The sequence below is a fragment of the Acidimicrobiia bacterium genome (assembly GCA_040880805.1).
In the GTDB taxonomy this organism is placed as follows: domain Bacteria; phylum Actinomycetota; class Acidimicrobiia; order IMCC26256; family DASPTH01; genus DASPTH01.
In genome coordinates this window covers 1-49,437 of record JBBDHW010000003.1, presented here as the reverse complement: position 1 = coordinate 49,437, position 49,437 = coordinate 1, and the positions used below count along the sequence as shown (strand labels likewise).

Genomic DNA, 49,437 nt, shown 5'->3' with positions numbered 1-49,437 from the left:
CGTCAGAAATAGGTTCCTCGGAACGCATGACGCCCTTGCAGTACAACGGTTCTGACCCGTAGGCCGGCGGCTCGGGCGGTCTCGGGCACACGTCGACTGCGCTTCTCCGACAGAAATCCTTCAGAAATACGTTCCGCGGAACGCCGGCCCCATGCGGTGCCCTCGGCAGCCCGTTCGGCCTCCGCGATGCGTTCCGCGGAACGCATCGACCCCTTGCGGGACAAGGGTTCCGGTCGTAGAATCGAACAGACGTTCGCACTTCCCCGTGCTCCCAGGAGGCAACTGATGGAACAGCGGGAAGTCACCATGGAACAGGCGTTGCCCGAGGCGCTGGTCACCGAGCGGCTCGAGGCAGAGATCACCACGCTCGCGGCACATCTCACCGCGGCGGAGTGCCGATGGCTCCTGCTGGTCGCCGAGTTCGACCGGCGCGAGGCCTGGCTCCAGTGGGGGTGTCGCACGTGCGCGTTCTGGCTGAACTGGAAATGTGGGCTCGACATCCGTTCCGCGCAGGAGAAGCTGCGCGTCGCGCGTGCGCTCGATGCGTTACCCCTCGTCACCGAGGCGTTCGCGGCGGGCCGGCTGAGTTACTCGAAGGTGAGGGCGATCACGCGCATCGCGACGCCGGAGAACGAGGAGGCGATGGTCGACCTGGCGCTGCACGCGACGGCGGCACACGTCGAGTCGGTGGTGCGGGCCTACCGCGGAGTGTTGTCACGGGAGGAGGAGACCGAGCGAGCGGTCACGCGGCGTGCCAACCGTTCGCATCAGTTCGACTGGGACGACGAGGATCTGTTGGCAGGCCACTACCGGCTCACACCCGAGGACGGCGCAGTGTTCATGGCCGCGGTCGACGCCGCGGCCGAGCAGGTCCGTGCCGAGAATCCCGACGTGGGCTACGGCGTATCGCTCGCCGACGCATTGTTGGTGATGGCCGAGTCGTACCTCGCGAACGGGCCTGCAGCTCGCAAGAGCGGAGACCGGTATCAAGTGGTCGTGAGCGTCGACGGTGACGTACTGGCCTTCGACACTGACGGCGAATGCGTGGTGCACAACGGGCCCGCGCTCGCAGCGGAGACGGCGCGTCGGTTGTCGTGCGACGCGTCGGCGGTGCTGATGGTCCGCGGCCCGACGGGTGAAGTCCTCGACGTCGGCCGCAAGACCCGCACGATCCCTCCGGCGATCAAGCGAGCGCTCCGGGCTCGCGACACCACGTGTCGCTGGCCGGGTTGTCACGAGACACGCTTCCTCGACGGCCACCACGGAATCCACTGGTGTCACCTCGGCCCAACCAGGCTGACCAACCTCGTGCATCTCTGCTGGCACCACCACTTCCTCGTGCACGAGGGCGGTTGGAAGCTCGAGATCCTCGGTGACGGTTCGTTGCGCATCGCCGACCCCAACGGCACGGAGTTGGGCGCGGCACCGACCTACTGGATCGGCGCCGACGAAGCGGGCATCGTGCAACACAACGAGGAGCGCGGGCTCGACATCGACGACATGACGGGTATCCCTCGTTGGTACGGCGAGTCACTCGACCTCGATCATGCGATCACCGCGTTGCTCTCGCTCCGTGATCCGGCCTTCGCAACGTATGAACTCGCACCAGCATGTCGACCCGTAGAAGTTCCATGATCCCCACGGGCGCGTTCGGTACGATTTCGGGCGGGTTGGTCCACGAAGGAGGGCATGCTGTGACGCGCGATTCGGGTGATCCGCGCTTCGCGGTACCCCTCTACACCATCGCGGAAGCAGCAAGGTTTCTGCGCGTCCCCCGAACGACGCTCGCGACGTGGGCGCACGGCTACGAACGCGCTCGTCCCAGCCGGAAACTGATCTCGAGCGATGCGATCGTCACGTCGATTCCAGCGGCCAAGGGTGAGCCCCAGATTCCATTCGGCGGCCTTGCGGAGGCCATGGTTCTGGCGGCCATGCGACGGGCGGGTGTCTCTCTCCAGCACATCCGCGCCGCCGTCGCAGTGCTGTCGGGCGAGCTCGGGATCGAACACGCGCTTGCCTCGAAGCGGCTCTACACAGACGGAGCACAGCTCCTCTACGACTACGCCGAGCGTGAGCGCGAAGAAGAGTTGGAGAACCTCACGATCGTCGTGTCGGGCCAGCGAGTGTTCGGCGGCGTCGTGAAGGACTATCTCGAGCGAATCGCCTACGCCAACGATGGTTGGGCGAATCGCGTCGTGTTGCCGATGACCGATCGCGCGATCGTCGAGGCCGACCCCGCCCGATCCTTTGGGCAACCGATCTTCGTCGAGGGCGCGGCGCGTCTCGAGGACGTCGTCGATCGCTGGAAAGCGGGCGAGCCGCTCGCAGAGGTCGCGGCCGACTTCGGCGTTCCGGTGGCTGACATCGAGGACGTGCTGCGTGCCACCCTCCCCGTCGCCGCTTGAGTTCTTCCTCGATCGGTCCTTGGGCCGCCACGTCGTCGCGGATGTACTTCGCGGCGCCGGCATGACGGTGCACGCGCAGGAGATCGAGGAGGTTCAGACTGCCCGCGAAAAGTCGCTAATCTCCGAGCAGAGAGAAAGGCAGCGCCTTGGAACGTACCAGCACGACTCTGCGTGTTCCTGGTGCTCTGCGGCATCCGCTGAATTTGCTGCGTGCCGAGGACAGGGAGGGCGGCGACGCCCGTGAGTCCGGGTGAGCGCAGAGCCGCGAGACCCTGCTCCTGATCCCGCGAAGTTACGTCGGGAGTGGGATGAGCGGAAGCGTAAAATCCGCGAGCTCGGGGACGAAGAAGCTATCCAGCGAATGGAAGAGCTGGACATGGCGGCGAAAGATGATCCAGCGTTCTGGGACAACCATCCTTCGGTGCTGGAACAGCTCAGCGATCACTTGAAGCGACTCGGCGTCGACAAGTAGCACAGCCCTCGGTGGACTGGCTCGTACACCTCGACGACGATGCTTACGTGCGGTGGGTACAGGTCGCTCAACCCACTGAGGCCGTCGAACTGGCGATGGTCGTTTGGCTGGTACGCCTGGAAGAAGCGGGGCCACCATCCATCACTCGCGATTCATCGCGTGGATATGCCGTCGCAGATGGGCCGCACGATGAGGAGATCGAGTTCTTCGTGATTCCGCGACCTTTGATGGTTGTGCAGCGGCCGCCGTGGGGCCTGATAGCAATACTCAGCATCAGTTAGTTCTGCTGAACATGCAATGAGTTCGTCCAGCAGCGCAAGACGCATGATGTCTTGCTGAATACGCATACGTAGAGGTGCGATGAGCGACACCAGCGGACTCGTGCAGCGGTTGTGGAACTACTGCAACGTGTTGCGCGACGACGGGCTGTCCTACGGCGACTACCTCGAGCAGCTCACGTACCTGCTGTTCCTGAAGATGGCCGACGAGCAGACCCGTCCGCCGTTCTCGCGGCCCGCGGTCGTGCCGGCCGGGCTCGACTGGGCCTCGTTGATCGACGTCGACGGCGACGAGCTGGAGGTGCAGTACCGGCACGTGCTCACCGAGCTGGGCCGGCAGCCCGGCACCCTCGGAGTGATCTTCCGCAAGGCCCAGAACCGCATCCAGGATCCCGCGAAGCTGCGGCGGCTCGTCGTCGACCTGATCGACCGAGAGGAGTGGATGACCCTCGACGCAGATGTGAAGGGCGACGCCTACGAAGGTCTGCTCCAGAAGAACGCGGAGGACACCAAGACCGGTGCCGGCCAGTACTTCACCCCGCGCGCGCTCATCCGCGGCATCGTCGACGTGATGCGACCGGAGCCCGGGGTGACGCTCTGCGACCCGGCGTGCGGGACTGGTGGTTTCTTCCTCGCCGCGTACGAGTTCATGGCGCGGGATCCTCACCTCGATCCCGAGCAGCGCCGTTTTCTTCGTGATTCGGCGTTCCACGGTTGGGAGATCGTCGACAACACCGCGCGCCTGTGTGCGATGAACCTCTTGCTGCACGGGATCGGTTCACCCGAAGCGAACAGTCCGATCCGGGTCGAGGACGCCCTTGCGGGTGATCCCGGCGAACGATTCGGCATGGTGCTCACCAATCCGCCGTTCGGGAAGAAGTCGTCGATCACGGTCGTGAGCTCCGACGGGGAGTCCCAGCGTGAGACGCTCACGTACTACCGCGACGACTTCTGGGCCACCACCTCGAACAAGCAGCTCAACTTCGTCCAGCACGTCAAGACGCTGCTCGAGATCGGTGGCCGCGCAGCGGTTGTCGTGCCCGACAACGTCCTCTTCGAAGGTGGCGCCGGAGAGACCGTCCGACGGAAGCTGCTCCACGATTGCGAGGTGCACACGCTGCTGCGGCTGCCGACCGGTGTGTTCTACGCGCAGGGTGTGAAGGCGAACGTGCTGTTCTTCGACCGGAAGCCCGCCTCCGAGACTCCCTGGACGCGCGAGTTGTGGGTCTACGACCTGCGCACGAACCAGCACTTCACCCTCAAGGAGAACCCATTGCGGAGGGAGGATCTCGACGACTTCGTCGAGCGCTTCCAGCCCGAGAGTCGCTACGAGCGCGCCGAGAGCGACCGGTTCCGCAGGTTCACCTACGACGAGCTCATGCAGCGCGACAAGGCGAGCCTCGACGTGTTCTGGCTCCGGGACGAGTCGCTCGACGATGGCGAGAACCTGCCGTCGCCCGAGGTGCTGGCCGCCGAGATCGTGGAGGATTTGGAAGCGGCCCTGGCGCAGTTCGCGGAGGTCGTGGAGACAATCTCCACGCATGCCGAGCGAGCCTCCGATGAACTCTGATCCGCACCTGGCCGCGTGGAGGACGACAATGGGGGCATGCACGCGGCGGCGATGAGCTTCGAGCTCCACATTCCGGCCAGCCGGTCGCTGAAGGCGAAGCGCGCCGCCATTCGCCCGATCGTCGACGGGATGCGCCACCGGTTCCGCATCTCGGTGGCCGAGGTCGACCACCAGAACCAGTGGCAGCGGGCCACGATCGCAGTGGCGGTGGTGGCGGAGAGCGAGGGCCGGGTGCGGGAGCTCCTCGACGCCGCGGAGCGATTCGTAGCGGGCGCGCCCGACGTCGAGCTGCTCCGTTGCGAGATCGGTTGGCTCGAGCCGGAGGACGCGTAGTGGTGCATCGGGGGTCCGTCCGGCGGTACTCGCGTATGGCCCGCGTGAACGAGGTCGTGCGCGAGACCATCGCCGACGAGCTCGAGCGGCTCTCGGATCCGCGGCTCGGCTTCGTGACCGTCACCGGCGTCGACGTGAGTCCGGATCTCCGGCACGCGACGGTTTACTATTCCGCGCTCGAATCGCGCCCGGAAGCGCCGAAGCGCCGGCGGTCACGGCGCGCTGGGCAGGAACGTCTCGCGGAGGTGGACGTGACAGCCGAAGAGCCGATGACGAAGGAGCAGGTCGACTTCAAGGAGCGGAGCCGAGCGGCCCTGCGTTCTGCCGCCCCCCACCTGCGCACCGAGCTCGGTCGTCAGGTTCGGCTGAAGTACACCCCGGAGCTCACGTTCCTCGAAGACCCCGCGATCGAGCAGGGACAACGTATCGAGGCGATCATCCGGGAGCTGCACGCGCGCGAAGACCAGAGTCGGGCGAGCGAGTGACCGAAGTCGACACCGCGCTCACGCGCGCTGCGCAGGTCATCGATGGAGCTGGAGTCGTCGCGCTCGCGTGCCACGTCAATCCCGACGGCGACGCGCTCGGCTCGATGCTCGGGCTGTTCCACGTGTTGCGCGCGGCCGGGCGCGACGTGGTCGCATCGTTCCCGCCGCCGTTCGTCGTGGCGCCGCACTACCGCGGGCTCCCGGGGCTCGACCTGCTCACGAAGCCGGACGACTTTCCCGTCGAACCCGACGTGATGGTCACCTTCGACTGCGGCTCGCTCGGTCGTCTCGGCGATCTCCAGGCGGCCGCGGAGGCAGCGCACGAGCTCGTCGTCCTCGACCACCACGTCTCGAACACGCGGTACGGAACGATCAACGTCATCGATCCCGACGCTGCGGCGAGCGGTGTGCTCGTCCGCCGTCTCGTCCACGAGCTCGGGCTCGCGCTCGACGATCCGGCCGCGGTCTCGCTGTATGCAGCCCTCGTGTGCGATACGGGGCGCTTCCAATACGACACCACCACCCCGGCGGTTTTCGATCTCGCACGCGAGCTCGTCGAGTTCGACGTGCCGGTCTCGCGTCTCTCCCGGCAGCTCTTCGAGGAGCACCGATTCGCCTACCTCCAGCTCCTCTCGGAGGCGCTCGCGAACGCGCAGCTCGATGTCGAGCGACGGTTCGTCTGGACCGCGGTCAGGCAGGAGATGCTCGAGCGGCACGACGTCACGCTCGAGGAGGCCGAGGGTCTCATCGATGTCTTGCGGCGCACCACCGAGGCCGAGGTCACCTGCGTGCTCAAGGAGGAGACGAGCGGCGCATTCCGCGTGAGCCTGCGCTCCCTCGGTGATGTCGACGTGCAGGCGATCGCGGCGAACCATGGCGGCGGTGGCCACCGGTTCGCGGCAGGCTTCGAGTCCACGCTCGGTGTCGACGACCTGGTCGCCCAGATCCGCGACGCGCTCTGACCGCGCCTGCGAGCCAGTCGATGGAAAGCCAGTCGATGAAGGACGGACTCGTCGTCGTCGACAAGCCGGGCGGCTGCACCTCTCACGACGTCGTCGCCAAGCTGCGGAAGGTGTACGGGCAGCGCCGCGTGGGGCACGCGGGCACGCTCGATCCCGACGCGACGGGAGTACTGCTCGTCGGGCTCGGGCGCGCGACGCGGCTGCTGCGCTTCCTGCAGGAGGCGGGGAAGTCCTACCGGGGGCGCATCGTCTTCGGGATCGCGACGAGCACTCTCGACGCGGCGGGAGAGATCGTCGAGCAGCAGCCGATGCCGCTCGCGCAAGACGACATCGAGGCTGCGGTCACGCGCTTCGTGGGTGAGATCGAGCAGCTCCCACCGATGGTTTCGGCGGTGAAGGTCGGTGGACGCCGGCTCCACCAGCTCGCGCGCGCGGGAGAAGACGTCGAGCGCGCGCCGCGCCGAGTGCGCGTCGATCGCTTCGAAGTCGAAGACTTCGAGTCGGGGCCGTACCCGTCGGTGACGGTGTTCGTCGAGTGTGGGAGCGGCACGTATATCCGTGCGCTCGCCGCCGACCTCGGCGTGGCGCTCGGTGGCTGCGCGCATCTGGCCTCTCTGCGTCGACTGTCGGTGGGGTCGTTCACGCTTGCCGAGGCGCGAGAGCTCGACGACGTGGTCGCGCAACCTGACCGCGCCGTGATCTCGCTCGCGCATGCGATGCGTGATCTCGAGCGCGTCGACGTCGACGACGAACAGGTGCGCGCCGCGAGTCACGGGATCGCGTTCCCGATCGGTTCGCTCGGCGAGCGGGGGCCGGGCCCGTTCGCGCTCGTGGGACCAGGAGACGAGCTCGTCGCGGTGTACGAACGGCGCGGGGCAGCGTGTAAACCTGCAGTCGTGATCGCCTCCTCGGGCACCGAGAGCTGATGAAGATCGTCGAGCGGCTCGCCGAACTCAGGTCCGACGCGGGCGCGGCAGTGACAATCGGCGTGTACGACGGCGTGCACCTCGGTCATCACGAGGTGCTTCGGCTCGTGCGCGATCTGGCCGATGCGCGCGGCCTCGACGCAGTGTGCGTCACGTTCGATCGCCACCCGGCTGAAGTCGTTCGACCGGACTCGGCCCCGAAGCTCCTCACCACGCTCGACCAGAAGCTCGAGCTGCTCGCGGAGACCGGCTTTCTCGACCGTTGCTTCGTCCTGCACTTCGACGAGGCACGCAGCCGCCAGGCCGCGGAGGAATTCGCGCGGGAGGTGTTCGTCGACGGCGCCGGCGCGCGGCTCGTCGTGGTCGGGGCCGACTTCCATTTCGGAGCGCGACGCGGTGGCAATGTCGCGCTCCTCGAACGGATGGGGGCCGAGCTCGGTTTCGCGGTGGTGGGGCTCGGCCTCGAAGCTACGTCCGGGGGAGTCGTGTACTCGTCGACGCGCATCCGGGAGCTCTTGGCCGAGGGCGACGTCACCGCCGCCACCGAGCTGCTCGGTCGACCGCACGAGGTGCGCGGCCGGGTCGAGGTGGGCGACCGCCGCGGCCGCGAGCTCGGGTTCCCGACCGCCAACCTGATGGTCCCGACCCGGGTGTGCCTTCCGGCCGACGGCATCTACGCGGGCACCTTCGTCGGCCCCGACGGCGTGGAGCGTGCCGCCGCGATCTCGCTCGGGCGGCGCCCCACGTTCTACGAGCACGCGGAGATGTCGCTGCTCGAGGCGTTCGTGCTCGACTTCGAGGGCGACCTCTACGGCGACGAGGTGAAGGTCCGGTTCGTGGAGCGCCTGCGGGGCGAAGTGCGTTTCGAGACCGTCGAGGCCCTCGTGGAGCAGATGGCGCGAGACGTGGAGCAGACCCGCCGTCTGCTCGGCTGAGCGACCCCCGTGGTAGCATCAACGGCTGGTGTTCCGGCACGCGGCCGGCACACATCCGTTACTTCCGAAGTCGAAATTCCGAAGTCAGGTTTCTGCCGGCTCATGCCCGACACTGCCACCACGATCACCGAGCACCGCCTCCACGAGTCCGACACGGGTTCCACGGAGGTGCAGGTTGCCCTGCTCACCGGGCGGATCAACCACCTTACGGAGCACTTGAGGGTCCACGAAAAGGATCATCACTCGCGCCGTGGGCTGCTCATGCTCGTCGGCCAACGGCGTCGGCTGCTCGACTACCTCCGGCGAAACGACGTCGAGCGGTACCGGGCACTGATCGCAAAGCTCGGACTCCGGCGGTAGCTGGATTGCGGAGCGGCACCCGATCAGGGTGATTGGGCCGCCCCGTTTCCGCGTCACAACTCAAACCTGCGAGCGCGACGTCGGTTGTCAGTCGCCACCGCCCGGGGTCCCATCACCGAATGCGGCCACTCCGGACGGCGACAACTGGGAACCGCCACCGCTCGCTCCGTACGAAGGAGTACGTCTCATGGCCAGTTCCCAGGAATTTGGCGCAGCTATCCGCGTCAGCGGCCCGATCAATGCCGCCGGCAAGACCATGACCCTCGAGACCGGCCGGCTCGCGCCGCAGGCCACCGGCGCGGTGCTCGTGCAGGTGGGCAACACCATGTTGCTCTCCACCGTCGTCACCACCAAGCCCCGTGAGGGCATCGACTTCTTCCCGCTTACAGTCGACGTCGAGGAGCGGATGTACGCGGCCGGCAAGATCCCGGGAGCGGTGTTCCGCCGTGAAGCCCGGCCGAGCGAGCCCGCGGTGCTCACGTGCCGGCTCACCGACCGCCCCCTCCGGCCGTCGTTCCCCGAAGGCTTCCGCAACGAGGTCCAGGTGATCGCCACCATCCTCGGAGCCGACCTCGAGAACCCGCACGACATCGCGTCGATCAACGGCGCGTCAGCCGCGCTCATGGTGTCGGGCATTCCCTTCGACGGTCCGATCGGCGCAGTGCGCTTGTCGCGCCACGGCTCGGAGTGGATCACGCACCCCACATTCGAGGAGAGCACGGAGTCCACGTTCGAGCTCGTCGTCGCCGGTCGTCGGGTCGAGTCGGGCGACATCGCGATCATGATGGTGGAAGCGGGCGGCACCGGGGCCACCTGGCGCCTTTACGAAGAGGGCGCGCCGAAAGTCACCGAAGAGGTGATCGCCGAGGGGATCGAGGAGGCGAAGCTCGGGATCGGGCTCGCCATCGACCTCCAGAAGGAGCTCGTGGCGGCGGTCGTGCGCGAGCACGGTCCGATCGAGCCGATCACCTACGAGGTCTACACCGACTACGACGACGACGTCTTCGAAGCGGTCGCCGGCGAGGCCACACCGAACACCGCCGAGGCGATGGCCATTGCCGACAAGACCGAGCGCAACGCTCGCGTCGACCAGATCGAGGAAGGGCTGCTGCTCGCGCTGTGCGGCACCCAGGAGCTGCCCGCACCGTTCTTCCACGAGAGGGCCCAGGTGCGGCGCGCGTTCCGTGCGCTGCAGAAGAAGGTGGTGCGCAGCCGCATCGTCAACGAGGGGGTGCGCATCGACGGCCGCGGCACCACCGATCTCCGGCCACTCTCCTCCGACGTCGGGCTCGTGCCCACTTCGCACGGCTCGGGCCTGTTCCAGCGCGGCGAGACACAAGTGCTCAGCGTCCTCACGCTCGGGATGCCACGCATGGAGCAGTCGATCGGCCTCGACGAGTTTCGCGGCACCACCAAGCGCTACATCCACCACTACAACTTCCCGCCGTTCTCCACGGCTGAGACCGGACGCGTGGGTGCGCCCCGCCGCCGCGAGATCGGGCACGGCGCGCTCGCCGAGCGGGCGCTCCTCCCGGTGGTCCCTTCGAAGGAGGAATGGCCCTACACGCTGCGCGTCGTGTCGGAGGTGCTCAGCTCGAACGGCTCCACGTCGATGGCGTCGGTGTGCGGGTCCACGCTGTCGCTCATGGATGGGGGGGTACCGATCAAGGCTCCAGTGGCCGGCATCGCGATGGGCCTCGTGTACGCGGACGGCAAGTACACGACGCTCACCGACATCCTCGGCACCGAGGACGCCTTCGGCGACATGGACTTCAAGGTCGCCGGCACGCGCGACTTCGTCACCGCGCTCCAGCTCGACACCAAGATCGACGGTCTGCCCGCCGAGGTGCTCACTCAGGCGCTCATCCAGGCGCGCGAGGCGCGGATGAAGATCCTCGACGTGATGGCCGAGGCGATCGCCGAGCCGCGGTCGGAGCTGCGCGAGACCGCACCGAAGATCGTGAGCTTCGAGATCCCGATGGACAAGATCGGCGAGGTGATCGGGCCCAAGGGCAAGGTCATCAACACGATCACCCAGGAGACCGGCGCCGACGTGTCGGTGTCCGACGACGGAGCGGTCGGGCTCGTCACGATCGGATCCACGAACGGCGAGTACGTCGAGGAGGCGCGCCGCAGGATCGAGCTGATCCTCGACCCGCCCACGGCCGAGCTCGGTGCCGAGTACACCGGCCGCGTCGTCAACGTCACCAAGTTCGGTGCGTTCGTCAACGTCCTGCCGGGCCGCGACGGCCTGCTCCACATCTCGAAGCTCGGCCGCGGCAAGCGCGTCGAGCGCGTCGAAGACGTCCTCAACCTCGGCGACGAGGTCACCGTGCGCGTCGACGACATCGACAACCAGGGCAAGCTCTCCCTGTCGTTTGCCGACGACACGAGCGCCGACAGGAGCTCTGACAGGAGTGCCGACAGGAGTGCCGACAGGAGTGCCGACAGGAGTGCCGGTGGTGGTGGCGGTGACCACGACGGCGGCGGCACCGGGCGTGCGCCCCGGGAGTCGCGTGCGCCGCGGGATCGTGGCGGCGACGGCGAGGGTGGCGACCGTCCCAACGGAGAACGCACTCGGGCGAGCGCCGATGCCGATGTCGCCTCGTTCGACGAGTTCTGGGAATCTCAGGCCAAGGACGAGTTCGGCGACCTCGGCCCCGCCGAGATCAGCCGCTCGGGCGGCGCGCGCACCGGTGGCGGGCGGCCCGGGGGCGACCGCGGGGGCGACCGCGGTGGCCAACGCCGCCGCCGCCGGCCCTGACTATTCGCTCGCTCACTGCGCGCCGGGGTACCCGGCTCGCGGCCGTTCGCTCGCTGGCGAGCGAGCTGCGCTCCTCCGTCGCTTCGCTCGCCGCGAGAGCCCCGTTCGCTCCTCAACCAGACGGGGTTCGGAGTCGATGATCGGCGGAATGGTCGACGACGCATCCGGCATCAGTCGTTCGCGCCTCGAGTCCGGACTGCGGATCGTCACCGAACGACTGCCTGCACTCCGCTCGGTCGCGGTCGGTTTCTGGATCGGTACGGGCTCGCGCGACGAACCCGACGAACTGGCCGGGGCGAGTCACTTCCTCGAACACCTCTTGTTCAAAGGCACCGAAGCGCGCCGGGCGGTGCAGATCGCCGAGGCGGTCGAGTCGATCGGCGGTGACATGAACGCGGCCACCGGTCAGGAGGTCACGCAGTTCTACGTGCGCGTGCCCGACCGCCACCTGCCGCTCGCGCTCGACATCCTGTCCGACATCGTGTGGTCGCCGGCCCTGCGTTCCGACGACGTCGATTCGGAGCGCCAGGTGATCCTCGAAGAGATCCGGATGCGCGATGACACGCCCGACGATCTCGTCCACGATCTGTTCGCCAACGCGCTGTTCCCGGGTCATCCGCTCGGGCGCGGGATCGCGGGTACGCAGGAAACGATCGCGGCGATGCCGCGCGACGCGATTGTGGTGTACCACCGCACGCACTATCACCCCGCGAACGTGGTGGTCGCGGTAGCGGGGAACGTCGAGCATGACGATGTGGTGAAGATGATCGAGGACGCGCTCCCTGCGCGCACTCCCCACTCCCGCGCTCGGCGCGTCGACGGCACAGACAGCCCAGAGGAGCCGCGGCCGGTGATGGTCATCGAGCGCCCGCTCGAGCAGGCGCACCTCGTCCTCGGCATGCGCGCGCTTCCTCGCGACGACCCCGACCGTTACGCGCTCGCGGTGGTCGACCAGGTGCTCGGTGGCGGGATGAGCTCACGCCTCTTCCAGGAGGTCCGTGAGCAGCGCGGCCTGGCGTACTCGGTGTTCTCGTACCGCAGCGCGTTCGAAGAGACCGGCGCGCTCGCGGTGTACTGCGGGACATCACCGGAGCGGGTCGACGAAGTGCTCGGCGTCGTCCGCGGTGAGCTCGACCGGTTGATTGCCGACGGCGGGATCACCGAGGGCGAGCTCGAGCGCGCGAAGGGCCATATGACGGGCTCGCTCGCGCTCTCGCTCGAGAGCTCGTCGAGCCGGATGCACCGCATCGGGCGCTCCGAGCTCACCCTCGGCGAGGTACCCGAGATCGACGAAGTCGTGGCGCGCGTCGAGGCGATCGGCGACGACGACATCGCACGCGTGATCGACCGTGTGCTCGCTGCGGGGAGGCGTTCGCTCGCCGTCGTCGGCCCCGTGACCGAGGATCTCGCGCGCCAATAGGAGACGCAGCGGAGCGGAGTCGACCCGTCATCTAGTGTGAGCGGATGATCAAAGTCGGTGTGTTCGGCGCCGGCGGGCGCATGGGGTCCACCGTCTGCAACGCGGTCGTCGACGATCCCGAGCTGGAACTCGTGGCCGCGGTCGACCCGTACCACGTCGACATCGACCTGCGGCAGCTCGGTGTGCACGGCGCCGGCCTCAACGTCGCAGCCAAGCCGGACGCCTTCCTGCACGCGGGCGCCGAGGTCGCGGTCGACTTCACCGTGATCGACGGCGCGCGCGAGAACCTTGCCTGGTGTGCCGACAACGGCGTGCACGCGGTCGTCGGCACGAGCGGGTTCGAGAAGGCCGAGGTGGAGCAGTTTCGCACGCGCTTCGAGGCGTCCGAGGCGAACGCGGTCATCGTGCCGAACTTCGCGATCAGCGCGGTGCTCATGATGCGCTTCGCCGAGCTCGCCGCCCCCTACTTCGAAACCGCCGAGATCATCGAGCTCCACCACGACGAGAAGATCGACGCGCCGTCGGGTACCGCGATCGCCACCGCGGAACGCATGGCGGACGCGTCCGGCGACTGGGCGCCCGATCCCACCACGAAGACCGTGCTCGAGGGCGCGCGTGGCGGCGAGGGCGCGGCAGGCATCCCGATCCACTCGGTGAGGCTGCGCGGCCTGATGGCTCACCAGGAGGTGCTGCTGGGCACCACCGGCCAGTCGCTCACGATCCGGCAAGACTCGTACGACCGCACCTCGTTCATTCCGGGCGTGCTGCTCGCGATCAAGGCGATCCCCACGAGGCCCGGTCTCACGTACGGGCTCGACGCGCTCCTCGGGATCTGAGTGGCCGAGAGCGTGACCACGGTGCGCGCGATGTAGGGCCGGCGGGCAGTACCCTCGGGCGCTGATGAGTCGCCCGCCGGTCACGATCACCTTCCTCGGCGGGCTGGGCGAGATCGGGCGCAACTGCTTCTGCCTCGAGGTCGACGACCGCATCCTCGTCGTCGATTGCGGCCTGATGTTCCCCGACGTCGACATGCCGGGCGTCGACCTCGTCTTGCCCGATTTCACGTACCTCCGCGAGAACGCCGATCGGGTCGAGGGCGTGTTCCTCACGCATGCCCACGAGGACCACGCGGGCGGCTTGGCCTTCCTGCTCCGCGACGTCGCCGTCCCCATCTACGGGTCGCCGCTGTCTCTCGGTCTCGCCCGTTCCCGCATCGAGGAGGCGGGGATGCTCGATCGCACAGAGTTGATCCCGGTGTACGACGGTGAGCGGCGCTCGATCGGGCCGTTCGACTGCGAGTTCATCCCCGTGACGCACTCGGTGCCGCATGCCTTCGCCACCGCGTACCACACGCCGGCCGGGACGATCCTCCACAGTGGCGACTTCAAGCTCGACCTCACCCCGGTCGACGGCCGCAAGACCGACCTCGCGCTGATCGGCGAGATCGCGAAGCGGACCGGTGGCGTGAAGCTGCTGCTTTCCGACTCCACGAACGCCGAGCGGCCCGGGTTCACGCCGTCGGAGACCACGGTCGGGGCCACGATGCGCACGATGTTCCGCGACCATCCGGAGCGCCGGATCATCGTCGCCTCGTTCGCCTCACACCTCCACCGCGTGCAGCAGGTGTGCGAGGCGGCTCTCAACGCCGGTCGTCGGGTCGCATTCCTCGGGCGGTCGATGACCCAGAACGTGGCGCTCGCCCGGGAGATGGGCATGCTCGACATCCCGACCGAGCGCGTGATCGACATCGAGGAGGTACCGCGCTACGCGCCGGGCGAGGTGTGCGTGGTGTGCACGGGGTCGCAGGGTGAGCCGTTGAGCGCGCTCTCGCTCATGGCCGCGCACGAGCACAAGTTCATCAAGGTGAGCGAAGACGATGTCGTCGTGATCTCGGCGCACGCGATCCCGGGGAACGAGTCGAACGTGTCGCGCGTGATCGACTCGCTGCACCGCGCCGGCGCCGAAGTCATCCACGGCGGGAACGCGGGCGTCCACGTATCGGGTCACGCGTCACAGGAGGAGCTGAAGTTCCTGCTCGACATCGTGCAGCCCGACTGGTTCGTCCCCGTGCACGGTGAGTACCGCCACCTCGTCCACCACGCGCGGCTCGCGCGGGAGGTGGGCGTGCCAGCCGACCACGTGCTCGTGTGCGAGGACGGCGACGTGCTCACGGTATGTGAGTCGGGGATCGAGGTGGAGCGCCGCGCGGTACCGGCCGGTTACCAGTACGTCGACGGCATCGTCGGCGATGTCGGTCTCGGCGTGCTGCGCGACCGGCGCAACCTCGCCGAGGAGGGGCTGGTGGTCGTCATCGTCACCATCGACGCGGCGACCGGCGACGTCGTCACCGGCCCCGAGATCGTCACCCGCGGTTGGGTCTACGCGCCGGAAGCGGAGGAGTTGCTCGAGGAGGCAAAGGCCGCGGTGCGGGCGTCGCTGGCGGAGGCGGCCGACGAGGGTGCCACCGACTTCGAGACAATCCGCCGGCATGCGCGCCGGTCGTTGGGCAAGTTCATCAACGAGCGCACCCGCCGTCGTCCCGCCATCATCCCGGTGGTGATCGAGGTCTGAGGAAGCGGCTCCGCTCCGGATATCAGAGCCGTACTACTCGCCGACGGGCCAGTGGTCGACGGTGAGCCCTCGCATCGGGAAGTCGCGCGGATTGCCGGTCGCGAGGCGGGCGCCGATCCCGAGCGCCGCCGCCGCGATGAGGCAGTCCGCCTGCGCCACGGTCGTCCCTCGTCGCGCGAGATCCCGGCGCCATGTTCCTGCCCGCTCACCTTCGATCCGGCCGAGGGGCGCGAGGCGCAAGCCGTCGAACAGCCGATCCGCGTCCTGTCTCTCGCGCGGGAAGAGCCCACGCACCACTTCCTCGACGTTGACCGCACAGGTACAGGGAATATCGCCGTCGGCGCGAAGGGCGCGGAGCCGATCCATGGCGGCCCGTCCTCGCAGCGCGTCGATCAGCACGGTCGTGTCGAGGAGGATCGCGCCCATCAGCCAACCCGGCGCGTGTCACCCCGGCGCTGCTCGCGGACCCAGGCAGCCGGATCGTCGTCCCACGCGTGTCCGTGATCGGAGATCGACCCCAAGGCAGATTCGATCTGTTCCCATCGCCACTGATCCTCGAGTGCCGATCGAATCGCTTGTGCGATGAACGCGCTTCGCTCCCTTGGTGCGACTCGCGAGTCGAGATCGGCGACCAGATCGTCGTCGAGCACGATGTGCAGCCTCATGGGCGGAGAATAGCCCACAGGTGAGCACACGCCCGGTTGCGTCGGTGAGGCTGCCGATCGGTACGGGATGCTGCTGTGGCTGGTGTGGGCGGTGTTAGCTTCGCGGGATGCCTGCAACGAAGATGCGGCGTAAGGGTTCCGCGCGCTCCAGGAACCGCAAGCCCGCCCGGAAGCCGGCGCGCCGCCGGTCCGCATCCCGGTCGCGCCCGGTCGCGCAGCAGCCGTCAGCGCTCTCGAAGGGGCGTGCGGCCGCGTCTCGTCAGCTCGCCGGCCACCGCGCCGACGCCGCGGCGGTGGGGCTGGTCGTCATCGGTGCGCTGTGCGCCCTCGGCCTGTGGACCGACCTCGCGGGCCCGGTAGGGGACGCGCTCGCCGACGGCACCGGTGCGCTCCTGGGGCGGGCCCGGGTCGCGATCCCCATCGTGTGCATCGCGTTCGCCGTCGTGCTGATGTGGCCGCGGCGCGCGGTGATCGACGACGCCCACACTGACGCCGAGGACACCGACACGTCTCGGGATCCGGGCGAGCCCGGCGAGCCGCCCACGGTCCGGATCGCGATCGGGGCGCTGCTCCTGCTCGCCGCCGACGTCGGCATCCTGCACCTCGCCTACGGTCGGCCACCGCTCGACGGTCCGCTCGATGCGATGCGTGATGCCGGTGGCGTGCTCGGCGGCATCGTCGCCGCACCGCTCGCCGCGGCCACGGGCGTCGCCGGGGCGAGCGTCATCCTCGGCGGTGTTGCGCTCCTCGGCGTGCTCCTCGCCCTCGGCCTGTCGATCCGAGCGGTTGCGACCGCCACCGGCAGCGGCGCGCGCCACGCCATGCGGTACGCGCGCGCCGGGCTCGGTGCCGCCGACATCGCCGGGCCCGAGGACGAGCCCGAACCCGAACCGCTCGCCGACGACTCGGTACACGAACCAGTGCACGAGCCGCTGCCCGAGCCGGAGCCCATCCCGATCGTCGCGCGTGAGGAACACGTCGAGATCGCGCTGCCCACTTCCACCGATCCCGACGGTCAGCCGGATGGTCAGCTGGTCATCGAGCTCGGCGACGACGCGCACGCGCGTGTCGGTGACTGGAAGCTTCCGCCGCTCACTCTCCTGAAGCGTGGCAGCGGCGCGCTCGCCGACCGCCGGATCGCGGAGGAAGGCGGGCGCGTGCTCGAGGCCACGCTCGCGCAGCACGGTGTCGACGCGCGGCTGATCGGCATGACCATCGGGCCCACCGTCACTCAGTACGCGCTCGACCTCGGTCCCGGGGTCAAGGTGAACCGCGTCACCGGGCTCAGCCACGACATCCAGTACGCGATGGCCTCGCCCGACGTGCGCATCCTCGCGCCGATACCGGGGCGCAGCGCGATCGGCGTGGAAGTGCCGAACCGCCAGCGCGAGCTCGTCACCCTCGGCGACGTCCTCGCCGCGCCCGAAGCGCAACGGGCAACGCCGCCGCTCGCCGCCGGCCTCGGTCGCGACATCACCGGGAAGTCCGTGATGCTCGACCTCACGACGCTGCCGCACGTGCTCATCGCGGGCGCAACCGGCGCGGGAAAGTCGAGTTGCATCAACTCGCTCGTCACGTCGTTGCTCATGCGTTGCACGCCCGACCAGGTGCGGCTCATCCTCGTCGACCCGAAGCGGGTCGAGCTCGGCGCGTACAACGACCTTCCGCATCTGCTCACGCAGGTCGTCACCAACCCCAAGAAGGCGGCGAACGCGCTCGACTGGGCGGTCCGTGAGATGGACCTGCGGTACGAGCTGCTGGCAGAGGTGGGCGTGCGCGACATCACCGGTTACAACACCGCATTCGACCGCGGTGAGCTGCCCACCAAGGACGATCCCGATCCCGTCACCGGCCACGGGTACGAGCGGCTGCCGTTCATCGTGATCGTCGTCGACGAGCTCAACGACCTCATGATGGTCGCCGCGCGTGATGTGGAGGCGAGCATCTGCCGGATCGCGCAGATGGCGCGCGCGGTCGGCATCCACCTCGTGATCGCCACGCAACGCCCGTCCGTCGACGTGATCACCGGCGTGATCAAGGCCAACGTCCCGAGCCGGCTCGCGTTCTCGGTGAGCAGCCTCGCCGACTCCCGCGTGATCCTCGACCAGGCCGGCGCCGAGAAGCTCATCGGCCAGGGCGACATGCTGCTGCTCGGCGCCAGCTCGAGCCGTGCGCAGCGCATCCAGGGCGCGTGGGTCGACGAGGAGTGCGTGCGCAAGGTCGTCGCCCACTGGCGACGGCAGGTGTCCGCCCTCACGTACGTGGACGGTATCGCCGGCGACGAGTCGGCCCGTGGTCGATCGGTCGACGACGGCTCGCCCGATACCGACGAGCTGCTCGACGAGGCCATGGACCTGGTGGTCCGGAGCGGCTTCGGATCCACCAGCATGCTCCAGCGCAAGCTGCGGGTCGGCTTCGCCCGGGCCGGGCGCCTGATGGATCTCCTGGAGCGCCGCGGCGTGGTGGGTCCCTCCGAGGGCTCGAAGGCCCGTGCGGTGCTCATGACCGTCGAGGAGCTCGAGGAGCTGCGCGACAAGGTTTGAGTCAGGGTCCGCGGTACATTCTCCGTCACCAGAACTGCGGTTCCGACATCTGGGGGGATGAGCACGATGGGCACAGTGGGCAAACGATCCGGCTCTCTCGCGGCGGCCGCCGCGCTGCTGGGGGCTCTGTTGGTACCGATGCTCACCACGAGCGCAGGTGCGGCGACGGGCACGACGGGTCCCCAGGTCGCAGGCGTCGGCATCGGCTCGAAAGCGGCGCTCGCCGAAGACACGTGCACCGCCGCGACGAAACGGACGAGCTTCGCCGCGGTGGGATCCGGTCCCTTGTGCGTGAATCCATGGCCCGCGGGCAAGGACAACGGCGGTGCAACCGCCCCCGGTGTGACCGCCGACAGCGTGAAGGTCGTCGTGTACTACGGCAACGAAGCCATGGAGGATGCGGAGCGCGCCGCCGGCGGGCGTCTCCCGATCAACCAGGTGACCGGTCAGCCCGGCACCTGGACCGACAGCTTCAAAGACTTCGACGAGGTGTTCCAGTACGCGATCGAGAAGTTCAGCACCTACCAGACGTGGGGCCGCAAGCCCGTCTACGAGTTCGTCAAGGCGTCGGGTCCCGACGAAGCCGCCCAGCGCGCCGATGCCCTGCTGGTCAAGGGGTTGAAGCCGTTCATCGTGATCGACGCGGCGAACCAGAGCCAGGGCGCGTCGGTCTTCGAGGCCGAGATGGCCAACGCCAAGATCATCGTCAACGGCGCTGCCGCGAGCGCGCTCACCACCGCGCAACTCGAGAAGCAGGCGCCGTACCGGTGGGCGACGCAGGCCGACAGCACCGCATCCATCTACCTCGTCGCGAACTTCCTCTCGAACTCGCTCTCCGGCCGCAAGGCGAGGTGGGCCGGCGACTCCGCGCTCGCGTCGAAGAAGCGCGCCTTCGGGCTCGTCAGCCCCGAAGGCAGGATCGACGTACCACTCTTCAACTCGCTGATGAAGAAGTACGGCGGCACCGCGACCGTCGAGGCGGTTGCCTACGATCCCGAAGCGGATTCCGCGACGATCGACGAGACCGCGAAGACGCTCATCGCGAAGCTGAAGTCGAAGGGCGTCACGAGCGTGATCCTGTTCGCGAACAACACCACGGCGAGGTCGTTCACGGCCGCGGCAACATCGAACGACTTCAATCCCGAATGGATTGTGACCGGCTACCAGTTCCAGGACTTCGACGGGTTCGCCCGCACCTACGACCAGGCGCAGATGGAGCACGCGTTCGGTCTCGGTGTGCTGACGCCGCGGCCGACTGCAGACCCGACCACGCCGGCGCCACTCGGCCAGTTCGAGTGGTACTGGGGCAAGACCCAGGGCACGACCGCTGCCACCACCATCGGTTGGATGTCGTTCATCTACGGGACGATGCAGTACGCGGGGCCGATGCTCACCGCGCAGAACGTCAAGAAGGGGCTGTTCTCCGTGCCGGCCGTGGGCGGAGCGTCCAACGGGACCGTCTCGTTCCAGACCGGCTACGGGCGGACGGTGGGTCTGCCCTACGACGAGTATCTCGGCCTCGGCACCGACGTGAACTTGATCTGGTGGAACGCCGACCTCAAGACCGGCGGCACCAACGCGGTCGAGACCTTCCCCGGAACGGGACGGTTCATGTACCTCAACGGGGGGAAGCGCTTCTCGTTCGGGCAGTTCCCGAAGTCGGAGCCGAAGTTCTTCGACGAGGCCGCGTCGCTCTACGAGTTCCCGCCGGAAAGGGCCTACTCGACCGGCAAGGTGCCGGCGGCAAATCCGTGCACGGGGTGCCCGAGTCAAGGCGGCGCGGGCGCCTGATGCCTGCCCGACCGTAGGGAGTTCCGGCGCGGACCCCTTTGATTCAAGCGGGTGCCCGGACCTGCCGACATCTGAGCATGCTCACGAGGCTCAGCTTCCGAGCCAAGCTGCTGCTCGTCCTCTTCGTGCCGTTCCTCGCACTCGTCGTGATCGCGGGGGCGGGGCTCCGTGACCGCTTCACGGCCCTGCGCGCGCAGGAGCAGTACGGCGAGGTCTCGGGCCCGATGCAGTCGCTCGACAACCTGAGCCGCGCACTCGAGAACGAGAGCGTCGTCACATCGTGGTACGTGTCGAGCGATGGCGATCCGCAGTCGGAGCTCGAAGCCGCGCGCACGGGGACCGACGCGGCCTCGCGCGTGTTCCGCGACGGTGAGCAACGTTTCGTCGAGGCCGGCGTGAGTGGTACCACGATCGCGGCACTGAACGCCACGAACGAAGGTCTCGACCAGGTCGCGCGCGAACGGCGGAGCGTCGACTCCCTGGACGCCTCCGCAAGTGACGCGCGCTCGTTCTTCCTCGGCGTCGACGACGACCTGCTTCGCTTCGGCGAGCGCGCGGCGCGCGACCTCGAGGATCCCGAAGCCTCCGCGAGCCTGTCGCGTGTGTTCTCCCTCCAGCGCGAGCAGCACGAGTTGGCGGCTGAAGCGGGGATCTTCGTCACCGTGGCCGCGACCGGCTCGCGCGACGACTTCGGCCCGTGGCTGAGCGCGATCGCGGCGCAGGCGCGCGAGCGGCAGCGCTTCACCGTCGGCGCGACGAGCGCCGAGGAGCGCGCGTTCTCGAGTGTCAACCTCGACGATCTCACCGCCACCGGCGATCTGCCCGCCGCGTTCCCGACCACTCTTCCTGAGCCCGCGACGATCGTCGACGACTACCAACAGCAAGCGCGCGCGCTCGACCGCGCGATCGATAAGGTCGACGGAGCGATCGGGGCGGCGTCGAGCGAGCGGGCGAATGCGGCCCAGCGCGACGTGTGGATCTACGGCGGCGGCGCGGTGCTCGCGATGCTTCTCACACTGGCGCTCATCTGGTTCGTCGCCCGCGCCGTCCTGCGTCCGGTCCGCCGGCTCACTGCCGCGGCACGCGAGATGTCGCAGACCCAGCTCCCGCAACTCGTCGAGCTGCTGCGCGAAGGCGGCGACATCAGCGGTATCAAGCCTACGCAGATCACCGTCACGTCGGAGGACGAGATCGGTGAGCTCGCGCAGGCGTTCAACGACGTCGAGTCGGTGACCCTCGACGTCGCCGAGCAGCAATCGCGCCTGCTCCGCAAGGGCATGGGCGACCTGTTCGTGAACCTCGCACGCCGAAACCAGAGCTTGCTCGAGCGCCAGCTCGAGCTGCTCGACGAGCTCGAGCGCAACGAGCACGATCCCGCCGCGCTCGACGCGCTCTTCAAGCTCGACCACATGGCCACCCGCATGCGCCGGAACGCGGAGAGCCTCCTCGTGCTGTCGGGCGCGGAGCAGCCGCGGCAGTGGCAGCAGCCCATCGCCTTGCTCGACGTGGTCCGGTCCGCCTCCGCGGAGATTGCCGACTTCCCGCGCGTCGATCTCGTCGGTGTCGATGACGAGCTCGCGGTCTCGGGCCACGCGGTGGCCGACCTCGCGCACCTCGTCGCCGAGCTCCTCGAGAACGCGACGTCGTTCTCGCCGCCCGACGCGGCGGTGGTCGTCTCGGGCGCGACGACGGCGTCGGGGTTCGTGCTCGCGATCTCCGACCAGGGCATCGGCATGCCGGCGGAGAAGATCGCGGAAGCGAACCAGCTGCTCGCGAAGCCCCCGGTGGTCGGCCTCGCCCTGTCGCGTGCACTGGGCCTGCACGTCGTCGGTTCGCTCGCGGCTCGCCACAACATCACCGTCGAGCTGCGGCCGGGTGCGCCGGTCGGACTCGTGGCGCTGGTGTCCCTGCCTTCGACAATTCTCGCGCGTGAAGCCGCGCCCTCCACCGCCGAGCCGATCTTCGCCCCCGACATCGGGCCCGACGGCGAGCCCATGCCGCTCGGCGCGCGTCGCGTCGCGTGGCGACCTGCCGACGAGCCACCCGTGGAGGAATGGCGCGCCGAGGGCCTCGCCGAACCCGAGCCCGGGCACACGCAGATGTTCGCGCCCCCGCTCGTCGACATCCCACCGGTCGCCAAGTACCCCGCGCCCGAACCCGGCCCCACCGAGGAAGCCGAAGCGCCTCTCGACGAGCCGGTTGCCGACGCGCCGCTCCCGACGCGCGTGCCCGGCCACCACCTGAGCCACCAGCCCACCGTCGAAGCTGACGAGCGGGTTGCGGAGGCCGATCCGCTCCGGCCATACCGCGTGCACGAGCTGCTCACGCGCCACGACCTGGGCAAGCGCCGCGGGCGCGCGGAGCACGACGAGGCCGTCGACGGGCCACCGCCCGCTGCCAGCGTTCCGCCAGATCAGCATCGACCAGGTCAGTATCGAGAGGACGAGCGATGACCCAGCTCAGCACGGAGGCGCGCAACCTCAACTGGCTCGTGTCCAACTTCGTCGAGCGTGTGCCGGGTGTGAAGGAGGCGACGGTGGTGTCGTCCGACGGCCTTCTCATCGCGCTGTCCGACGGGCTCGACCGGAGCTCCGGCGATCGCCTCGCCGCGGTGTCGGCCGGGCTCCTCAGCATCGCCAAGGGCGCTTCGGCGCCCATCGGTGGCGGCCGCGTGTACGAGGTGATCGTCGAGATGGACCAGGCGATGCTCTTCGTGATGCGTGTGAGTGACACGTCGGTGCTCGCGGTCACGACGGAACGTCCGTGTGACGTCGGCCTCGTCGGCTACGAGATGGCGGTCCTCGTCGAGAAGTGTGCGAGCGCGCTGACACCGGGTCTCGTATCGGAGCTGCAGACGTTGCTCCCGCGATCGGCGATCCGGTGACCGGCGATCCGGTGATTGGCGAGGGCCCACCGGGAGACGCTCCCATGGACGAGGAGCCCTCGGGTACAGAGCAGGACGTGTTGGATCTTCCGCGCCGCGGGGTCGTGCGCCCGTACGTGCTCACGCGTGGACGTACGAGCTCGTCGCTCGGCGCGTTCGAGCTGCACGCTCCGGTGCTCGCTCTGGTCGCGACGGAGCAGCTCGGCCGGCATGCCACCCCGGAGGACCGCAAGATCATCGAGCTGTGCCAGACCCCCACGTCGGTCGCAGAGCTCGCGGCGCGCCTCGGCACCCCGGTCGGAGTCGTGCGCGTGCTCGTCGGCGACCTTGCCGACGCGCAGATGGTGCAGGTGCGACAGGCAACAGAAGAACGCGCCGAGCATCGCGACGTGCGGCTGCTCGAACGGCTGTTGGAGGGTATCCGTGCACTCTGACCTTCCCGTCTCGATGAAGCTCGTGGTCGCCGGTGGTTACGCCGTGGGCAAGACCACGTTCGTGGGCACCATCTCCGAGATCGAGCCCCTCACCACCGAGGCCGACATCACGGTCGAGAGCCTGGGCGTCGACTTCCCCGGGCCGGTGACCACGAAGACCGGCACGACGGTTGCGATGGACTTCGGGCGGATCACGCTCGGGCCCGACATGGTGCTGTACCTGTTCGGCACGCCGGGCCAGGACCGGTTCCTGTTCCTCTGGGACGAGCTCGTGCGCGGCGCCGTCGGCGGGATCGTGCTCGTCGACACCCGGCGCGTCGCGGACTGCTTCCCGGCCGTCGACTACTTCGAGCACCTGGGCATCCCGTTCGTCGTCGCGGTGAACCTCTTCCACGGTGTGTACCGGCATCACCCGCGCGAGGTGCGCGAGGCCCTGTCGGTGCCGGCCAACGTGCCGGTGGTCCTCTGTGACGCGCGCAACCGACTCCACGTGAAGGAGACGCTGGTGCTCCTCGTGGAGGGCGCGCTCCGCCGAGCACAGATGGCAAGCGCAACGACATAGGGGAGCGAACGTCCGCGGCGCAGGTATCCTGCGCCGCAGTGAACGAGCCAATGTTTTGGGTCGAGACTCTCGGCTGCCCGAAGAACGCGGTCGACTCCGACAAGGTCGTGGCGTCCCTCGTGGCCGACGGGCTCGCGGCTGCCTCCGGCCCCGACGAGGCCGACGTCGTCGTGGTGAACACGTGTGCGTTCATCGAGGCTGCGCGCCAGGAGTCGATCGACACCATCCTGGCGCTGGCGGCCGTCCGCAAGCCGGGGGCGAAGCTCGTGGTCACCGGCTGCCTCGCGGAGCGCGCCGGCGACGAGCTCGCCGCCGCGCTGCCCGAGGTCGACGCCGTCGTGGGGTTCGCGGGCGAGGGTTCGCTTGCCCAGGTGGTGTCGTTGGGTCCACCGCGCCGGAAACCGACCGGCGTCCGCGATCTCCTCGAGCTGCCGCGGGCCGCCCCTTCGCTGCCGTGGGCCTACGTGAAGATCGCGGAGGGCTGCGACCGCGCATGCGCGTTCTGCGCGATCCCGTCGTTCCGCGGCAAGCAACGGTCGCGCACACCCGAGTCGATCGAAGCCGAGGTGCGCGGGCTGGTAAACGGCGGCGTCGCCGAGATCGTGCTGGTCGCGCAGGACCTCGCGTGGTACGGGCGCGACGCGGGCGAGCCGGGTTCACTCGAGCCGTTGCTCCGCCGCCTCGATCGTCTCGCGTCCGACGGGCTCGCCCGTGTGCGCCTCCTCTACCTGTATCCGAGCGAGGTGCGCGACCCGCTGGTGGCGACGATGCTCGAGCTCCCGACGGTCGTCCCCTACTTCGACCTGTCGCTCCAGCACGCGGACCCCGCGCTGCTGCGCGCGATGAAGCGGTGGGGGAGCGGCGAGCGCTTCCTTTCGATGATCGAGTCGATCCGCGCGGAGGAGCCCGACGCTGCGTTCCGGTCGTCGTTCATCGTGGGCTTCCCGGGCGAGGACGAAGCGCAGCACGACGCGCTCCTCGCGTTTCTCGAAGCCGCGCAACTCGACTGGGCAGGGTTCTTCGCGTTCTCGCGTGAGGACGGCACGCCCGCGGCGTCGCTCCCGGGCGCGGTACCGGAGTACCTGGTGGGAGAGTGGCTGCGCGAGTGTGAAGACGTGCAGGAGCCCATCACGCGCGGCGCGCGCGACGGGCTTGTGGGCGCCGAGATCTCCGTGCTCGTCGACGGGCGTGACGAAGATTCCGGCGTGCTCGTCGGTCGCACCTATCGCGAGGCTCCCGAGATCGACGGCGTGGTGCATCTCGACGCCGAATGGGCGCGCCCCGGCGCGCTCGTCCGCGCGCACGTCACCGACGCGTTCGGCACCGACCTCGTGGCCAAGGGCCTGCCGTGACATCCGGCGCCAGCGGCGCGCGCAGCGACCGGAGGGAGCGCAGCGCGCTCGCCAGCGAGCGAACGCCCGCGAGCCGGGTATCCCGGCTCGCAGAGAGCGAGCGCGTCAAAAGGTTCAGCGACAGCGCGATCGCCACACCGGCGAACTTCGTCACCGTCGCACGGCTGGTGCTCGCCGTGCCCACGCTGCTGTTGATCGCGGATCGCGGTTCCACCTGGCTCACGGTGACCCTGTGGTTCGTGCTCGCGTGCACCGACCGGCTCGACGGCTGGCTCGCACGCCGCGACGGGGCGACGCGCTCGGGCGCGTTCCTCGATCCCTTGGCCGACAAGTTCCTCGTGATCGGTGGGTTCTTCGCGCTCGGTCTTCGCGGCGACTTCTCGTGGGCCGCAGTCACCATCGTCGCGGTGCGCGAGGTGGGGATCTCGATCTACCGGTCGTTCGCGGGGCGCCGTGGCATCTCGCTCCCGGCGCTCCAGATGGGCAAGTGGAAGGCGTTCTTCCAGTTCCTCGCGGTCGGCATCGTGCTCTTCCCGCCCACCTACGAGTGGGCGACGGTGCACGACACGATCCTCTGGATCGCGATCGCGCTCACGGTGGTGTCGGCGCTCGACATCGTGCGCCGAGGGTGGAAGCAGCAGACGCAGCGGGCCGCCGATGCGGGTTGACGTCCTCGCGATCGGCACCGAATTGCTGCTCGGCCAGATCGTCGACACCAATAGCTCGTGGATCGGGGAGCAGCTGTCGGCGGCGGGCCTCGACACCTGCGAGCACCGCAAGGTGGGCGACAACCTCGGTCGCATGGTGCAGTGCCTGCGTGAGTTGCTCGACCGCGCCGACGCCGTCATCGTGTGCGGCGGCATCGGGCCCACGCCCGACGACGTCACACGTGAGGCGGTCGCCGAGGTGATGGGCGTCGAGCTCGAGCGTCGCGAGGAGCTCATCGAGCACGTCGCTCGGCTCTTCGGAGGTCGTGGTCGCCCGATGCCCGAGAACAACCTGCGGCAGGCCGACGTGCCGAAGGGCGGCGACGTGATCCCGAACCCGATCGGCACCGCGCCCGGGCTGCGGTGCGAGGTCCCGATGCCGGACGGGGAGGTGAAGATCATCTACGCGGTGCCCGGCGTGCCGTACGAGATGACCGAGATGATCACGAAGTTCGTGCTGCCCGACCTGCTCGAGCGGTCGGGGGAGCGAGCGGTGATCGTGTCGCGGTCGCTGAAGACGTGGGGCGCCTCGGAGTCGGGGCTCGCGGAGATGATCGCCGAACGGGTCGACCAGCAGACGAACCCCACCATCGCGTTCCTCGCGCGAGGGATCGAGGGCATCTACGTGCGCATGACCGCCAAGGCGCCCACCGAGGACGAAGCGCGCGAGTTGCTCGACGCGGAAGACCGTGAGCTGCGCTCGGTGCTCGGCGAGTTGGTGTTCGCGGTGAACGACGACACGATGGAGTCGGAAGTGTTGCGGCTGTGCGAGGCGCGCGGTTGGTCGCTCGGCGTCGCCGAGTCGCTCACCGGCGGGTTCATCGGCGCGCGCATCGCCAACGTTCCCGGCGCGAGCCGCACGTTCCGCGGCTCGATCGCGTCCTACGCCACCGAAGTGAAGCGCGAGATCCTCGGCGTGACCGCCGAGCACGTCATCACCGAAGCCGCGGCGAAGGAGATGGCCGAGGGCGCACAGCGCGTGCTCGGCGCCGACGTCGGGATCTCCGCCACGGGCGTGGCGGGCCCCGACGAGATGGAGGGCCAGCCCGTCGGCACGGTCTGGTACGGGATCGCGGTCCCGGGCCACGAGACCGAGGCGGTCACCGCGCGGCTGCCGTTCGACCGCGAGCGCATCCGGCAGTTCTCCACGATCTCGGTGCTCAACCTGCTGCGAATGCGACTCCTCGCGCTGCCTTGACCCAGATGACGTGAGCGGGTCGACGTGACCACTTTGCGGCGCGCCTTCGTCGCGGTCGTGCCGCCGCCCGAGGTGCTCGACGCGGTGGAGCGTGCGGTCGCGCCCGTCCGCCCGGTCGGACCGCCTCGTCTGAACTGGACGCACGCGGGGCAGTGGCACCTCACCCTCCAGTTCCTCGGATCTATCGACGACGCCGACGAGCTCACCGATGCCCTGCGCTGGGGGCTCCACGGCATGCCCCCCGTGACGCTCGCGCTGGGTGGCGCGGGAGCGTTCCCGTCGACGTCGCGCGCCGCGGTGGTGTGGATCGGGCTCGACGAGGGTGAGCCCGAGCTCGCGCGGCTGGCCGACGCGGTGCAGCGCGCGACCGAGCCGCTCGGCTACGAGCCGGAGCAGCGCGACTTCAGCCCACACCTCACGATCGCGCGCTCGCATCGGGCGCGGCCGTTGGCGAACCTCGTGCACTCGCTGGGCGACGGCCCGGTCGGTCCGCTCTGGGACGTCTCCGAGGTGCTGCTGATGGAGAGCGATACTCGCTGGGACGGCGCCGTCTACCGCGAGGTGGCGAGCTTCCCGCTCGGCGGAGCGGTGTAGCAGTTCTGCTACACCCGACACTCGGCAAATGGACGAGATCCCGGCCCGCGAGCTGCGCAACGACGTGAGCGCCGTGCTCCGGAGGGTCGAGTCGGGCGAGCGCCTCCGGGTCACCGTGCAGGGACGCCCGGTCGCCGATCTCGTTCCGCTGCCGATGCGCCCCCGGTCGATGCGCTGGGACGCGTTCCGGGCCGCTCTGGAACGCGGTCGCGCCGACGCCGCGCTCGCCGACGAGCTGCGCGAGTTGCTTCCCGACACCACCGACGATGCACCGATCCGGTGAGGGCATCACTCGCCCTCGCCGACACCTCGCTCTTCATCGCGCTCGAGTTGGAGCGTCCGCTGAGTGGTGACCCGCCGGAGCAGATCAGCGTGTCCGTCGTGACGATCGGCGAACTCCGCCTCGGCGTGCTCGCGGCTGCCGACGGCCCGACGCGTGCGCGGCGACTCGACACCCTGACGCTCGCAGAGGTGCTCGAGCCGCTGCCGGTCGACCGCGACGTCGCGTCAGTGTGGGCCGTCTTGCGACTTGCATTGCGCGACGCGGGCCGTCGCATGCCGATGAACGACTCGTGGATCGCGGCGACTGCGCTCACGTACGAGATGCCCGTCGTCTCCCGGGACGCCGACTACGACGGCGTTCCCGGCCTCGACGTGATCCGCGTCTGATTGACAAGTTAGCTTGACAGTTGTAAGGTTGGCTTGACGCTGAGGAACAGACAGAGAAGAGCAGCATGGCGAAGAAACGCACGCACGTCAGGATGAATCTCAGCATCGAGAACGCCGACCGCGACCCCCTCGGCGCGCTGCGCGGCATTAGGAAGTCGACTCAGAGCGTCCAGGCGGCGGTACCGGAAATCGTCGCGATGGCACGCCAACAACGATGCACGTGGGCAGAGATCGGTGACGCGCTCGGTATCACGCGGCAGGCAGCCTGGGAACGCTTCAGTACCGAATGAAGACCCCTGTTTACTGAGCGCCGCCTCCAAGAAGTTCCTCGCGGAGGCGCGCCACTACTTCGGTGCCGATTCCCGCGGCGCCGGCGTATCCCTCCCAGCTTCCCCAGCGTTCGTGCATGATTCCGACGAGCTCTTCCATCACGTGGACTCGCGCTTCGCGCAAGTCCGGCGGGATGTGCTTCCAGCGCTCGGCGTCGACCTCAGGCCCGTCGCGCTCGAGACGGCGCGCGGTGAGGATCGGCACGATTTCCTGCGTGAGCGCATAGTCCAGCACGATGTCGTCGTTCGAGACGCCCAGGAGACCGAGCACGAGCGCCGCGAAGCATCCGGTGCGGTCCTTTCCGGCGACGCAGAAGAACACCGAGGGGAGCGCGCCCGGCTCGGTCAGCGATTCGAGCGCGGCCACGTACGCGCCGGCGCCGCGGTCCATCATGAGCGCGTAGAACTCCGCGGCCGTCTTTCCCTCGAACATCGGGGGTTCCTCTGTGCGCGCGCCGTCGAACGTGGGGCAGTGCACGTGACGGACGGAGACCTCGCCGAGCGGCCCGATGCCGAGGCGGTCGATCTCGTCGCTGGAGCGGAAGTCGATGGCGGTACGAACACCGAGCTCGCGCAGCATAGGCACGTCGTCGGGCGTGATCGTGTGGAGCGAGTCGCTGCGGTAGAGACGGCCCCACCGCACGTGCCCTCCGCCCTCCACGGGGTAGCCGCCGAGGTCGCGGAAGTTGATCGGCCCTTCGAACGCGACTCGCCGGAGTGTCATGGTGGCGTGACCGTAGGTTCCGGTCGGCGGGTGCCGCGCTCGAGGAGAACGTGCGTGGAGGTGCGGCCGGTTTCCGTGAAGCCCAGCCGCTCGTAGAGCAACCGCGCGCGGTTCTCGCGGAGCACTTGCAGGTGCACCGGGGCGTCCCGGCTGTTCGCGAGGTCGAGTGTCTCTGCGAGGACTGCCGAGCCGATCCCTCGATTCTGGAACTCCGGGAGGATCACGAGCTCACGGACGTAGAGGTCGTCCGTTCGCTGCTCGACGGCGACGTAACCGCACGGGGTGTCGTCGCACAGCAGCACCTCGACCCCGCCACCTGCCCAGTTGCGGTCGAAGAACCCGTCTTGCTCCTCCCGGTTCCAGCTCCCGAACTGGCGCTCGACGACGTCTCGGTAGGCGCGGTGATGCGCGTCCCGGGCGAACTCCGTGTCGGATGCGTCGGCGGGCCGGCGGGTCAGCTGCACCGAGCCGCTGCGAGGAGTGGTCTGCCGGTCGGGCTCTGGTGGGTAGGGCCAGAGCTCGAAGTGCACGGCGAGAGCGAGGGAGAAGGACACAACAGCGAGCAGACCGAGGAGTGAAGCGAGGCCGGCACAGATCCACGAGGCGTCGTCGTCCACCGTGAGCGCGGCGGCAAAGAGGGTCGCCGCAACGAGGAACAACAGGCCGCTCGCGATGCCCCAGACGACTGTCTGGTCGGTCCGGCTCCGGGCCACAGCGAGACTCTAGGCATGGGTGCTTGCCCCCGAACGGGTGTTCGGCTAAGTTGCACAGGTGTAGTTTCCGCGTAAGTGTCATACCCCCGTCGTACCTTCCTCCTCGACGGCTTCCCCGCAGCAGATCCGCTCAGATCCCAGGCTTCAGATACCAGGGCTTTCAGATATCAGGAGGGTTCTACCGTGGAACGAGACCAGGCCCTCGAGATGGCGCTCGGCCAGATCGAGAAGAACTACGGCAAGGGCGCCATCATGCGGTTGGGGGAGCGGGGCCATGTGGGCGTGGCCGCCATCCCCACCGGCGCGCTCGCGCTCGACATCGCCCTCGGCATCGGCGGCCTCCCTCGCGGCCGCGTGGTCGAGATCTTCGGACCCGAGTCGTCGGGCAAGTCCACGCTCGCCATGCACGTGGTCGCCGAAGCGCAGCGCAACGGCGGCATCTGCGCGTACATCGATGCCGAGCACGCGATGGACCCGGTGTACGCCGCGGCCATCGGCGTGAACGTCGACGACCTCTACATCTCGCAGCCCGACACCGGTGAGCAGGCGCTCGAGATCGCCGACATGCTCATCCGCTCGGGCGCGCTCGACGTGATCGTCATCGACTCGGTCGCCGCGCTCGTGCCCCGCGCCGAGATCGAAGGCGAGATGGGCGACTCGCACATGGGTCTCCAGGCCCGGCTGATGAGTCAGGCGCTCCGCAAGCTCACCGGCAACCTCAACCGCTCGCGCACGATCTGCATCTTCATCAACCAGTTGCGAGAAAAAATAGGAATCGTCTTCGGCTCACCTGAGACGACCCCGGGCGGCCGCGCGCTGAAGTTCTACTCGTCGGTGCGGCTCGACATCCGCCGCATCGAGTCGATCAAGGACGGCGCGGAAGTCACCGGCAACCGCACTCGCGTGAAGGTCGTGAAGAACAAGTGTGTCGCCGCCGGCACGAAGGTGTTCGACCCGACAACAGGCCTCACTCATCTCATCGAAGACATCGTCCACGACGATGTGGGCGGCTCGGTGGTGGCCGCCGACAAGGCCGGGAAGCTGCACGTCCGCCCGATCGTGGATCGGTTCGTCCAAGGCGAGCAGGAAGTGATCGGTCTGCAACTCCGCGACGGCACGGTGTTGCGCGTCACGCCCGATCACAAGATCCTCACCGACCGCGGATGGCGCGAGGCGGCCGAGCTCGCGGTTGGTGACCGCGTCGCGCGACCGCGGCGAGCCGGCAGCTTCGGCGACGTCGAACCCGTGCCTCCCGCGCACGCACGGTTGCTTGGATACCTCATCGGCGACGGGTATGTGGGCGGCAAGACGCCGATCGCGTTCATCAACACGCAGCCGTCACTGCACCAGGACGTCGCGGAGATCGCAGAGTCTCTGGGATGCAAGACCCGCACCCGCGGGATCGAGGCAAGCATCTCGCATCGCCTCGGTGAGCAGAATGGTGTGCTCGCACTCACTCGATGGGCAGGTATCCACGGGCACCTCGCACCGACCAAGCGGATTCCCGCACCATTCTTCGTAGCCGACGTGTCGGCCGAAGTGGTCGGGAACATGCTCTTCGGGCTCTTGGAGAGCGATGGCTACGTCAGCCGTGAGCAGACAGGGGGCGTCCGCTGCGGTTTCACAACCACGTCTGAGCAGCTCGCGCATCAGATCCACTGGCTGCTCCTCCGCTTCGGCATCTGGAGCGCGGTGAAGGTCTACGACCCGTCGACCCAACGCCCGAGCATCGTCAAGGGGCGCCGCGTGCAAGGCAAGCTCCCGTGCTGGGAAGTCCGGGTGAGCGGGATCGACAACGTGGCGCGCTTCTCGGAGGCGCTGCCGATGTGGGGCCCGCGTGGGCAGAAGCTCGTCGAGGCGCTCGCCGATTCCGAACTGGCCAAACACCGCGGCTCGCAGACCAACTACCTTCCGGAGTCTGCCTCCGAGCCAGTACTCGCCTACCTGCGCGGTCGTGGTGTCACCGCAGCGATCGCCGCGCAGCTCGTCGGTGATCTTGCCGGCGATCCGCAAGGCGGCCTTCCGCAAGTGCTCGGTGTGCGCAGGCTCCGGCGCGACCGGCTCGACCGGCTTGCCGATGCGCTCGACAGCGATTTCCTCCGCGGAGTGCTCGACGAGGACCTGCACTACGCGCGTATCGCAGCGATCACCGAGCCGCAGCGTTGCGAGGTGTACGACATCGAGGTCGACGAAGACCACACGTTCGTCGCCGACGGTGTCGTCGTCCAGAATTGCGCCAGCCCATTCAAACAGGCGGAGTTCGACATCATGTACGGCAAGGGCATCAGCCGTGAGGGCTCGCTGCTCGATGTCGGCGTCGACCTCGGCATCGTGAAGAAGTCGGGCGCGTGGTTCACCTACGAAGGCGAGCAACTCGGCCAGGGGCGCGAGAACGCGAAGCAGTTCCTTGCCGAGAACCTCGACATGATGGTCGAGATCAGTGAGAAGGTTCGCAAGGAAGTCGGCATCGACCCTGCGACTGGCGACGCCGAAATCGACGTTACCGGTAACGAGGGCGATGGCGAGATCGACATCACAGGCGACAAAGAGTCACTCGAGATCGAGGGCTGACGCGGAGAACCCCCGGTGGCGCGGCGGGAGTGATGCTCCCGTCGCTTCCGGGGCGGAGTCGCGGGAGTTGTTACAGCGCGCCGCGCAGGATGGCCGCGGTTCCCGCGATGGCGCACAGCGTCAACACGGTGGGTCGCAGCCAGCGCCGGTCGACGAGGCCGTGGAAGTGCTTGCTCGTCCAGATCCCGGCGGCCATCGCAGGGAGCAGGGCGAGTGCGAGCAGCACGCGGTCCTCGGTGATCTCACCCGTCAGCGCGTACCCCGCGACCGAGAGCGTGGCGCTCACGGCGAAGAACACGCCGAGCGTCGCACGCACAGTGGGCCCGCCATGATGCTGGTACAGCAGCGCCACGGGAGGGCCACCGACGGCGGCGGCGGTTCCCGTCACGTTCGACACGAACCCAGCGATCCCGGCGGAGCCCGGGCCAACATGGATCGGCGGCGTCACCACGCTCAACACGACCCCGAGCAACGTCACCGCGCCCACGATGATCGCGAGCTGGTCGGTACTTGCCCGGGTCACGATCGCCAATCCGGCGAGGGTTCCCGGCACCGCTCCGAGCAGGAGCCATGGCAGCGTCCGGCGGTCGAGTGCGTGGTGCTCCCGCACCGCCGTCACGGCTCCGACCGGCCACGCGACGAGCACGAGCGTCACGGGCAGGGCCTCGGGGAGCACGAGCGCGACGAACGGCGCGGCGAGGAGGTTCAGCCCGAAGCCGATGGTGCCCTGAACGAGGGAGCCGCACAGCACCACCAGTGCGGCGACCACGAACTCGCCCGCGCCCACGTGCACCGACGCAGGCTAGACACCCCAGGCGCCGGTTGGGCCATGCCGTAGCACGACGTGCTACGCTGCGCCCATGAGTCGGGAGATCACGCAACGCGAGCTGCGCAACGACAGCGGCAAGATCATGCGCGAACTCGACGATGGCGAGACGTTCATCGTCACCCGCAACGGCGTCCCTGTCGGCGAGCTCACCCCATTGCGCCGCCATCGCTTCGTCGCAGCCGAGACGGCGATCGCGCTGTTCCGGACGGCACCGGCCGTCGACTACCGGCGGTTCCGGGCAGACCTCGACGCTGCCGCCGGCCAGGATCCGACCCCTCGTGGCTGACGACGGACGGCCGCAGCGTGGCATCCTCGACACGTCGGTGATCATCGACCTCGATGAGCTCGATGCATCCCAGCTTCCGATCGAAGTCGCGGTGAGCGCAATCACCTTGGCGGAGCTTGCGGCGGGTCCACACGCCACAGGCGATCCCGACGAGCGGGGCCGGAGACAGGATCGGCTCCAGCGGGCGGAGGCTGCCTTCGACCCCCTGTCCTTCGACGGCGATGCGGCACGCGCCTACGGCCGGATCTTCGCCTCCTTGTTCGCCGCCAGCCGCAAGGCGCGAGGAGCGCGAGCAGTCGACTTGCTCATCGCAGCAACCGCTCTTGCAGCCGAACTTCCTCTCTACACACGCAACGGCGAGGACTTCCGGGACCTCGACGGTCTCGTTGAGGTCATCGTCGTGTAGCTCACGTCGTGGATAACGTCTGCGATGGTGCCGCCCGTACACTGATCGGCCGTGGCCCCGCCCGACTCGGCCGGCATCCCGCGCCGCTTCTACGTGCGCACCTACGGGTGTCAGATGAACGAGCACGACTCGGAACGCATCGCGGGCCTCCTCGTGGCCGACGGCATGGAACCCACCGACGACCTCGACGCGGCCGACGTGGTCGTCCTCAACACCTGCTGTATCCGGGAGAACGCCGACAACAAGCTCTACGGGCACCTCGGCCGGCTCAAGTCGCTGAAGGCGGCCAATCCCGATCTCCAGATCGCGGTTGGCGGGTGCCTCGCCCAGAAGGACCGCGAGCTCATCGTGGAGCGGGCCGCGCACGTCGACGTGGTGTTCGGCACGCACAACCTGGCGCACGCCGCCCGCCTGTTGGAACGCGCGCGCACACAGCTTGGGCCGATCGTCGAGATCCTCGAGGAGCACGAGGCGTACCCGTCGGCGTTGCCCGCGCGGCGTGACAACCCGTACTCGGCGTGGGTCACGATCCAGCTCGGGTGCGACAACTCGTGCACCTTCTGCATCGTGCCGATCGTGCGGGGCGCGGAGGTCAGCCGCCGCATGGGCGAAATCGTTCGTGAGGTCGAAGAGCTCGCGGCCGACGGCGTGCGCGAGATCACGCTGCTCGGCCAGAACGTCAACTCGTACGGCCGCGACCTCGGTGCCGGCCAGTACCGGCCGCAGTTCGCCGACCTGCTGCGCGCGCTCGACCCGGTCGACGGCCTCGATCGCATCCGCTTCACGTCGCCGCATCCGAAGGACCTGCGCCCTGAGACGATCGCGGCGATGGCCGAATGCACGGCGGTGTGCGAGCACCTGCATCTTCCGCTCCAGGCGGGGAGCGATCGCACGTTGGCGCGGATGCACCGGGGCTACACCGCGGAGCGCTACTTGAAGCGGCTGGCGGCCGCGCGCGACGCGATCCCTGATCTCGCCGTCACCACCGATCTCATCGTCGGCTTTCCGGGCGAGACCGACGCCGACTTCGAGCGCACGCTCGAGGTGGTCGACGCCGCTGCGTACGACGCCGCGTACACCTTCGTGTTCTCCCCGCGTCCTGGTACGCCCGCTGCGGATTTAACCGACGACTTCGTGCCGTCGGACGTCGCGCAGGAACGCATGCAGAGGTTGGTCGACGTTGTCGAGCGCCACGCACTGGTGAAGCACGAAGCGCGCGTCGGGCGCACCGAGCAGGTAATGGTCGAGGGGCCATCGAAGAAAGACCCGGCGGTGTGGTCCGGTCGCACGCGGCAGAACAAGCTCGTCCACTTCGAGCCGGATGTGGGCCAACGCGCCGGCGTGACCTGCGGGATCCGGATCACCTCCGCCGCATCGCACTGGCTCCGCGGCGATCTGATCGACCGACGCGTTCGTATCCCCGTCACCGCGGCGCCTGCGTGACGCACCTCGCACTCGTCGGCCCCACCGCCTCCGGCAAGTCCGACCTCGCGCTCGCAGCTGCCCATGCGCTCGGCAACGTGGAGATCGTCTCGGTCGACTCGATGCAGGTGTATCGCGGGCTCGACATCGGGACGGGCAAGCCAACCGCGCGCGAGCGGGCCACGGTCCCGCACCACTTGATCGACGTCGCCGATCCCTCGGAGGACTGGTCGGTCGCGCGTTTCCAGGCCGCGGCGCGCGACGCGGTCGCCGACATCGACTCGCGCGGCAAGCACGCTCTGCTCGTCGGGGGTACAGGTCTCTATCTGCAGGCCGTCATCGATCCGCTGAGCTTCCCGCCCGAGGATCTCTCGGTGCGCGCCGAATGCGAAGCGGAGGTCTCGACGCCGGAGGGGCTGACGTCCGCCTACGCGGAGTTGGAGCGAGTCGATCCGGTGGCGGCGGCGCGCATCGAGCCGGGCAACGCGCGCCGGATCGTGCGCGCGCTCGAGGTGATGCGCATCACCGGTCAGCCCTTTTCGTCGTTCGGTCCTGGTATCCAGTCGTACGGCGACACCGTGTTTTCCGTGTCGATCGTGGGCTTGTCGATGCCGAGTGACGTGCTGGCGCGCCGCATCGAACAGCGGTTCGCAGCGATGCGCGAGGCCGGCCTCGTCGAAGAGGTGCGCGCGCTCGCAGCACACGGCGCGCTCTCTCGCAGTGCACGGCAGGCGATCGGGTACAAGGAGGTGCTCGCCTACCTGGAGGGAAGCGAACCGTCGCTCGATGCCGCGCTCGACGAAGCCGTGCGGCACACGTTGCGCTTCGCCCGCCGCCAGGTGCGGTGGTTCCGGCGGGATCCTCGCATCACGTGGGTGGAAGCCGGGGAGAATCCCTGCGATGCGCTGCCGTCCCTGCTGGCATTGTGGAGCCGATGAGCACGGCCCGCCTCTCGAAGCTGCACGCCACCGGGAACGATTTCCTCGTGCACGCCGGATCGCTCTCCGGAGATCTCGCGACGCGCCTGTGCGATCGACATCGGGGTGTGGGCGCCGATGGCCTGATCCTCGTGCTCCCGGGTGGCCGCGGCGCCGATTGTTCGATGGTGCTGTACAACGCCGACGGGGGGCGTGCGGAGATGAGCGGCAACGGCATGCGGTGTCTGGCGTGGGTGGCCGTCGAAGCGGGCCTCGGAGACGGCAAGCGCCTCGTGGTCGACACCGACGGCGGTCGCCGCGTGGTCGACGTCGAATGTGACGCGAACGGTCAGGTCACGGCGGCGACCGTCGACATGGGGCCCGTCACGTTCGGCGCCAGTTTCGAGGAGGGGGACACCGCGAACGTGGGCAACCCCCATCTCGTGCTCTTCGTCGACGACGTCGCGCGCGCGCTCGTCACCACCGACGGCCCGCTTCTCGAGCACGACGAGCGCTTTCCGAACCGCACGAACGTGGAGTTCGTGAAGGTCACCGCGCCCGACGAGCTCTCGATGCGGGTGTGGGAGCGTGGCGTAGGCGAGACATTGTCGTGCGGCACCGGCGCGTGCGCGGCGGCCGCGGTCGCGCACCGGCGCGGCGTCGTGGGCGAGACCGTCACCGTGAAGGTGTTGGGCGGCGACCTCTCCGTCGAGCTGGGCGACACGATCCGCCTCGGCGGCCCGGTTGTGCACGTGTTCGACGTCGAGGTGGATCTCGCGTGAGCCGCCGGCGCCTCACCGCAACCGAGGTCGACCTCGGTGTCGTCCAACAGAAGGCACTCCTCGTCGGTACGGGCATCGGGATGCGCGATGCGGAAGCGGCCGAAGCGTCGCTCGAGGAGCTCGCGCTGCTCGTCGACACTGCGGGCGCGGAGCCCGTCGAGATCGTCCTCCAGCGCCGCGACCGGCCCGACCCTGCCACGTACATCGGCTCGGGTAAGGCGCAGGAGCTGCGCGAGCTCTCCGAGGCGCTCGACATCGACCTCGTCGTGTTCGACGACGAGCTCACACCCGCGCAGCAGCGGAACCTCGAGAAGCTGTTTTCCTGCGACGTGGTCGACCGCGTCGCGCTGATCCTCGACATCTTCGCCCAGCACGCGCACAGCCAGGAGGGCATGGTGCAGGTGGAGCTCGCACAGCTCCGTTATCGGCTGCCGCGTCTGCGGGGCCGCGGCACCCAGCTCAGCCAACAGCGCGGGGGTGGTGGCGCGCGGGGCGGTCTCGTGGGAACGCGCGGCCCCGGTGAGACGCAGCTCGAAGTCGACCGCCGCCGCATCCTCGAGCGAGTGCGCAGGCTCGAGAAGGACCTCGACCGGCTCGGCCGCACGCGCGCGACCCAGCGCAAGGCGCGGCAACGGCGCGAGCTGAGCACCCTGGCGCTCGTCGGGTACACGAACGCGGGCAAGTCCACGGTGCTGAACCGGCTCACCCGCGCCGAGGTGCCAGTCGAAGACCGCCTCTTCTCCACGCTCGACCCCGCCACGCGGCGCCTGCGGCTGCCGGGCGGCGAGATCGTGTTGTTCTCCGACACGGTCGGGTTCGTGCGGCGGCTCCCGCACCAGCTCGTCGAGGCATTCCGTTCCACGCTCGAAGAGGTCGTCGACGCCGACATGCTCGTGCATGTGGTCGACGGCTCGTCGTACGACGCGGAGGATCAGATCGAAGCGGTGCACACCGTGCTGCGCGAGATCGGCGCCGACGCCGTGCCCGAACTGCTCGTCGTCAACAAGACCGATGTCGCCGACCCGCAACGAGTGGCGGAGCTGCTCAATGCACATCGCGATGCGGTCGCCGTGTCGGCAGCCACCGGCGACGGCGTCGAACCGCTGCTCGACACGATCGCGGCGCGCCTCCGCGCACTGGTGCCCATCGTGGAGCTCGAGGTGCCCTACGAGCGAGGCGACGTCGTCGCGGCGCTCCACCGCGAAGGCGAAGTGCTCGTGGAAGTGCACGGCGAGGGCGGCACGCGGTTACGCGCCCGCGTGCCCCATCTCGATCTTGCGAGGTTCCGGGAGTTCGTCGTGGACAATGGGGCGCGATGAGCCCCGCGCAGGGTTTCGTCCCGCCTCCCTATCCGCACGACCGCCTCGCCGAGCTGAGGGACGTCGCGAGCGCAGTGCCGGGAGGCATGGTCGACTGTTCGGTGGGCACGCCGGTCGACCCGATACCCGAGGTTGCCGTGCGCGCGCTCGTCGACGCGGTAGCGGGCGCCACGGGTTATCCGGCAACCACCGGCAGCGTTGCCTACCGCAACGCCGCGGCCAAGTGGATCGAGCGCCGCTTCGGGTGCACGGTCACCGCCGACGAGGTCGTCGCCTGCATCGGCACCAAGGAGTTCGTGGCATCGCTGCCACGCGCGCTGTCGTTGCGCGATCCGTCGCGCGACGTCGTGCTCTACCCGGCCGCGTCGTATCCCACCTACGAGATGGGTGCCATGCTCGCCGGCTTGCGCGCGGTGCCGGTACCGGTCGACGACCAGTGGCGCATCGATCTGTCGCGCGTCGCGAGCGATGATGCCGAGGGCGCACTCGTGCTCTGGCTGAACGACCCGTCGAACCCCACCGGTGTCACCGCCACGCCCACCGAGATCGCGGCATCGGTCGCGTGGGCGCGCGAGCGCGGGATCATCGTCGCGAGCGACGAGTGCTACGCCGAGTTCACCTACGACGACGCCGGCGCGCCCGCGGGTCCCGTCACCGCGCTCACGGCGGGTCTCGACGGTGTGCTCGCGGTTCACTCCCTGTCGAAGCGTTCGAACATGGCCGGCCTGAGGGCCGGGTTCGTCGCCGGCGACGGCGAGCTCGTCACCTATCTCGGTGAGATCCGCAAGCACGGCGGGTTGATGACGCCCGCGCCGGTGCAGGCCGCCGCAGCAGCCGCGCTGGCCGACGACGCCCACGTTCGTGAGCAGCAAGCGCGTTACTCGGGACGGCGCGCGGTCGCGCTGCCCGCGCTCGAGGCGCGAGATCTCGTGCACGACGGTGGGCCGTCCACCTTCTACCTGTGGCTGCGCACCGCATCGGGCCCGAGCGACGGATGGGCGATCACCGCCGACCTCGCGAAGACCGGGCTCCTCGTCGCCCCCGGCAACTTCTACGGCGACGCGGGAGCAGGCCACGCGCGGCTCGCGCTCACCGTCACCGACGACCAGCTCGCGCTCGCGTGCGAGCGCCTCACTGCGTAAGGAGACCGGCAACTGTGGACGACCTCGCCAAGACCATCACTGCGCTCTGGGAGGGGCGCGACGATCTGGCAGCGGTGATGCCTGCCGACGAAGCGCAGCGCGCGGTCCACGATGCGATCGACCTCCTCGACCAGGGTGAGGCGCGCGTCGCGGAGCTGGTCGACGACGAAGTGGTCGTGAACGAGTGGCTGAAGTACGCGGTGCTGCTGCTGTTCCGGCTCGCCCGCATGGAGACCATCGAGCTCGGCCCGTTCGAGTACGCCGACAAGATCCCCCTCAAGCGCCACTACGAGCAGGCGCACGTGCGCGTCGTTCCCGGGGCGTCGGCGCGGTGGGGCTCGTACCTCGCACCGGGCGTGATCCTGATGCCGAGCTATGTCAACATCGGTGCGCGCGTGGGAGCAGACACGATGGTCGATACGTGGGCGACGGTCGGGTCATGTGCGCAGATCGGGGAGCGCGTGCACCTCTCGGGCGGTGTGGGCATCGGCGGCGTGCTCGAGCCCCCGCAGGCCGCGCCCGTCATCATCGGTAACGACTGCACGATCGGCAGCCGGTGCATGGTCACGCAAGGTGCGCGTGTCGGCGACGGCTCCGTGCTCGGCGAGGGTGTGATCCTCAACCCCGGTATCCCGGTGATCGATGCCGAGACCGGCGAGGAGGTATCGAGGGGTGTGGTGCCGCCGTGGTCGATCGTCGTGCAAGCGGGACGGCCGCGGAAGTTCGCCGGTGGCGAGTTCTCGTTGGCGTGTGCGCTGATCATCCGCCGCTTGAACGAGGGTGAGCGGCACGACAAGGCCAAGCTCAACGACATCCTGCGCGACCACGGGATCGCCACATGACGACCGGCTCTGTGTTGGAACACGACGCGACCGACCTGTTCGGTCTCACCGCCGCGCTCGTCGCGGTTCCGTCCGAGAGTCACCACGAATCCGAGCTCGCCAAGGTCGTAGAAGACCGGCTGCGGTCGCGCGCGCCGTCGATCGCGATCGACACGGTCGGTGCCAGCGTGATCGCCCGCACCCAGTTCGGACGCGAGCGGCGGGTCGTGCTTGGCGGGCACCTCGACACCGTGCCGGCCAACGGCAACGAAGTTCCGCGCGTCGACGGCGACGTCCTGCACGGCCTGGGTTCCGCAGACATGAAGGGCGGCCTCGCGGTGCTGCTCCGCCTCGCCGAGGAATTACACGCGGATCCCGAGCGCGCTCGCCACGATGTGACGCTCGCCTTCTACGAGTGCGAGGAAGTCGCCGAGCGGTTCAACGGCCTCCGCCGGATCTTCGAAGAACAGCCCGATCTGCTCGCCGGCGACTTCGCGGTGCTGCTCGAGCCCACCGACGCGTGGGTGGAGGCAGGCTGCCAGGGCGTGATCGTGTTCGAAGCTCGCTTCGAGGGCGAGCGCGCGCATACCGCGCGGCCGTGGATGGGTCGCAACGCGATCCACCGCGCCGCCGAGGTGCTCGGCCGGCTCGCGGCGCACGAGTCCGACACGGTGCTCGTCGACGGGCTCGAGTACCGCGAGTCACTCCAGGTCGTGCGGGTGGAAGGCGGCATCTCGGGCAAGCACAACGTCGTTCCCGACTCGTGCATGCTCGTGGTCGGGCGACGCTTCGCGCCGTGCTACACCGCGGACGACGCGGAGGAGCAGGTGCGAGTGCTGCTCGAGGGCGCCGACTCGGTGGAGGTGCTCCAGTCGCAGGCGGGCGCGTTGCCGAACCTCACGAACCCGTTGGTCGAGGAGTTCGTCGACGGCTTGGGCCTCCTCGTGCGGCCGAAGCTGGGCTGGACCGACGTCGCTCGCTTCGCGTCGCGGGGGATTCCGGCGGTGAACTTCGGTCCGGGCGATCCGGAGATCGCGCACACCGCGGGTGAACTCGTGACGCGCGACTCGATCGAGCGTGCTTACGCGACCCTCGCTGCGTTTGTCGGCGTCGCCTGATCAGCCCGAGGTCACGCGGATGCTCGCGACAACCACGACGTAACCCTCGGGGCCCCGGAGCCAGATCTCGTGCTGGCCCGCGCCGTTGTTGAACGTGGGTCCCTCGAGCACATCGACACCCGCCGCCATTGCGCGGTGGACGACGCCGTCGAAGTCGTCGATGACGAACCAGAGGAGGACACCGTTCCCCCGGGAGGGGTCGGCCCTGTCGCCGAGATGCCCGTGCTCGTGCACGTCCCAGAGGTGGAGTTGGGCGACGAGCTCATCGCCGTCCATGAGCATCTCGTATTCGGGGCCACCGTGACCGGACGTGAAGCCGAGGACGTCGCAGAACCAACGCGACCCCGCCTCGACGTCGTCGAGGACGACCATGGGCTGCGCGCGGAGCACGATCGCAGCGTCACAGGCGTCGGAGGACCGTGACGACCTTGCCGTAGATGGTGACGTCGGACGGCTCGAAGATCATCTCGTCGAGGTCGGCGTTCTCGGGCCGCAGCACGATCTTGTTGCGCCGCCGGAGAAACGTCTTCACCGTGGCCTCCTCGCCCGGGATGCCCGCGACGACGGTGTCGCCCGAGTCGGCAGTGGGCTGCTGGCGGACCACGACGTAGTCGCGGTCGAGGATGCCGGCGTCGATCATGGAATCGCCGCGCACCCGGACCATGAAGAGCTGGCCGTCGCCGGTGAAGTCTTCCGGTACGGGAAGCGTTTCCTCGACGTTCTCCTGCGCGAGCACGCCGGTGCCGGCGGCGACGTCGCCCACGAGGGGCACGTGGCGGACCGGACGGCGCTCGACCTGCGCGCCGGACTCGACGTCGAAGCGCACCTCGAGCGCGCGGGGCTTGGTGGGGTCGCGGGTGAGGTAGCCCTTGTCTTGCAGCGCGGCCAGGTGCGCGTGGACGGTGGAGCTCGACGAGAGCCCGACCGCCTCCCCGATCTCGCGGACGCTCGGGGGGTATCCGCGGTGCCTGACTTCGGAGTCGACGAACTCGAGCACCTGGCGCTGCCGGGGGGTCAAATCGGTCATGTCGGCACAGTAGCACGATCGTGCGTTCGGGGCAAACATCTGTTCGGAAATTCCTTGACGTCGAACGGGCGTTCGTGCGACGATCCGAACGTCCGTTCGTTGGGAAGGCTCCGGGATAACTGTCTCACCCCCATGGTTTGCTCCCCGAGGCAGCAAGAGCTGGAGAGCGGGCACGAACGAGAGACCCGAAACAGGAGCACAAGACATGGCCGCCGTCACGATCACCGCAGTTCCCGGGCACCGGGCGGGACCCACGACCCGCCCGCACCGCCCGGCAACACGCGCCGTCTACCTGCGCCGGCGGATCACCGCCGTGCTGCTGGGGATGATGCTCGTGCTCGTGATGGCGCAGGCGGGTGCCGCGCTCGGGGGCTCCACCCTCGCAGTTCCCGAGCGCCGCCCGGCCATTCTCGTCCACACGGTCGTCCGCCCGGGCGACTCGCTGTGGTCGGTCGCGCAGCGCCTGGCGCCGGGTGAGGACCCCCGCCCGGTCGTCGACGCCCTCGCGCAGGCGAGGCACGGCGCGCCGCTCACGCCGGGTGAGCGCGTCGAGTGGGGCGGGTAACCAACCGTATGGGTCGCTCCACTCTCGGTTGAGCGGCCTCCGGCGAGCGACCCTCCGTTGCGCTCCCGGCAGAGATCGCCCACGGCGGCCCGGCGTTGCGGGCCGGGCCGCCGTGGCTGCGGCCCACGAAGGGGCCGCGGGAGGGGAAGCGGGAGGGGAGGGGCCGGGTCTACCGTGGCGCGCGTGCGCTGTCCGTTCTGCGAAGCCGACGACGACAAGGTCATCGACTCGCGACCGGCCGACGACGGCTCGGCGGTGCGGCGCAGGCGGGAGTGCCTTGGCTGCGGCCGTCGCTTCACCACCTACGAGCGCATCGACGAGCTCCCGGTGATGGTGTTGAAGCGCTCGGGCACGCGCGAGCCGTTCGATCTCGAAAAGGTGCGCGCTGGGATCGAACGGGCCGTCGCAGGGAGCTCGATCGACGCGGCCGCGGTCGACGCACTCGCAGCCGAGGTCGACGAGGCCGCGCGCGCCCGTGGTCACGAGGTCACGAGCGAGTGGGTGGGCCGCACGGTGCTCGAGCGGTTGCGCCAGCTCGACCCGGTCTCCGCCGTGCGATTCGCGTCCGTCTACAAGGGCTTCGACGACCTCGGCGACTTCGAGCGCGAGGTCGTCGATCTCCAGAAGAGCACCGCGCCGAAGGCTCGTCGCCGGTAGCGGAGCCCGGCTTCCGGGCCTCCCAAAACAACCCTTGCAATCACATCGGTGTAGTTCTATGGTTGTCCTTCGCACCACCATCTAGCGGCACTAGCGCGCTCTACCACAAGATCTAGTGGTTTCGTGCGCGCACCATTCGGAAGGGGAGAGACCGGGATGGCTATCGCGCCGGAGCAGATCGGGATCGGGATCGGCCGCTACTTCACGCGGCCCGGGACGCACCCCTACGACATGGTCGAGTGGGAGCGGCGCGAGGCCCGGATCCAGAACTACAAGGACGGCACCGACGCGTTCTTCCAGCCCGACGTCGAGTTCCCCACGACCTGGTCGCAGAACGCCACCAACATCGTCGCTCAGAAGTACTTCCGCGGCACACTCGGCACACCCGAGCGCGAGACGTCGGTCCGGCAGGTGATCGACCGCATCGCCGACACGATCACCGCGTGGGGTGTGCGCGACGGCTACTTCGTCGACGAGCACGAGGGCGCTGCGTTCCGCAACGAGCTGAAGTTCATCCTCCTCACCCAGCGCGCCGCGTTCAACTCGCCCGTGTGGTTCAACATCGGCGTGAAGGGCGTGCCCCAGCAATCGAGCGCGTGCCAGCCATACAGCGCGCTTGTCAGCACAGTCGACGGGCTTGTGCCGATCGGCAAGCTCGTGGAAGACGGCGCGATCGGCACCAAGGTCTTCGACGCGCACGGCATCACGAAGGTCGTCGCGCTCAAGGCGAACGGTCGCAAGGAAGTCCTGCGCGCCCACACGAAGGCGGGGCTCACGCTCGACGTCACCGCCGACCACCTCGTCTGGCGCGGCCGTCGCGGCGAGGGCAACGGCTTCGTCGAGGCAGGCACTCTCCGTCCTGGCGACCAGTTGGAGTGGTATCAGGTGGAGAGCCTGGGCTCCAGCCACGTGCTCACCAGCGCGGTCGTCGACTGCGAGATCGAGCGCATCGAAGCGCTGGGCGAGATGCACGTCTACGACATTCAAACGGAAAGCGGCGAGTACCTGAGCAACAACCTGCGCGTGCACAACTGCTTCATCCTCGCGGTCGAAGACACGATGGACGGCATCCTGAACTGGTACCGCGAGGAAGGGATCATCTTCAAGGGTGGTTCCGGGGCAGGAATCAACCTCTCGTCGATCCGGTCCTCACGCGAACTGTTGCAGGGGGGAGGCACGCCGAGCGGTCCCGTCAGCTTCATGCGCGGCGCCGATTCGTCCGCCGGCACAATACGTTCCGGCGGAAAAACCCGCAGAGCAGCGAAGATGGTCATTCTCAACGCCGACCATCCGGATGTCGAAGAGTTCATCTGGTGCAAGGCACTCGAGGAGCGCAAGGCACGCGCGCTGCGCGATGCCGGCTTCGACATGGACCTCGACGGCAAAGACAGCTACTCGATCCAATACCAGAACGCCAACAACTCGGTGCGCGTCACCGACGCGTTCATGCAAGCCGTGCTCGAGGATCGCGACTGGCACCTGAACGCGATCACCACCGGCGAGACGATCAAGACGGTCAAGGCGCGCGAGTTGATGCGTCAGATCTCCGAGGCCACGTGGGAGTGTGCCGATCCCGGCATGCAGTTCGACACCACGATCAACCACTGGCACACCGCTCCCAACACCGGTCGCATCAACGGGAGCAACCCGTGCTGCTTCGTCGGCGACACGCTCGTCGACGCCGCCGGCGGCATGATCCGATTCGAGCTGCTCGAGAAAATGGCGGCCGCAGGTGAGCAACTCCCCGAGGTACGCGCGTTCGACGCGACGAACGGTCGACACGTCTTCCGGCGGATCCTCAATGTCTGGGTTGCTGGTCGCACGACGCACCTTGTCGACGTGCGGACCGAAGCAGGCGTGGCCCTTCGGTGCACGCCGGAGCACCCCTTCCTCCTTCGCGACGGCAGCTACGTCGAGGCGCGCTCGCTGACAGTCGGTAGCGAACTTCGCGCGGTCGACGGCCCCGGGCGCGACGCGCTCGACCGAGTCGCGTCGATCGGCACAGTCACGCTCGACGACGAGGAACCGGTCTTCGACCTGGAGGTAGAGGGAACTCATAACTTCGCCGTCTCGAGCGACGGGCAGTTCATCGAGCACTCGGTCATCGTGCACAACTCGGAGTACATGCACCTCGACAACTCGGCGTGCAACCTCGCGAGCATCAACCTGCTGAAGTACCTCGACGCCGACGACGACGACACGTTCGACGTCGAGGCGTTCAAGCACACGGTCGAGGTCTTGTTCACCGCGCAGGAGATCCTCGTGGGGAACGCCGACTACCCGACCGAGAAGATCGCCGACAACAGCCGCAAGTTCCGCCAGCTCGGCCTCGGGTACGCCAACCTCGGCGCGCTCCTCATGGCTCAGGGGATGCCCTACGACTCCGATGATGGCCGTGCATGGGCAAGCGCGATCACCGCGCTCATGACGGGGCACGCGTACGCCACCAGCGCGCGCACCGCCGGTCGCATGGGTCCGTTCGCCGGCTTTGCCGAGAACGCGGAGCCGATGATCAACGTGTTGCGTATGCATCGCGCCGAGGTCGCGAAGGTCGACGAAGAGCTGGTGCCGCCTGATCTGCTCGGCGCTGCGCAGCGCGCGTGGGACGAAGCGGTGGAACTCGGCGAGCGTTTCGGCGTGCGTAATTCACAGGCCACGGTCATCGCACCAACCGGAACAATTTCCTTGGCGCTTGATTGTGATACCACGGGTATCGAGCCCGACCTCGCGCTCACCAAGGCGAAGAAGCTCGTCGGCGGCGGCACGATGTTCATCGTCAACCAGACGATCCCTCGCGCGCTGCGACGAATGGGCTACTCCGACGATCAGATCGACGCGATCGTCGCGTACATCGACGAGCACAAGACGATCATCGGCGCGCCGTCGTTCAACCCCGAGCACTTGCCCGTGTTCGCGTGCTCAATGGGCGACAACCCGATCCAGTACATGGGCCATGTCACGATGATGGCGGCGGTGCAACCATGGATTTCGGGTTCGATATCAAAGAGCGTGAACACTCCAGAGGAGACCACGGTCGAGGAACTCGAGGACCTTCACATCGCTGCGTGGAAGCTCGGACTCAAGTCGGTCGCGATCTACCGCGACAACTGCAAGGTCGGGCAACCACTGTCCACGCAGAAGAAGGCTGGCGCGGAGACGGGCGAGCTCACCGGCACGGTGGAGCGGATCGTCGAGCACGTGATCGTGCAGGAGCCCGTGCGTCAGAAGCTGCCGCGCACGCGCAACTCGAAGACGTTCTCGTTCCGCGTCGCCGACTGCCGCGGTTTCGCCACGGTGGCCGAGTACGAGGACGGCCGTCCGGGCGAGCTGTTCCTCCACGTGTCGAAGCAGGGCTCCACGCTGGCGGGGATCATGGACTCCTTTGCGATCGCGGTGAGCCACGGCCTCCAGTACGGCGTGCCGCTGCGTGCGTTCATCGACACGTTCACCAACCGCCGGTTCGAGCCCGCGGGCATGACCGACGACCCCGACCTGCGGATCGCCACGAGCCTCGTCGACTACCTGTTCCGCAAGCTCGCGATCGAGTACCTCCCCTACGAAGAGCGCGCCGAGATCGGCGTGCTCACCACGGGGGAGCGGATGCAGCCCACGCTGCCGGGAGTCGAGGAGTCGATCATCGTCGACGAACCCGGCCTCGAGATGTTGCCGCTCGAAGATCGCGCGCCGTCGGCCGCGCTCCCGGTGCCGCCCGCGCCGATCGAGAGGCAGCCGCCGCGTTCGAGCGAGGTGGTGATCTGCCACGTGTGCGGCGACATCATGCAGCGCGCGGGAAGTTGCCACGCGTGTCCGAGTTGTGGGGCGACGAGCGGGTGCTCGTGAGTTTCCCGTCTTCGACGTCATGCCCGGGCGTCCACGCTCCTACTGCTCTCCGGGCCGTAGGGGTTCAATTTCCCCTCCAACACGAACCCTGAGTACACCGGCGCCTGCACCGACGTGGACTCGTCCGTCGGGAAGGTACGTGAGGTTCACTTGCGCATCCTCGTCGGCGGCCCGGGCCGCTCGGCGACTTTGTGCGCGACGGTGCTGCGCTCTGGCGGACTGATCGTGCCTTGCCTCGCCCGCGGGGCAACTGAAACCCTGCCCGCATCCGTCATTCGGCCTCGCGCTCTGCGATCGCGAGCGCGGCCCCGACGCCGACGAGGCCGCCGAGCGACGAGTTGATCTTTGATCGACGCTTCGGGAGTTCCTTCGCGGCCTTCTTCATGCCCCACGCGACGAAGGCTCGATTCCAGAACTCGACGAACGCGCAGACTTCGCTTACCAGGTCAACGATTTGTTCTGGGACCACGTAAGCGTGGGGAAGCCACCGTTCCCAGACCGACTCGGAACTTACGATGAGCGGGCGCGCGAGCAAGTTGGAGTCATACCCCACCAGGAGCATCGCAAGGTACAAACCCTGCACAGTGCATTCAACGGCGTGGATCACATCCGTCGCCTCGACGCCCGCCTTTGTTGCGTGTTCGTGGAGGACGCCTCCCATCCGCGGGAACGCGCGCTCGGAAATCCGTCCGAGACCCTTGAGACCGCTTGCTGGGACTGCTCGATCGCAGTGATGCGAGGCTGAGACACACCGATGCGCTTCGCGAGTTCGCGCTGGGAGAGGCCCGCCTGCTCGCGCAGCGCCGTGAGCCCCGCGGCGAGCCGCAGCTCATCCTCGATCGCTGCAACACGCTTGGCGGCCCCCGGTTCGTCGAGGACCTTCTTCTCCCATTTCTTCGCGGTCATCGTCGTCCCTTACCCTTGGAGCTTCGCCTCGTCGTTCTCGGGGATGTCTTGGTGTCGCGTTGTCTGGCGATCTTCGCTTGGTGTTAGGGCTCACCTCGGGTTTGTTCGCGCGGCCGGTGGGAGGGGGGTCCGCGTCCAGTGAGCGGGCGTGGGCCAGCTTCGGTGGCGTTGGCGTGCTGGGCA

At 68.5% G+C, this 49,437-nt stretch carries 49 protein-coding genes and 1 pseudogene; 41 read left to right on the top strand and 9 right to left on the bottom strand.

Annotation, left to right across the window (positions count from 1 at the left end; translation table 11 throughout):
* Positions 1-285: 285 nt before the first annotated feature.
* The 14 genes from WD271_00800 (at position 286) to WD271_00735 (ending at position 15,481) form a co-directional block, all read left to right on the top strand.
* On the top strand, positions 286-1,635 hold the full coding sequence (locus tag WD271_00800) for a DUF222 domain-containing protein (protein MEX1006366.1): 1,350 nt from the start codon (positions 286-288) through the stop codon (positions 1,633-1,635).
* Positions 1,636-1,694: 59 nt separating this feature from the next.
* Complete coding sequence (locus WD271_00795) at positions 1,695-2,405, top strand: DUF433 domain-containing protein (GenBank protein MEX1006365.1); 711 nt, start codon at positions 1,695-1,697, stop codon at positions 2,403-2,405.
* Between the two features lie 483 nt (positions 2,406-2,888).
* Positions 2,889-3,158, top strand: a complete 270-nt coding sequence (locus tag WD271_00790) for a hypothetical protein (protein MEX1006364.1) — start codon at positions 2,889-2,891, stop codon at positions 3,156-3,158.
* Between the two features lie 79 nt (positions 3,159-3,237).
* Entirely contained in the window at positions 3,238-4,725 is a 1,488-nt protein-coding gene (locus tag WD271_00785; GenBank protein MEX1006363.1) for a class I SAM-dependent DNA methyltransferase, read from the top strand.
* A 36-nt stretch (positions 4,726-4,761) separates the two neighbouring features.
* Entirely contained in the window at positions 4,762-5,058 is a 297-nt protein-coding gene (locus tag WD271_00780; protein MEX1006362.1) for a DUF503 domain-containing protein, read from the top strand.
* A gap of 35 nt (positions 5,059-5,093) precedes the next feature.
* Complete coding sequence (locus WD271_00775; protein MEX1006361.1) at positions 5,094-5,543, top strand: ribosome-binding factor A; 450 nt, start codon at positions 5,094-5,096, stop codon at positions 5,541-5,543.
* The gene (locus WD271_00770) at positions 5,540-6,505 is read left to right on the top strand and encodes a bifunctional oligoribonuclease/PAP phosphatase NrnA (protein MEX1006360.1); all 966 of its coding nucleotides are present in this window, start codon (positions 5,540-5,542) and stop codon (positions 6,503-6,505) included. Before WD271_00775 ends, WD271_00770 begins: the two co-directional genes overlap by 4 nt.
* Positions 6,506-6,540: 35 nt before the next feature.
* Positions 6,541-7,431, top strand: coding sequence for a tRNA pseudouridine(55) synthase TruB (gene truB / locus WD271_00765; protein ID MEX1006359.1), 891 nt, complete (start codon positions 6,541-6,543; stop codon positions 7,429-7,431).
* A complete protein-coding gene (locus tag WD271_00760) occupies positions 7,431-8,366 on the top strand; it encodes a bifunctional riboflavin kinase/FAD synthetase (GenBank protein ID MEX1006358.1) in 936 nt (311 codons plus the stop codon). The genes truB and WD271_00760 overlap by 1 nt, the downstream gene beginning before the upstream one ends.
* Before the next feature lie 102 nt (positions 8,367-8,468).
* Positions 8,469-8,726 (top strand): 30S ribosomal protein S15, encoded by a 258-nt coding sequence (gene rpsO, locus WD271_00755; GenBank protein MEX1006357.1) that lies wholly within the window; start codon positions 8,469-8,471, stop codon positions 8,724-8,726.
* Positions 8,727-8,913: 187 nt separating this feature from the next.
* The gene (locus WD271_00750; protein ID MEX1006356.1) at positions 8,914-11,490 is read left to right on the top strand and encodes a polyribonucleotide nucleotidyltransferase; all 2,577 of its coding nucleotides are present in this window, start codon (positions 8,914-8,916) and stop codon (positions 11,488-11,490) included.
* A gap of 136 nt (positions 11,491-11,626) precedes the next feature.
* On the top strand, positions 11,627-12,910 hold the full coding sequence (locus WD271_00745) for a pitrilysin family protein (protein MEX1006355.1): 1,284 nt from the start codon (positions 11,627-11,629) through the stop codon (positions 12,908-12,910).
* A 44-nt stretch (positions 12,911-12,954) separates the two neighbouring features.
* Complete coding sequence (gene dapB / locus WD271_00740) at positions 12,955-13,746, top strand: 4-hydroxy-tetrahydrodipicolinate reductase (protein ID MEX1006354.1); 792 nt, start codon at positions 12,955-12,957, stop codon at positions 13,744-13,746.
* Between the two features lie 64 nt (positions 13,747-13,810).
* Entirely contained in the window at positions 13,811-15,481 is a 1,671-nt protein-coding gene (locus WD271_00735; GenBank protein MEX1006353.1) for a ribonuclease J, read from the top strand.
* Positions 15,482-15,514: 33 nt separating this feature from the next.
* Here WD271_00735 and WD271_00730 read toward each other — a convergent pair whose 3' ends face one another.
* Positions 15,515-15,907, bottom strand: a complete 393-nt coding sequence (locus WD271_00730) for a PIN domain-containing protein (protein MEX1006352.1) — start codon at positions 15,905-15,907, stop codon at positions 15,515-15,517.
* Positions 15,907-16,146 carry a hypothetical protein gene (locus WD271_00725; protein MEX1006351.1) on the bottom strand — a complete coding sequence of 80 codons (240 nt, stop codon included), beginning with the start codon at positions 16,144-16,146 and terminating at the stop codon, positions 15,907-15,909. Before WD271_00725 ends, WD271_00730 begins: the two co-directional genes overlap by 1 nt.
* A gap of 107 nt (positions 16,147-16,253) precedes the next feature.
* Between WD271_00725 and WD271_00720 the strand changes: the two genes are divergently transcribed.
* The 13 genes from WD271_00720 (at position 16,254) to WD271_00660 (ending at position 29,170) form a co-directional block, all read left to right on the top strand.
* Positions 16,254-18,689 (top strand): DNA translocase FtsK, encoded by a 2,436-nt coding sequence (locus WD271_00720; GenBank protein MEX1006350.1) that lies wholly within the window; start codon positions 16,254-16,256, stop codon positions 18,687-18,689.
* A 66-nt stretch (positions 18,690-18,755) separates the two neighbouring features.
* Positions 18,756-20,480 carry a hypothetical protein gene (locus WD271_00715; GenBank protein ID MEX1006349.1) on the top strand — a complete coding sequence of 575 codons (1,725 nt, stop codon included), beginning with the start codon at positions 18,756-18,758 and terminating at the stop codon, positions 20,478-20,480.
* 77 nt (positions 20,481-20,557) lie between these two features.
* A complete protein-coding gene (locus WD271_00710) occupies positions 20,558-22,933 on the top strand; it encodes a nitrate- and nitrite sensing domain-containing protein (GenBank protein ID MEX1006348.1) in 2,376 nt (791 codons plus the stop codon).
* Complete coding sequence (locus WD271_00705; protein MEX1006347.1) at positions 22,930-23,364, top strand: roadblock/LC7 domain-containing protein; 435 nt, start codon at positions 22,930-22,932, stop codon at positions 23,362-23,364. Before WD271_00710 ends, WD271_00705 begins: the two co-directional genes overlap by 4 nt.
* Before the next feature lie 44 nt (positions 23,365-23,408).
* A complete protein-coding gene (locus tag WD271_00700; GenBank protein MEX1006346.1) occupies positions 23,409-23,798 on the top strand; it encodes a DUF742 domain-containing protein in 390 nt (129 codons plus the stop codon).
* A gap of 13 nt (positions 23,799-23,811) precedes the next feature.
* On the top strand, positions 23,812-24,360 hold the full coding sequence (locus WD271_00695; protein MEX1006345.1) for an ATP/GTP-binding protein: 549 nt from the start codon (positions 23,812-23,814) through the stop codon (positions 24,358-24,360).
* Between the two features lie 38 nt (positions 24,361-24,398).
* Entirely contained in the window at positions 24,399-25,712 is a 1,314-nt protein-coding gene (gene rimO / locus WD271_00690; protein MEX1006344.1) for a 30S ribosomal protein S12 methylthiotransferase RimO, read from the top strand.
* Positions 25,709-26,380, top strand: coding sequence for a CDP-alcohol phosphatidyltransferase family protein (locus WD271_00685; protein MEX1006343.1), 672 nt, complete (start codon positions 25,709-25,711; stop codon positions 26,378-26,380). Before rimO ends, WD271_00685 begins: the two co-directional genes overlap by 4 nt.
* On the top strand, positions 26,370-27,617 hold the full coding sequence (locus WD271_00680; GenBank protein ID MEX1006342.1) for a competence/damage-inducible protein A: 1,248 nt from the start codon (positions 26,370-26,372) through the stop codon (positions 27,615-27,617). Before WD271_00685 ends, WD271_00680 begins: the two co-directional genes overlap by 11 nt.
* A gap of 24 nt (positions 27,618-27,641) precedes the next feature.
* The gene (gene thpR / locus WD271_00675; GenBank protein MEX1006341.1) at positions 27,642-28,211 is read left to right on the top strand and encodes an RNA 2',3'-cyclic phosphodiesterase; all 570 of its coding nucleotides are present in this window, start codon (positions 27,642-27,644) and stop codon (positions 28,209-28,211) included.
* A gap of 28 nt (positions 28,212-28,239) precedes the next feature.
* Positions 28,240-28,494, top strand: coding sequence for a type II toxin-antitoxin system prevent-host-death family antitoxin (locus WD271_00670; GenBank protein MEX1006340.1), 255 nt, complete (start codon positions 28,240-28,242; stop codon positions 28,492-28,494).
* Positions 28,491-28,880 (top strand): type II toxin-antitoxin system VapC family toxin, encoded by a 390-nt coding sequence (locus WD271_00665; protein MEX1006339.1) that lies wholly within the window; start codon positions 28,491-28,493, stop codon positions 28,878-28,880. Before WD271_00670 ends, WD271_00665 begins: the two co-directional genes overlap by 4 nt.
* Positions 28,881-28,945: 65 nt before the next feature.
* Complete coding sequence (locus tag WD271_00660; protein MEX1006338.1) at positions 28,946-29,170, top strand: hypothetical protein; 225 nt, start codon at positions 28,946-28,948, stop codon at positions 29,168-29,170.
* A 10-nt stretch (positions 29,171-29,180) separates the two neighbouring features.
* Here WD271_00660 and WD271_00655 read toward each other — a convergent pair whose 3' ends face one another.
* On the bottom strand, positions 29,181-29,933 hold the full coding sequence (locus WD271_00655) for a tyrosine-protein phosphatase (protein MEX1006337.1): 753 nt from the start codon (positions 29,931-29,933) through the stop codon (positions 29,181-29,183).
* Positions 29,930-30,646, bottom strand: coding sequence for a GNAT family N-acetyltransferase (locus tag WD271_00650; GenBank protein ID MEX1006336.1), 717 nt, complete (start codon positions 30,644-30,646; stop codon positions 29,930-29,932). Before WD271_00650 ends, WD271_00655 begins: the two co-directional genes overlap by 4 nt.
* 207 nt (positions 30,647-30,853) lie before the next feature.
* Between WD271_00650 and recA the strand changes: the two genes are divergently transcribed.
* A complete protein-coding gene (recA, locus tag WD271_00645; GenBank protein ID MEX1006335.1) occupies positions 30,854-33,217 on the top strand; it encodes an intein-containing recombinase RecA in 2,364 nt (787 codons plus the stop codon).
* A 70-nt stretch (positions 33,218-33,287) separates the two neighbouring features.
* On the opposite strand, the gene WD271_00640 is transcribed toward recA, so the two are convergent.
* A complete protein-coding gene (locus WD271_00640) occupies positions 33,288-34,010 on the bottom strand; it encodes a sulfite exporter TauE/SafE family protein (protein MEX1006334.1) in 723 nt (240 codons plus the stop codon).
* Positions 34,011-34,077: 67 nt separating this feature from the next.
* Here WD271_00640 and WD271_00635 point away from each other — a divergent pair, with 67 nt between their 5' ends.
* The 9 genes from WD271_00635 to dapE are packed head-to-tail and all read left to right on the top strand — an operon-like array spanning position 34,078 to position 42,259.
* The gene (locus WD271_00635) at positions 34,078-34,332 is read left to right on the top strand and encodes a type II toxin-antitoxin system prevent-host-death family antitoxin (protein MEX1006333.1); all 255 of its coding nucleotides are present in this window, start codon (positions 34,078-34,080) and stop codon (positions 34,330-34,332) included.
* Positions 34,325-34,738: a PIN domain-containing protein gene (locus WD271_00630; GenBank protein MEX1006332.1), complete on the top strand. Its 414-nt coding sequence runs from the start codon at positions 34,325-34,327 to the stop codon at positions 34,736-34,738. Before WD271_00635 ends, WD271_00630 begins: the two co-directional genes overlap by 8 nt.
* Positions 34,739-34,789: 51 nt before the next feature.
* Positions 34,790-36,181, top strand: coding sequence for a tRNA (N6-isopentenyl adenosine(37)-C2)-methylthiotransferase MiaB (miaB, locus tag WD271_00625; protein ID MEX1006331.1), 1,392 nt, complete (start codon positions 34,790-34,792; stop codon positions 36,179-36,181).
* A complete protein-coding gene (miaA, locus tag WD271_00620) occupies positions 36,178-37,098 on the top strand; it encodes a tRNA (adenosine(37)-N6)-dimethylallyltransferase MiaA (protein MEX1006330.1) in 921 nt (306 codons plus the stop codon). Before miaB ends, miaA begins: the two co-directional genes overlap by 4 nt.
* Positions 37,095-37,859: a diaminopimelate epimerase gene (gene dapF / locus WD271_00615; protein ID MEX1006329.1), complete on the top strand. Its 765-nt coding sequence runs from the start codon at positions 37,095-37,097 to the stop codon at positions 37,857-37,859. Before miaA ends, dapF begins: the two co-directional genes overlap by 4 nt.
* On the top strand, positions 37,856-39,178 hold the full coding sequence (gene hflX / locus WD271_00610) for a GTPase HflX (GenBank protein MEX1006328.1): 1,323 nt from the start codon (positions 37,856-37,858) through the stop codon (positions 39,176-39,178). The genes dapF and hflX overlap by 4 nt, the downstream gene beginning before the upstream one ends.
* Positions 39,175-40,320 (top strand): succinyldiaminopimelate transaminase, encoded by a 1,146-nt coding sequence (gene dapC / locus WD271_00605; protein ID MEX1006327.1) that lies wholly within the window; start codon positions 39,175-39,177, stop codon positions 40,318-40,320. The genes hflX and dapC overlap by 4 nt, the downstream gene beginning before the upstream one ends.
* Positions 40,321-40,334: 14 nt before the next feature.
* Entirely contained in the window at positions 40,335-41,162 is an 828-nt protein-coding gene (locus tag WD271_00600; protein MEX1006326.1) for a 2,3,4,5-tetrahydropyridine-2,6-dicarboxylate N-succinyltransferase, read from the top strand.
* Entirely contained in the window at positions 41,159-42,259 is a 1,101-nt protein-coding gene (dapE, locus tag WD271_00595) for a succinyl-diaminopimelate desuccinylase (protein MEX1006325.1), read from the top strand. Before WD271_00600 ends, dapE begins: the two co-directional genes overlap by 4 nt.
* Here the strand turns inward: dapE and WD271_00590 are convergent, their stop codons facing one another.
* Together WD271_00590 and lexA are read right to left on the bottom strand one after the other, a co-directional pair.
* On the bottom strand, positions 42,260-42,631 hold the full coding sequence (locus WD271_00590) for a VOC family protein (GenBank protein ID MEX1006324.1): 372 nt from the start codon (positions 42,629-42,631) through the stop codon (positions 42,260-42,262).
* 28 nt (positions 42,632-42,659) lie between these two features.
* Positions 42,660-43,286 carry a transcriptional repressor LexA gene (gene lexA, locus WD271_00585; GenBank protein ID MEX1006323.1) on the bottom strand — a complete coding sequence of 209 codons (627 nt, stop codon included), beginning with the start codon at positions 43,284-43,286 and terminating at the stop codon, positions 42,660-42,662.
* A 205-nt stretch (positions 43,287-43,491) separates the two neighbouring features.
* Between lexA and WD271_00580 the strand changes: the two genes are divergently transcribed.
* The 4 genes and pseudogenes from WD271_00580 to WD271_00565 all read left to right on the top strand — a co-directional run bounded on the left by WD271_00580 (position 43,492) and on the right by WD271_00565 (position 48,348).
* Positions 43,492-43,851, top strand: coding sequence for a hypothetical protein (locus WD271_00580; protein MEX1006322.1), 360 nt, complete (start codon positions 43,492-43,494; stop codon positions 43,849-43,851).
* Positions 43,852-44,034: 183 nt separating this feature from the next.
* A complete protein-coding gene (gene nrdR, locus WD271_00575; GenBank protein ID MEX1006321.1) occupies positions 44,035-44,508 on the top strand; it encodes a transcriptional regulator NrdR in 474 nt (157 codons plus the stop codon).
* Between the two features lie 156 nt (positions 44,509-44,664).
* Positions 44,665-45,024, top strand: a pseudogene (locus tag WD271_00570) (vitamin B12-dependent ribonucleotide reductase).
* Positions 45,025-45,474: 450 nt separating this feature from the next.
* On the top strand, positions 45,475-48,348 hold the full coding sequence (locus WD271_00565; protein ID MEX1006320.1) for a vitamin B12-dependent ribonucleotide reductase: 2,874 nt from the start codon (positions 45,475-45,477) through the stop codon (positions 48,346-48,348).
* Between the two features lie 271 nt (positions 48,349-48,619).
* On the opposite strand, the gene WD271_00560 is transcribed toward WD271_00565, so the two are convergent.
* Together WD271_00560 and WD271_00555 are read right to left on the bottom strand one after the other, a co-directional pair.
* Entirely contained in the window at positions 48,620-49,009 is a 390-nt protein-coding gene (locus tag WD271_00560; protein ID MEX1006319.1) for a hypothetical protein, read from the bottom strand.
* Positions 48,952-49,254 (bottom strand): helix-turn-helix transcriptional regulator, encoded by a 303-nt coding sequence (locus WD271_00555; GenBank protein MEX1006318.1) that lies wholly within the window; start codon positions 49,252-49,254, stop codon positions 48,952-48,954. Before WD271_00555 ends, WD271_00560 begins: the two co-directional genes overlap by 58 nt.
* Positions 49,255-49,437 lie beyond the last annotated feature (183 nt).

What these genes read in the sequence shown, in the direction of transcription:
- WD271_00780 (MEX1006362.1), top strand. Translation starts at nt 4,762, where the DNA reads ATGCACGCGGCGGCGATGAGCTTCGAGCTCCACATTCCGGCCAGCCGG.
- WD271_00760 (MEX1006358.1), top strand. Translation starts at nt 7,431, where the DNA reads ATGAAGATCGTCGAGCGGCTCGCCGAACTCAGGTCCGACGCGGGCGCG.
- lexA (MEX1006323.1), bottom strand. Translation starts at nt 43,286, where the DNA reads ATGACCGATTTGACCCCCCGGCAGCGCCAGGTGCTCGAGTTCGTCGAC.
- WD271_00655 (MEX1006337.1), bottom strand. Translation starts at nt 29,933, where the DNA reads ATGACACTCCGGCGAGTCGCGTTCGAAGGGCCGATCAACTTCCGCGAC.
- dapE (MEX1006325.1), top strand. Translation starts at nt 41,159, where the DNA reads ATGACGACCGGCTCTGTGTTGGAACACGACGCGACCGACCTGTTCGGT.
- WD271_00735 (MEX1006353.1), top strand. Translation starts at nt 13,811, where the DNA reads ATGAGTCGCCCGCCGGTCACGATCACCTTCCTCGGCGGGCTGGGCGAG.
- WD271_00580 (MEX1006322.1), top strand. Translation starts at nt 43,492, where the DNA reads ATGGCCGCCGTCACGATCACCGCAGTTCCCGGGCACCGGGCGGGACCC.
- WD271_00660 (MEX1006338.1), top strand. Translation starts at nt 28,946, where the DNA reads ATGGCGAAGAAACGCACGCACGTCAGGATGAATCTCAGCATCGAGAAC.
- WD271_00720 (MEX1006350.1), top strand. Translation starts at nt 16,254, where the DNA reads ATGCCTGCAACGAAGATGCGGCGTAAGGGTTCCGCGCGCTCCAGGAAC.
- WD271_00745 (MEX1006355.1), top strand. Translation starts at nt 11,627, where the DNA reads ATGATCGGCGGAATGGTCGACGACGCATCCGGCATCAGTCGTTCGCGC.
- WD271_00705 (MEX1006347.1), top strand. Translation starts at nt 22,930, where the DNA reads ATGACCCAGCTCAGCACGGAGGCGCGCAACCTCAACTGGCTCGTGTCC.
- WD271_00670 (MEX1006340.1), top strand. Translation starts at nt 28,240, where the DNA reads ATGGACGAGATCCCGGCCCGCGAGCTGCGCAACGACGTGAGCGCCGTG.
- WD271_00680 (MEX1006342.1), top strand. Translation starts at nt 26,370, where the DNA reads ATGCGGGTTGACGTCCTCGCGATCGGCACCGAATTGCTGCTCGGCCAG.
- WD271_00565 (MEX1006320.1), top strand. Translation starts at nt 45,475, where the DNA reads ATGCACGTCTACGACATTCAAACGGAAAGCGGCGAGTACCTGAGCAAC.
- WD271_00700 (MEX1006346.1), top strand. Translation starts at nt 23,409, where the DNA reads ATGGACGAGGAGCCCTCGGGTACAGAGCAGGACGTGTTGGATCTTCCG.
- dapC (MEX1006327.1), top strand. Translation starts at nt 39,175, where the DNA reads ATGAGCCCCGCGCAGGGTTTCGTCCCGCCTCCCTATCCGCACGACCGC.
- truB (MEX1006359.1), top strand. Translation starts at nt 6,541, where the DNA reads ATGAAGGACGGACTCGTCGTCGTCGACAAGCCGGGCGGCTGCACCTCT.
- dapF (MEX1006329.1), top strand. Translation starts at nt 37,095, where the DNA reads ATGAGCACGGCCCGCCTCTCGAAGCTGCACGCCACCGGGAACGATTTC.
- WD271_00710 (MEX1006348.1), top strand. Translation starts at nt 20,558, where the DNA reads ATGCTCACGAGGCTCAGCTTCCGAGCCAAGCTGCTGCTCGTCCTCTTC.
- WD271_00800 (MEX1006366.1), top strand. Translation starts at nt 286, where the DNA reads ATGGAACAGCGGGAAGTCACCATGGAACAGGCGTTGCCCGAGGCGCTG.
- WD271_00635 (MEX1006333.1), top strand. Translation starts at nt 34,078, where the DNA reads ATGAGTCGGGAGATCACGCAACGCGAGCTGCGCAACGACAGCGGCAAG.
- WD271_00695 (MEX1006345.1), top strand. Translation starts at nt 23,812, where the DNA reads ATGAAGCTCGTGGTCGCCGGTGGTTACGCCGTGGGCAAGACCACGTTC.
- WD271_00715 (MEX1006349.1), top strand. Translation starts at nt 18,756, where the DNA reads ATGGGCACAGTGGGCAAACGATCCGGCTCTCTCGCGGCGGCCGCCGCG.
- WD271_00750 (MEX1006356.1), top strand. Translation starts at nt 8,914, where the DNA reads ATGGCCAGTTCCCAGGAATTTGGCGCAGCTATCCGCGTCAGCGGCCCG.
- dapB (MEX1006354.1), top strand. Translation starts at nt 12,955, where the DNA reads ATGATCAAAGTCGGTGTGTTCGGCGCCGGCGGGCGCATGGGGTCCACC.
- WD271_00725 (MEX1006351.1), bottom strand. Translation starts at nt 16,146, where the DNA reads ATGAGGCTGCACATCGTGCTCGACGACGATCTGGTCGCCGATCTCGAC.
- WD271_00555 (MEX1006318.1), bottom strand. Translation starts at nt 49,254, where the DNA reads ATGACCGCGAAGAAATGGGAGAAGAAGGTCCTCGACGAACCGGGGGCC.
- recA (MEX1006335.1), top strand. Translation starts at nt 30,854, where the DNA reads ATGGCGCTCGGCCAGATCGAGAAGAACTACGGCAAGGGCGCCATCATG.
- WD271_00590 (MEX1006324.1), bottom strand. Translation starts at nt 42,631, where the DNA reads ATGGTCGTCCTCGACGACGTCGAGGCGGGGTCGCGTTGGTTCTGCGAC.
- WD271_00775 (MEX1006361.1), top strand. Translation starts at nt 5,094, where the DNA reads ATGGCCCGCGTGAACGAGGTCGTGCGCGAGACCATCGCCGACGAGCTC.
- WD271_00730 (MEX1006352.1), bottom strand. Translation starts at nt 15,907, where the DNA reads ATGGGCGCGATCCTCCTCGACACGACCGTGCTGATCGACGCGCTGCGA.
- WD271_00560 (MEX1006319.1), bottom strand. Translation starts at nt 49,009, where the DNA reads ATGGGAGGCGTCCTCCACGAACACGCAACAAAGGCGGGCGTCGAGGCG.
- WD271_00785 (MEX1006363.1), top strand. Translation starts at nt 3,238, where the DNA reads ATGAGCGACACCAGCGGACTCGTGCAGCGGTTGTGGAACTACTGCAAC.
- rpsO (MEX1006357.1), top strand. Translation starts at nt 8,469, where the DNA reads ATGCCCGACACTGCCACCACGATCACCGAGCACCGCCTCCACGAGTCC.